Genomic DNA, 57671 nt, shown 5'->3' with positions numbered 1-57671 from the left:
TTTGGTCCACGGCGCGAAGAAAGTCATTGTCATTATGGATCATGTCTCTAAAGACGGTTCAGCGAAAATCAAAAAAGCGTGCGAATTGCCGCTGACCGGCAAAGCGGTCGTCAATTTGATCATCACAGAACGTGCAGTAATTGAAGTGACCGATTCCGGACTTGTCCTGAAAGAAGTATTCGAAGGCCATAGCGTCGATGAGGTCGTAGCTGCAACAGAGGCTGCACTCGATACGGACAGCGTCAAAGTATACTGAGCTATTGCATAACTGCAGATGCTCAGCTAAAATGAATATTAATAGCAAATGGCCGTGAAGAGGAGCAGTAGATCAATTCATGCAGCAAAGAGAGCCGGTGGGTGGTGTGAGTCGGTATGCAGAATGATTGAACTCGCCTTGGAGTCCGCGCAAAACTGCGCCGTTTTCCGCGTTAAGGAATCAAGTTGAGCGAGCGATCGCTAATTTGGGTGGTACCGCGGGAAAATCCCGTCCCTTATTCAGTTAAGGGACGGGATTTTTTATTTTGCTGAAAACTACGCGTCGCTAGCGGACATCCCGCTTGTATTTAGAGGAGGAAATAGGAAATGTCTTTTAATCACAAAGAAATTGAAAAGAAATGGCAGCATCACTGGCAAGAAAACAAAACCTTCAAAACGGAAAATACGCCGGGCAAAGAAAAATTCTATGCGCTCGATATGTTCCCATACCCATCAGGCGCAGGACTTCACGTCGGGCATCCGGAAGGCTACACGGCGACGGATATTTTGAGCCGCCAAAAACGTATGCAAGGCTATGACGTGCTTCATCCGATGGGCTGGGATGCATTCGGCCTGCCGGCAGAGCAATATGCACTCGATACCGGAAACGATCCGGCGGAATTCACGGCGAAAAACATCGCGACGTTCAAACGCCAAATCCAGGAGCTCGGTTTTTCGTACGATTGGGACCGCGAAATCAACACGACCGATCCGGGTTATTATAAATGGACGCAATGGATCTTTATCCAGCTTTATAATAAAGGCTTGGCATATGTCGATGAAGTGGCAGTCAACTGGTGCCCGGCACTTGGCACGGTCCTCGCAAACGAAGAAGTGATCGACGGGCTATCCGAGCGCGGGGGACATCCGGTCGAACGCCGCCCGATGCGCCAATGGGTGCTGCGGATCACCGAATACGCAGACCGTTTGCTGGAAGACTTGAATGAACTCGACTGGCCGGAAAGCTTGAAAGACATGCAGCGCAACTGGATCGGCAAATCCGAAGGGGCGGAGCTCGAGTTCCACATCGATGGGACCGAACATTCTTTCCGCGCATTCACGACGCGCCCGGATACGATTTTCGGAGCAACTTATGCAGTTCTTGCACCGGAACATAAATTGGTCGGTGAAATTACAGCGTCAGGACAACGTGAAGCTGTAGAAGCCTATATCGACAAAGTGAAAACGAAGAGTGACTTGGAACGCACCGACCTGGCAAAAGACAAATCAGGCGTCTTTACCGGGGCTTATGCGATCAATCCGGCAAGCGGCGAAAAAATGCCGATTTGGATCGCAGATTACGTTCTTGCCACTTACGGAACGGGTGCCATCATGGCCGTGCCGGCACACGATGAGCGCGACTATGAATTCGCCAAGCAGTTTGAATTACCAATCGTCGAAGTCGTCTCAGGCGGCAATGTCGCGCAAGAAGCTTACGCAGGCGACGGGGAATTGATCAATTCTGATTTCCTGAACGGCTTGAACAAAACTGCAGCGATCCAAAAAGCAATCGACTGGCTCGAGAGCGAAGGTGTCGGCGAGAAAAAGATCACCTACCGCCTTCGCGATTGGCTGTTCAGCCGCCAGCGCTATTGGGGCGAGCCGATCCCGATCATCCACTGGGAAGACGGCACGATGACACCAGTAGACGATGCAGATTTGCCGCTTGAACTGCCGGTCACTCAAGACATCAAACCGAGTGGCACAGGCGAATCTCCACTCGCTAATATCGAGGAATGGGTCAATGTTGTCCATCCAGAAACTGGCATGAAAGGCCGTCGCGAGACGAACACGATGCCGCAATGGGCCGGCAGTTGCTGGTATTATTTGCGCTTTATCGATCCGACAAATGAAGATATGCTCGCAGATCCGGAACTATTGAAACGCTGGTTGCCGGTCGATGTTTATATCGGCGGTGCGGAACACGCCGTTCTTCACTTATTGTATGCGCGTTTCTGGCATAAAGTGCTTTATGACCTTGGCGTTGTGCCGACCAAAGAACCATTCCAGAAATTGTTCAACCAAGGGATGATCCTCGGCGAAGGCAACGAGAAAATGTCGAAATCCAAAGGCAATGTCGTCAACCCGGACCAGATCATCGAAAGCCACGGAGCGGATACGCTGCGTATGTACGAGATGTTCATGGGTCCTTTAGAAGCGTCCATCGCCTGGTCGACAAACGGCCTTGACGGATCCCGCCGCTTCCTTGACCGCATCTGGCGTTTGCTGATCGAAGACGGAGTGACCTCAAGAAAAGTCACGGAGCACAATGACGGCTCGATGGAGAAAGTTTATCACCAGACAGTCAAGAAAGTGAGCGAGGACTTCGATGGCCTGCGCTTTAACACAGCGATTTCGCAGATGATGGTATTCATCAACGAATCGTATAAGGCGGAGAGCTTGCCGAAAGAATATATTGAAGGCTTTGTGAAGATGCTGTCGCCGATAGCACCGCATATAGCGGAAGAGCTTTGGAACAAACTGGGCCATAGCGAGACGGTGACGTATGAAGCGTGGCCGACGTTTGACGAGTCGAAGCTGATCGATGATGAGATCGAAATCGTCATCCAAGTGAACGGCAAAGTCCGCAGCAAATTGGTCGTGGCGAAAGACAGCACGAAAGAACAGCTCGAAGCTGCGGCATTGAACGATGAACACGTTCAAAAAGCGGCAGAAGGTAAGCAAGTGCGAAAAGTCATCGCCATTCCAGGGAAACTGGTCAATATCGTTGTAGGATAAGAAAGATGAAAGCCGCCGGGGATTCTTGGCGGCTTTTTTTGGTGGAAACTTTGTAATTGAATAGTGGAGTGGAGGGGATTGCGCTTCAACCGGATGCTTAATGTTCAAGTTTAAAGAACTTGTACTTTGAGACTGCGCTGCAGGGGCACGCTTGCCGGGGGCGGGCGTCGAGACAAATGTGCCGCACGGTCCCCCAGGCGTCGGCCTCTTCCGCTCCGTCTCCAAGTTTAGAGTAATGAATATTATTCCAATCCACTAGAAATGGGGTGTGGAAATTTACAAGGCATTAAAGTTTATTTAATAAAGAAAAACGATTATGTAGTCATTAATCCAACCTACTATATAATAGACTCTTGAATCTAGCAGACTATTGCCAGATGCCACTTCCCAGGAAGCGATTGTCTCTCTCCTGGATGAAAACATATTTTTTGAAGGCGGATGAATTATACAGAAGCAGATACACCTTACTCGCTTGATTCAATGAAAATGAAAAGCTGACTCGCGCTTACGGGTGAAGCGAAGCAGTAAGACAGGTGTTCTTCCTGGCTTACTGCGAAAGCTCAACCCCAAGCGAGGCTGCGGATATTCAGCTGGTGCCGGAAATGAACAGCTCAATATTTCCACATTCAAACTTTAGCTCTATATTCATTACACTAGCTAAGCGACATACCCAAAAACGGATGAATTATACAGAAGCAGATATAACTCACTCGCTTGAACCAATGAAATCTAAAAGCAGCCTCGCGTTTACGGGTGAGCCGATGCAGGGAGACAGACGGTTTTCCTGGCTCACTGCAAGAGGCCAACCCAAAGCGAGGTTGCGGATAGTTGGGCGATCGCGATCAAAAACTAAAACCATTTCAAATTGTCACACCCAGACTCCAGCTGTTTAGTAACTTCATTCCATAGAAAAAAAGCCCGATCACTTAAGCGATCGGGCTTTTTCTTTGATAGCTGGTGGCGAATTCGGCTGCATTTTTTCCTGCGACATGTCCGGTGACGAGGGCGGAGGTGATGTTATAGCCGCCGGTGTAGCCGTGGATGTCGAGGATTTCGCCGCAGAAGAATAAGCCAGGCTTTTTTTTCGAGGCCATCGTTTTCGGTTCGATTTCCTTGATCGATACTCCGCCGCCTGTGACGAAGGCTTTTTCGATCGGCTGTGTGCCGGAGACGGTCATTGTGAAGGCGGTCATTTCATTTGCCAGTGCCCGCACTTTTTCTGACGGCAATTCCGCACCGGTCAATTGAGGATCGATTTCTGCACGCTCTAACAAGAATAGCAGCCAGCGTTCCTGAGCTGTACTCTTCCAGACATTTTTCAGTGCTTTTTTCGGTTCGTCTTTCATCAGCTTATGAAGCATCTGGAAAGCCGATTCCGCATTATCGCTCGGCAAGGAATTGATGCGCGTGGAGACGGCTTGGCCGCCGTTTTTCTTCATTTCCTTGACGACGTACTGACTGCAGCGCAGTATTGCGGGACCGCTGAGGCCAAAATGAGTGAACAGCATGTCCATTTGGTGGGTGACGAGCGGTTTGCCTTTTTTGTTGAGAACGGTCACAGCCACATCGCGCAGTGCAAGTCCTTGAAGTTCACGGCTTTTGATGAAAGGTTCATTCGATAATAACGGAACTTCTGTCGGGTACAAATCGGTTACGGTGTGCCCCGCTTTTTCAGCCCACGGATAGCCGTCGCCTGTTGATCCGGTTTGCGGGACGGCTTTTCCGCCAACTGCGACGACGACTGCAAGGGATTCGAACTCTTCTCCGGAATGAAGCCGGATACCGGTCACTTTGTCGTCATCCATCAGCAGGCTTTTGACTGGAGACTCGAGTTTCACTTCCACACCGAGACGGTCCATTTCACGGAACATCGCTTCAGCGACGTCTTGTGCGCGGTTTGAAACCGGGAACATGCGGCCGTGGTCTTCTTCTTTTAACGCGACGCCTAGGTTCTCGAAAAATTGGATAATATCTTCATTATTGAAGACCGAGAATGGGCTGTACATGAACCGCCCGTTGCCGGGGATGTGGCGGACGATTTCTTCTAAAGGCAGGCGGTTCGTCACGTTGCAGCGGCCGCCGCCGGAGATGATCAGTTTCTTGCCGAGCTTTTTGCCTTTTTCAACGAGCAGGACGTGCTTGCCGGTTGATGCGGCGGAGATGGAAGCCATCAAGCCGGAAGGGCCTCCGCCGATAATGATGATGTCATACATATAATAAAAACTCACTTTCGTTTTTCTTTTCAGTATACACGATGAGTCAAAACACGTTGAGTAATTTTGTCTATAGGTGTAAACTATCGTGTAGATTGTTTTTATTTTGAACCAAGTCAGGGAGTGCAAAATGTCCTCATTAATTAAAGGTACAGCCATTTTAACTTTAGGTTTATTTTTGTCGAAAGTCCTCGGCGTCATTTATATCATTCCGTTTTACGGCATGGTCGGGGAAGATAATATCGGCCTTTACCAATACGCATACATACCGTATAACTTGATGCTCGCACTGGCGATATCCGGTGCGCCGATCGCCTTTTCGAAGTTTACCGCTAAATACAATTCACTCGGCGATTATGAAACCGGCAGGCGACTTTTGCGATCCGGCTTAGTTACGATGATCGTCACCGGAATCGTGTCTTTTTTGGCGCTTTATCTTTTGGCGGAGCCGCTTGCACGCATCACCATCTCGGAAGATGAGACGATCTATTCGGTGAACGATGTAGCTGATGCAATCCGTTGGGTCAGTTTCGCATTGATCGTTGTGCCGTTCATGAGTTTATGGCGCGGCTTTTTCCAAGGCTATAATTATATGATGCCGACTGCGGTTTCGCAATTGATCGAACAGATCGTCCGCATTATTTTCTTACTTGGGGGAGCATTCGCGGTCATTTATTTGTTCGACGGCACACCGAAAACCGCCATTCAATTTGCCGTTTTATCGGCCGCTGTCGGGGCATTGGGTGGACTTATCACGCTTTATTATTTCTGGCGCAAAAAGAAGCCGGAATATAATCAACTGCTGGCTACATCAGTCGAATCGTACGATGTCCGCTTGCGTGATATGTACAAAGAGATTTTGCTGTACGCTGTTCCGGTCATTTTTCTCGGCATCGCCAATCCACTGTTCCAGTTCATTGATTTGATGACGTTCAACCGTGCGATGGCAGCCGGGGGCAATCTGATGGAAACAGATTTACTTGGGATTTTGAATTTGACGGCCCATAAACTGGTCATGATTCCGGTTATGCTGGCGACAGGGTTCTCGATGGCGCTCATTCCGCTTATTACGAAGCATTTTACGCGCAATGAACATCTGCAAGTGACGAAAACGCTGGATCAATCATTTCAATTGATTTTGTTCTTGACTTTGCCTGCGGTCATCGGCATGACGATGCTGTCGGATGAGCTGTATCATGTCTTTTACGAAGTGAGCGACACCGGTTCAGAAATCTTGGCGCATTATTTGCCGGTGGCGATTTTATTCGCAGCATTCCCGGTGACGGCTTCGATTTTACAGGGTATCAATAAGCAGAAATGGATCATCGTTAATCTGCTCATTGGCCTTGGCTTGAAGGCGCTGCTGAACACACCGCTTATCATGATGTTCGAGACGGACGGCGCGATTGCAGCGACAATCATCGGTTATATCGTAGCGATTACGATGAATATGATCATCATTTCCAAAACGATGAACTACCGCTCGAAAATGGTGTTCCGCCGCATCATCCTCATCCTTATATTGAATGCCATTATGGCGCTCACTGTGTATTTTGCGATGAACGGTTTGGATTATATCATCGGCATGGACAATAAATTCCTGTCGATCATCCGCATTGTCTTGATCGGTGGAGCCGGGGCGGCGGTGTACGGTTATCTAAGCTTGAAGACAGGGTTGGCACAGAAGCTGCTAGGCGCAAGAATTACACGCATTACAAGACGCTTCGGTTTCTAGGAGGATGACGCATGAGAATTGATAAATTATTGTCGAATTCCGGATTCGGCTCGAGAAAAGAAGTCAAGATATTGCTGAAGGCACGAGCAGTGGAAGTAAACGGGGAAACGGTGCACGATCCGAAGTTTCAAGTTAATGAAAAAGCGGATCATGTTTCCATCGGGGGCGAGGTTGTCGTCTACCGGGAGTTTCTGTATGTCATGATGAACAAACCGCAAGGCGTCATTTCAGCAACTGAAGACCGTTACGACGAAACCGTCATCGATTTGCTGACGGAGTCGGAGCAGCGTTTTGAACCGTTTCCTGTCGGGCGTCTTGATAAAGATACAGAAGGATTGTTGTTGATTACCAATGATGGCAAGCTGGCGCATGAATTATTGTCGCCGAGAAAGCACGTTGATAAAACTTATTACGCAAAAATCGACGGCGTGGTGACTGAGGAAGATGGGGCAGCTTTTCTAAAAGGAGTCGTACTCGATGACGGCTACGAGACAAAGCCCGCTACACTCCATATTCTGCACAGCGGGGAGCAGTCGGAAATCGAACTGACCATTACAGAAGGCAAGTTCCACCAGGTCAAGCGCATGTTCGAGAGCATCGGAAAACAAGTGGTGTTCCTCAAGCGCTTGTCGATGGGGCCGCTGGAACTGGATGATACGCTCGCATTGGGGCAATACCGCGAATTGACTGAAGAGGAACTAAACAAATTAAAACAAAGAAAATGACCGCAAAATTGCGGTCATTTTCTTTGTTTTCAGGACGTCATTTTGACTTTCTTCTCCGTCGTTGTCCATTTGCCCCGGACTGGGCTTACTACCAGTTCGTTAAAGGCCAACACATTCAAATCTCTTTGAATGGTGCGAGGAGTGATGCCGAATTCGTCGACCAGATCCTGTGTGGTCACAGTCCCGTTTTCGAGAATGTACTTGTACATGTCTTTGATCCGAATGAGCATGCGGTCAGTTGTGGGTTTCATAAGGTAAGAACCACTCCTTCATCTTTAGTACCAATGGCAAAGACTAGCGGACGTTTGAGTGTGGTGTATACAGCAATTAAGGAATAATAGCGGTAGACAGCTCCTTTTTTAGAAAATCCGTCAATTTGACTTATCTGACAATTTGATTATATCGGAAAAACTTCTCGAATTCCATGATTATAGGTTTCTTTACGAAAACTTAATGCTAGTGAAATAGAAAAAAATACTGAAATTAACCGGCTATTCTTTAAATTTTTTGAAAAAGGTGTACAATAGCCATAACAAAAGGGAGTGTGAGGCATGGATTGGCAACGAGAAGCAGAACGGCGCAAAGATGAATTGCTCAGCGAATTACAGGAACTGATTGCAATTCCGAGTGTCTTAAGCGAAGATGGTAGCCTTGACGCTCCCTACGGTACAGAAGTCAGAAAAGCGCTCGATTGGTTTTTGGAAAAAGGAGAACGAGCAGGGTTCAAAGCGAAAAACGTCGCCAATGTCGCAGGTCATCTGGAGATTGGGGAAGGGCAAGAGCTTCTTGGGATTCTCGGCCACGTGGATGTCGTTCCTGCCGGAGACGGCTGGACGAAAGATCCGTTCGGCGGTGAGATCGCGGACGGCAAGCTTTACGGCCGCGGCGCCATCGACGACAAAGGGCCGACAATCGCAGCGTGGATGGCGCTGAAAATGGTGAAAGATGCCGGATTTGATTTCAAGCGGCGTGTCCGCTTGATCATCGGCACCGATGAGGAAAGTGGATTCCGCTGCGTGGAGCGCTATTTCGAGACCGAGGAAATGCCGGGCATCGGATTTGCGCCGGATGCGGACTTTCCGATCATCAATGCTGAAAAAGGCATTGCAGATTTGAAGTATATGTTGAATTTTGCAGAAGGCGGCGAGCTGCTGGAGTTCACATCGGGAGAGCGGACCAATATGGTGCCGGACCACGCTATTGCTCATTTGGCGCTCGATTCGCAGCAAGTGGCGTCGGCATTTCAGGCGTTTTGCGAGAATGAGCAAGTTACTGGCGACTGCCAAGCGAGCGCTGACGGCACGGGCACGGTATTGACTTTGGCCGGCAAATCAGCCCATGCGATGGAGCCGGAGTGGGGAGTCAATGCAGGCATTTTGCTTGCTAAGTTTTTGCAGGATAAAATTGCAGGAGACGGCGCTAATTTCGTTCGGTTCATCGCGCATTATTTCAGCGGTGATTCACGCGGCAAAAAGCTCAGCCTTGACTATTCGGATGAAGCGTCCGGTGACACGACATTCAATGCAGGGATTATGAGTTACAAAGCGGGGGAGCAAGCCGCAATTCGCGTCAGCATGCGATATTCAATCAGCTACCCATTTGATAAAATGATGGAGAGGAATGAAATCGACGGAGTTAAAATGGGGATTTTATCCAATTCGAAACCGCATCACGTCGACGCAGATGACCCCTTTATCAAAACTTTGCAACAAGCTTATGAAAAAGAAACCGGTGAGGCGGCTGAACTGCTGGCCATTGGCGGGGGCACTTACGCACGCGTACTTGATAAAGGCGTCGCGTTTGGGATGTTGTTCCCAGGCGAACCGGATGTGGCACATCAGGCGGATGAATTCGTAGATATCGATAATTTGGTCAAAGCAACAGCTATATATGCACAAGCTATTTATCAATTGGCTTGCAAATAAACTTATGAAAGAAGGAATAGCAATGGAATGGATTTTGTCTAACGGGGAATTTGTGAAAGAACAGGATTTAGAGATCTCAAAAGAAGACCGCGGGTATCAGTTCGGAGACGGTATTTACGAAGTGATCCGTGTGTACGAAGGAGATTTGTTCACAGCAACAGAACATATCGACCGCTTCTACGACAGTGCTGAAAAAATCCGCATTACTGTGCCTTATACGAAAGATGTTTTCCACAAAATGCTCCACGACCTGGTCGAGATGAACAGCATCGACAACGGCCAAGTGTACGTACAGATTACACGCGGCGCCGCTGAGCGCAATCATCAGTTCCCAATCAACGCTGAGCCGGTTGTTGTCGGCTACACGAAATCTGTGGAACGTCCTGTCGGGTTCATGGAGCAAGGTGTAAAAGCGACGTTGATCGAAGATGTCCGCTGGCTGCGCTGTGATATCAAAAGTTTGAACTTGCTCGGCAATGTGCTGGCAAAGCAGCAGGCTTACGAAGAAGGTTATTTTGAAGCGGTGCTCCACCGGGGCGATACGGTGACGGAAGGGTCTTCCTCAAATATGTACGGAATCAAGGACGGCACAGTCTACACGCATCCTGTGACCAACTTGATTTTGAACGGTATCACGAGACGGGTGATCCTGGAGATTTGCGAAGATTTCGGCATCGAAGTGGTCGAAACGGCGTTCACGAAACAGCAAGCGCTCGAAATGGATGAGTTCTTCTTGTCTTCAACGACATCAGAGGTCATGCCGGTAGTTGAAATTTCGGGTCAAAAAATTGCAGACGGCATACCAGGTGATACGACACGGAAATTGCAGCAAGCATTTGAAGCGCGGATAAAATTGGGCGTCATTTCCTGAATTCTGCACTCATACTAAAGAGGGGCCGGCAATCAGCTGGCCCCTATTTTATTGCGCAACACTTGCTGATACACTGAATAGAGGTGACGGATATGAGCACGCATTATTTTATCGGAATCCGAATTCCAGCTGCAGTTGCAGAGGAAATCGCCCGCGCCCGCGACTCCTGGGAGTTATCGACACACAAGCGGCATACGCCGGCTATGGATATGCACATCACGCTTTTGTTTATCGGTGAAGACCGCTTCGGTGAATTGCCGGAAATTGCGGACCGCTTGGCCGATATCCAACAAGGAATGTTTCAGCTTCAACTGGACGGCGTGAAAACTTTTGGCAACCCTAAGACGCCGAGAATCGTTTATGCGGCTGTTCTAGAAAGCCCGGAATTGATGGAGCTGCAAATGGCGGTCCGGCAGCAGCTCGGCTCCTTGCAAATGACGACCGATCTGAAACCGTTCGTTCCGCATATAACACTTGCGAGCCGCTGGAACGGCGGCAGCTTTACAGAAGCGCTGCACTTGGAAAAGCTCAAGTTTTCAGTTGATGCGTTCTCGTTATTTGAAATTCACCCTCGCGCAATTCCGAGGTACGAGGAGATTCAAACATATCCATTGAAAGGCGACGCATAAGCGTGCGGAAAACAGACATGAATATTGTATTTATTATCAACCCGCAAGCCGGAAACGGTGCCGCGCTATCCGCCTGGCATAAATTCGCCAAAAAAATCGGCTTTGATCACGAACAATATGTGACCGAGTATCCGGGCCATGCGCTGAAACTGGTCGAAGCGTTCAAGGAGCGGCAGCAGGACATGTTGGTGATCGGTTTTGGAGGCGACGGCACGATGCGTGAAATTACTGCCGCAGCGGCCGGTTCAGAACAGTTGACCGTCGCGTCCATTTCGGCCGGCTCCGGCAATGATTTTGCCCGGACGTATGGTTGTTTCCGCTATGCAGCGGAAATCCAGCAATATTTGCAGCAGCCACAAGCAATCGAAACGGATGTAGGGGAAGTCGTAGGCGATCCGCGCCAATTGTTCGCCAGCAGTTCAGGGATAGGCTTTGATGCAGCGGTGTCGCAAGCCGTCAACGCTTCCCATATGAAGCAGTGGCTGAATAAAATCCGGCTCGGCAAACTATCGTATTTTATATTTGTCGTATCAACGCTTTTGACGTTCCAGACATTCCGGCTGACGGTGGAGTCGAACGGAGAGCAGGTCCACTTCGATGATGTGTGGCTCGCGACCGTCAGCAACCAGCCATATTTCGGTGGCGGCATGAAAATTTCGCCGCAGTCGAAAACGGATGACGGCGTGTTGGAGTTGACGGTCGTCCACCGCTTGCCGCGATTGAAACTATTGGCCGTTTTTGGTACGGTATTCAGCGGAAGCCATACGCGATTTCAGGAAGTGGTGCAGTTAAGCAGCAGAAGTTTCCTGCTGTCGACAGACCGGGCAGTGCTCCGTCATATAGACGGGGACGATGCAGGTGTATCAGCAGCCCATGAAAAACTGGAATACCGAGTGGCGGAGGAAAAATGGCGACAAGCAAAATTACAATAAGAAAGAGGATGTATGTTACATGAGATCAAGATTTAAACCTTGGGCAGGGGATTTGATCGACGCCCATCCGGAAATTATCATTCCGCAGCCGGAAACGGTCAAAGGAAAATGGCATGAGGAATTCGGCAACGAAAATCCGATCCATATTGAAGCGGGCAGCGGGAAAGGCCGCTTCATACTCGGCATGGCAAAAGCCAATCCGCATATTAATTATATCGGCATTGAATTATTCGATAGCGTCATCGTGACAGGCCTGCAAGGCGTGCTCGAGATGCAAGGCGGAATCCCGAACCTGCGCTTATTGAAAGTCAATGCACAAGACATCGAATCGTTTTTTTGCAGCGGGGAGATCGGCCGTGTCTATTTGAACTTCTCGGATCCGTGGCCGAAAACGCGCCATGCCAAGCGGCGCTTAACTCACGAAAACCTTTTGAAGTTATATGAACAGGTTTTACCTGAAGGCGGGGAAGTCCATTTCAAGACTGATAATCGTGGACTTTTTGAATATTCGCTCATCAGTATTTCGGAATATGGTATGTTATTAAAGGATGTATCGCTGGATCTTCACGCCAATGAACCGGAATGGAATATTATGACGGAGTACGAAGAAAAGTTTTCGGGAAAAGGTCAGCCGATTTACCGGCTGGAGGCGAAATTCCAAGCGGCGCATTAACTCATAAGGGGGAGTATATATGCAAAAATTTCAATTTCACGACATGAACTTGGCTTGGCTCGATGGGGGAACGACCTGGCTGGACGGGGGGACGATGTTCGGCGTTGTGCCTAAAGTGGTGTGGTCAAAGCGCTACCCAGCCAATGAGCAAAACCAGATTGAACTTCCGACTCATCCGATTTTGGTTCAGTTTGACGGCCATAATATCCTCATCGACAGCGGGCTCGGAAACGGCAAATTGAGTGATCGGCAAAAGCGCAATCTAGGCGTATCAGCGGAATCGCACGTGGATGAGGATTTGAAGGAGCTTGGACTGGCTGCAGAAGACATCGACACGATTCTTATGACGCATTTGCACGGCGACCATGCAGCGGGCTTGACGAAAAAGCACGGCGAAGACTATGTGTCTGCTTTCCCGAACGCGAAAATCCATGTGTCGGCCGTTGAATGGGATGAAATGCAGAATCCGAACATCCGCTCACGCAATACGTATTGGAAAGAAAACTGGCAACCGATTATGGACCAAGTCGAAACGTTTACGGATAAAGTGACGCTGTTCGATGCTATTACGATGATCCACACCGGCGGCCATTCCAACGGCCATAGTGTCATCAAACTGGAGCAAAACGGGGAGACCATTCTTCACATGGGGGACATCATGCCGACGCATGCCCACCAGAGCCCGCTATGGGTATTGGCATTTGATGATTACCCGATGGACTCGATCTACGCGAAAGACAAGCTGATGAAAGAAGCGCTGCCCGGCAATTATTATTTCAGTTTTTACCATGATGCGTTTTACCGCATCATCAAGTGGAACGAAGACGGCAAAGAAATCGTCGATGCACTTGCACGCAAGGAAAAAGTGTTCGAATAGATAAAAAACGCCCTGCGAATTTATGCAGGGCGTTTTTTTATGGGTCAACGAAATTCAGGATTTGCTGACTTCTACGATTGCGCCAGTGTAAGCGTCAGCCAAAAACTCGTACTGCTCGAGTTCATCGTCACGGTGGCGGGTGATGCCGCCTTTGTAAACTTCTGTCGTTACGGCGTGCTGGCTGTATGGTTCGGTTTTCATGAAAATCCACGAACCGTCGATCGGACCTTCTTCTTTGAAGGATTGCTTGACCTTCTTCAACACATCATCAGCAGGGTAAAGCGTTTGCTTGCGGTCATACACTTCTTTAGCTACATATACTGCTGCTGCACCTGCAGCAAATCCAATGAGCAAATCACGGTTTTTCACGGAAATCCCTCCTCTGCATTCTGGCTAAATTGTACCATAAAGCAGAAAAATGCACGAAATGAAACTCCAATTATAAAAAAATATTTCGTTAATCGAATTATCTGAACTGGCATAAGAGGGGGAAAAGCTCTAAACTGATATAGGAGACACATACATACTTTATCAAGGGGGAACCAATATGAACCAGGATACCAGAGCATTATTCAAAACTTTGACTGAACTCCCAGGAGCGCCGGGCAATGAATATGCCGTGCGCAAATTTATGCGCAGCGAGTTGGAAAAATATTCGGATGACATTATCCAGGACAATCTCGGAAGCATTTTCGGCGTGAAAAAAGGCGCCGAAGACAGCCCACGTGTCATGGTGGCAGGCCATATGGACGAAGTCGGTTTCATGGTATCGCAAATTACCGACAACGGGATGCTGCGCTTTCAGCCGCTCGGGGGTTGGTGGAATCAGGTGATGTTGGCGGCACGTGTTGACGTCATCGCCGGAGACCGCGTAGTGCCTGGTGTCATAGGGTCGATTCCGCCGCATTTACTGGACGAGGAAACCCGGAAAAAGCCGATGGACATCAAAAACATGCTCATCGATATCGGAGCGGACGACAAGGAAGATGCGTTGTCGATGGGCGTACGCCCAGGCCAGCAAATCGTCCCGTTCAGCCCGTTTACGCCGATGGCCAATGATAAAAAAATTATGGCGAAAGCTTGGGACAACCGCTATGGCTGTGGGTTATCGATTGAGTTGCTGAAGGAACTGCACGGAGAAACTTTGCCGAACCAATTGTTTTCTGGTGCGACCGTCATGGAAGAAGTCGGCTTGCGCGGAGCTCAAACTGCCGCCAATTTGATTCAACCGGATATATTCTATGCGCTCGATGCGAGCCCGGCAAACGATGCGACGGGTGACAAAAACGAGTTTGGCCAGCTCGGCAACGGGACGCTTTTACGCATTCTCGACCGCAGTATGGTGACGCACCGCGGCATGCGCGAATTCATTTTGGATACGGCAGAAACGCATAATATCCCTTATCAGTATTTCATCTCACAAGGCGGCACGGACGCCGGAAAAGTCCATACATCGAACGAAGGCATTCCGAGTTCCGTCATCGGCATCTGCTCGCGTTATATCCACACGTCAGCATCTATCATTCATACAGACGATTACGCTGCGGCAAAAGAGCTGCTGGTGAAATTGGTCAAAGCGACCGACCGCTCGACCATCGATACGATCAACCAGAACGTTTAAGAAAAGCGGCCCGCGGGCCGCTTTTTATCTGGGGAAAATCGTTTAGAATGGCAACCACTATAAAGGAGGAATTGCGATGCATATCTGTGTGGCTTCGACCAATCGGGCAAAAAGCGATGCAGTCGCTCTAGCGTTAGAACAAATGTCAATAACCGCGCACATCGACCCGCAATATGCGGAGTCGGGCGTGTCGGAACAGCCATTTTCCATAGCGGAAACAAGAACCGGAGCAATCAACAGGGCACAACAAGCAGTCACCGGCTGTGATGCGGCAATCGGTTTGGAAGGCGGCGTGTTCGAGCTGGAAGGGAAATTGTATTTATGCAATTGGGGGGCACTCGTGACAGCTGAGGGAAAGGTCTACACAGCTGCAGGAGCGCAAGTGCCGTTGCCAGAAGAAATCGAGCAGCAGCTGCGCGCAGGCAAGGAACTAGGGCCGGTGATGGATGCGTATGCTCAAGAAACTGGCATACGCCATCACAAAGGCGCCATCGGCATTTTGACTGCCGGCAAATTGAACCGTGTCGAAATGTTTGCTCAAATCGTGGTTTTGCTGTTCGGGCAATGGCAAGCAAACAGCGATTAATTTGCATGTGCCCTGAAACATCTTTAAAATATAGCTAGAAAAGAAAATACAATCCAAACAGACACTTTCTTAAGCGGTGCAAAGGGGAAAACCGTCTATGGAAAAAACAAGAGGGGGAAAAGCTGTGCGTCGATTAGGATTACAGATGGCGCTTTTTTCATCGGTACTTGTTCTCGCTGGTTGTACGGAAAGCCCGCAAGACGAACTGATAAAAGGTGTCTCAAGCGCACGGACAGCGTTTGAAGAGCCGGCACCTGAAGCGAATAAAGCAAATGGTGATACAGCACTTTATGTGCCGGGAGGCTATGAATTGCAAGAGCCTTCGGACGATTATAATCTATTGCTCACACGCGGAAACGAGGCATTCGCTTTATTCCTCAATCCGAATGAGGCGCCGGACAGCACATTCTTCTATGATCTGCAAAAAGCCATTCCGGAAGAAGCTTGGCTGGTGGATGAAAAATTCAGCCAGCACGGGCGCTTCGGTTTTACGACGGTGCGTGAAATCGCCGATGAACGATATGAGCTCGTGGTCAGTTCCGGCGGTACGAAGCTGTCGACGATAACAGAACAAAGTGCGCTGCGAACAAATATGGACTGGATGATGGAAACGGTTCGTTCTGTCGAATCAGCACAAGGGGAGTAAACAACATGGAAAAATTACAGTCAGCACAACAATTTTCACAGTTTGCAAATAACAGCACCGTCATCTTTATGTTTACGGCGGGCTGGTGCCCGGATTGCCGGGTTATCGATCCGATCATGCCGGAAGTGGAAAAGAAGTTCAGTGAGTATCAATTTATTTCGGTCGACCGGGATGAATTCATTGATTTATGCATCGACAATGACATATATGGCATTCCAAGCTTCTTGGCGTACCGCGGCGGAGTCGAGCGCGGGCGCTTTGTCAGCCGCCAACGCAAGACGCAGGAGGAAATTGAATCGTTTATCTCCGAGCTGTCGAAATAAATGACAAAACGGTTCTCCTGAGCACAGGAAGAGCCGTTTGTTTTTGAAAAGGAGGAAATTAGGAATGAAATCCACCGAGTTATTTACTATACTTAAAGAGCGGATTGCAAATGACCAGTTGAGCTGGATGTTTGACCGCGAAAAAGATACAGCAAACGTGAGGCATACAAAGCTTGGTAAGGGTATGACCATTTCCTTGCCGCAAGTGTTGAACCGTTTCGAATCAAAAGGTGACGCAGCGATTGAAGAAATCGTCTATACGGTTTCGGAAACGTTTAACGCGATGGAGCGGGAGTCGGAAGGCAATTTGCCGGATGGGCAGCATATTTTCCCGGTCATCCGTTCAACTTCATTTCCGGAAGAATCGAGTGAAGGCAGCCGCTTTCTAACGGCACCGCATACAGCCGAGACGCGGATCTACTATGCGCTCGATGGCGGAACGACTTACCGTTTGATTGATGAACAAGTAATGGAGAATTTGGCGTTGACAGCTGAGCAAGTGAAAGAAATCGCCAAATTCCAAGTTAAGAAATTAAAAACCGCTGTGAAAGAAGACCATGTGGCAGGAAATGTGTTTTATTTCCTCAACGAAAATGATGGTTATGACGCATCACGTATTTTAAATGAAGCGTTCCTCAAAGACATGAAAACAAAAATTCAAGGTGATATGACTGTCTCAGTCCCTCACCAAGACGTCATGATCATCGGCGACATCCGCAACGAAGTCGGGTACGATGTGCTTGCCCAAATGGCGATGCAGTTCTTTACGAACGGCAAAGTGCCGATCACTTCGCTGTCGTTTGTCTACGAAAACGAGACGCTTGAACCGATATTCATCTTAGCGAAAAACAGACCGGATAAGGAGAACGATAAAAAATGAATGTATTTTATAATAAACAAGGTGTAGGCGATGTATTGCTCATCCAATTGACGCTAGATAAGCCAGAAAAAATCCATACCGAACAGTTCGGTGATGTGACATTGATCAAAAATGAACAACGGGAAATCGCAGGATTCAACTTGTTCCAAGCGTCCAGTTATGTGGATGTGCAAGCAGCACAGCAGCCGGTGGAAGTGTCAGAAGCGCTTGTCACGGCATTGCAGAACGCGCTGGAGAAAAACGGCGTGTCTTATACGCTGGAAGTCGACTTGACGCCGAAATTCATCGTCGGCTATGTGGAGTCAAAAGAGAAGCATCCGAATGCAGATAAATTGAACGTCTGCCAAGTGGCGGTCGGCGATGAAACATTGCAAATCGTTTGCGGTGCTCCGAATGTCGAAGTTGGTCAAAAAGTAGTTGTCGCAAAAGTAGGAGCCGTCATGCCGTCTGGAATGGTGATCCGGGATGCGGAACTGCGCGGCGTGCCGTCAAGCGGCATGATCTGCTCCGCCAAAGAATTGGCGCTGCCGGATGCACCGGCAGAAAAAGGGATTTTGGTTTTGCCGGAAGATGCGCAAACAGGAACTCCGTTTGAAATGAAGGTGTAACGATGAGCTGGATGAAAAATATGTGGAACAAAATGTTTGCCGATGAAGTCGAAGTGGATGCAAAACCGGAACGGCGCAGCGACGAATTTCAGGCTGAACCAAAAACGCAGAAAGCACCGGGCAAACCGGCACCATTCCGTTTTCCGCTAATCTCTGATGAAGAGGCAAAAGGCTTGCCGCAGGCGGAAGAGCAGGCGGAGCGCCGTACGGAAAAGCCGCGCGTTGAAGAAATGCCTAAGGAAGAGTCACTAAACACCTATGAATTGGAAGCACTCGAGCCGAGCGGGAAATTACCTAAACCGAATACCGGACGAAACAAAAAGAAACGCCCGCACGTACCAAAAATAAATGAGCCGCACACTCTTGACCTGCCTGTCAATACAACACGCCGTTTCCAGCCAACACGCGTTCCATCACCGGTGCATGGCTTTACAGACCGCCCGGCGCCAATCGATAAGTTATTGCAGCAAGAAGCGGAAAGAAAGCAAGCAGAACACGAGCGCCGTTATGATTGGTCGCAGCGCAGTTTGCAGGAATTGTATAAAAAAAGCGGCAGTGAACAAGCGGCTTCAGTTACACCGCCAGCATCCAAAGTTGCTGTCTCCCACCCTGTGACCGAAACGAAGCAAGAAGTCGAGGTGCCGTCTGCAGAAGAACTTCGCGAGGAAACTGTAAAGCAAAACGACAGCCAGCAGGATGAAGTGAAAGCCGAGCCGAAATATGAATGGGCAGACCGAAGCTTGCAAGATTTGTTGCCGAAAAACCAAAAAAAAGAAAAAGCCCAAGAACAGACTGAAGCCGTAGTTTACCGGCCGGCAGCGCAACAGCAGCCAGCGGTCGATCAATCCGCTTCTGAAAAAGTTCAAGAACATCACGAGACACCGGAACCGACTCCAGAAGAACCAAAGCCAGAGGAGATTGTGGAGCCCTTGCCGGAGCAGCTAGAACCGAAACATGAAGCTGTGCCGGAAACGTCAGTTGAAGAAAGCGTACATACTGAAAAGCGGCCTCCAATCTTACCGCAAGCCCAAAAAATTGAAAATGGCAAAAAAGAAAGAACTGTGCCATTCAACGTTCTTATGCTGAAATCGGATAAAGAGCGTTTGTCGAAACCGCTCCCGCCTTCAGCGGAAAAAAAAACGGCATTAATAGAGAAAACTGAGCCTGAGGAAGATGTAGATGACACAATCAGTCTGAAAAGCTACCAATTGCCGAGCCCGGAGTTTCTATTGGCACCGGAAAATGACTTAAAAGATGAAACATGGATGGACGAGCAAGGCAAAAGGCTCATCGAAGCGTTGTCCCATTTCCAGATCAAAGCAGACATCCTCGGAACAGTTCAGGGGCCGGCGGTGACACGCTTTGAACTGCGTGTTGCGCAGGGCATCAAAGTAAGCAAAATCCGCAACTTGGCTGATGATTTGAAACTGGCGTTAGCGGCACGTGATATTCGGATTCAAGCTCCGATTCCCGGGAAAAGCTCGATCGGAATCGAGATTCCGAACCGCCAAAGCCGCGCCGTGCGAATCTCGGAAGTGATCGGAAGCCCGGCTTTTCTTACATCCGAATCTCCACTCGAAGCGGCGCTCGGGCTTGACCTTGCCGGGAATCCGGTGACATTGGATTTACGTAAAATGCCTCACGGTTTGATCGCCGGGGCAACCGGATCCGGTAAAAGCGTGTGCATCAATTCCCTGCTGGTCAGCTTGTTATATAAATCATCGCCCCGCGATCTGAAAATGTTGCTGATCGACCCGAAAATGGTGGAACTCGCGCCATATAACCATATCCCGCATTTGGTCAGTCCGGTCATCACAGATGTCAAAGCCGCGACCGCTTCCTTGAAATGGGCAGTGGAAGAAATGGAGCGCCGTTATCAATTATTCGCGCATACAGGCGTCCGCGATTTGGAACGCTACAACAAAATGGTCAACGATAAAGGGCAGCCTGCCCAGCACTTGCCGTATATCCTCATCGTTATTGACGAGCTGGCTGATTTGATGATGATGTCGCCTTCGGACGTAGAAGACGCTATTTGCCGCATTGCGCAAAAAGCTCGGGCATGCGGAATCCATTTGGTCATCGCAACCCAGCGCCCATCCGTAGATGTCATCACGGGGTTGATCAAATCCAATATTCCGACACGCATCGCGTTTTCGGTGGCGTCACAAGTCGATAGCCGCACGATACTGGATACACAAGGTGCCGAGCGCCTGCTCGGTCGCGGAGACATGCTTTATTTAGGAAACGGCATGTCTGCACCAAGCCGCCTGCAAGGCACGTTTGTAACAGATGATGAGATTGAAAAAGTCATTGCCCATGCACGTTCACAAGGCGAGCCGGATTATTTCTTCAAAGAAGAAGAACTGATCCAACGCAGCCATTCGCCTGCCGAACAAGACGATCTGTTCGAGGAAGCATGCCGCTTCATCATGTCCCAAGGCAGCGCTTCGACTTCACTGTTGCAGCGCAAATTCCATATCGGCTATAATCGTGCCGCACGGCTTATGGACTTGATTGAAGACTATGGCTTTATTTCCGAACAGAATGGCAGCAAAGCGAGAGCGGTGCTTATTACCGAAGAAGAGATAGAAGAAGTGTTCCATTAAACCTATGCGTTGCGCAAATTTCAGGAATTATTGATTATTTCAGTGTGCCTTCACTTTGTGATATAATCGGAGCATTGTGAAAAGCTACCCAGCTATTGACTCCGCTTTGGCGGTTTGACTAGACTAATTTTCCACTCCCACAGGAGGTTCATTTATGACAGTATTACATTTTACGGGCATTAAAGGCTCCGGCATGAGTGCACTTGCCCAGATTATGCACGATATGGGCGAATCGGTGCAAGGTTCGGATATAGCGCAGTATTTCTTTACAGAAGATCGGCTACGGTCGAAAGGCATCACTGTGTTGCCTTTCGACCCTGAAAATATTTCACCAGAAATGACGATCATTGCAGGAAATGCGTTCAATGACGAACACCCGGAGCTCGTCAAAGCCCGTGAAAGCGGAGCGACCATCATCAGGTATCACCAGTTTCTCGGTGACTTGATGAAGCAATATATTTCCGTGGCGATTACCGGAGCCCATGGCAAAACCTCGACGACAGGGCTCATGGCGCATGTTCTAAACGGCTACAAACCGGTTTCCTATCTGATTGGGGACGGGACAGGCTTCGGCCAAGAGGATTCCCATTTCTTCGTAGCGGAAGCGTGTGAGTACCGCCGTCATTTCCTCGCGTATCATCCCGACTATGCCATCATGACGAATATCGATTTTGATCATCCGGATTATTTCGGCAGCGTTGATGATGTGTTCAAGGCATTCCAGGAAATGGCGCAGCAAGTGAAAAAATGCATCATCGCATGTGGCGACGATGAATACTTGCAGCAAATCCAAGCGCCCGTGCCGGTCGTCTACTATGGCTTCGGCGAAGAAAATGATTTCCAAGCGCGCAATATCGTCAAAACGACAGAGGGCACAACGTTCGATGTCGTCATCCGCCATGAGTTTTACCATACGTTCACTATTCCGATGTACGGAGACCATGCGGTGTTGAATGCGTTAGCCGTTATTTCCTTATGCCAGTATGAAAGCATTCCGGCAGATATCATCCAGCGCCAGTTCGAAAGCTATGAAGGCGTCAAGCGGCGTTTTACTGAAACAGTGATCGAAGATCGTGTGTTGATTGATGATTATGCCCATCATCCGACTGAAATACGAGCCACGTTGCAATCAGTAAACCAAAAATATCCGAATCGGGAATTGGTTGCGATTTTCCAGCCCCACACTTTCAGCCGCACGCAAACGTTTCTGCAGGAGTTTGCGGACTGCTTGCAAGAAGCGGACCATGTATACCTATGTGATATTTTCGGTTCAGCGCGTGAAGAAGTTGGCACCTTGACGATCCAGGATCTTCAGGAAAAAATCGATGGAAGCCATATTGTGCAATTGGAAGAAATCGAACAATTAATGAAGCATGAAAACGCAGTATATCTTTTCATGGGTGCTGGTGACATTACGAAATTTCATCAAGCGTTCAAAGAAAGGCTGACCGCTGCAAAAAAAGCCTGACCAATAAACTGGTCAGGCTTTTTTTGCATAATCCTATTTTGTTGTCAAAAATGATATAAATTTCTGGCAGGCAAGAGAATACTTTTGTCGAATAGTATTAGTGCGGTGTTTAGAACCGCAATGTGCAGGGTAGAAAACAGTATACGAAATTTAATTATGCAAAAGGAGGAAACAATATGGATTGGTCAATTTTGCTTTACATTGCAGCGATTGTTGCAGCTATTGGATTTTTAATTCTTTGCGTAGCGCTGGCAATGACTTTGAATTCACTAAAGAACACATTAAAAGAGGTTTCCGGCACTGTATCAGGTCTGGAAAACCAATTGCAGGGAGTAACTTTGGAAACAACCAATTTGCTACATAAAACAAATGAATTGGCAGAAGACATCCAAGTGAAATCTGAGAAACTGAATGGTGTTGTTGATGCAGTCAAAGGCGTCGGCAATTCAGTGACAGATCTCAACTCAACAGTTCGCCACATCACATCACGCGTAGGCGTGCAAGTTGAGCAGAATGAGGAAAAAATCGCTCAAGTAGTCCAGTGGAGCAATGTTGCAATGGGCATCGCTGACAAGTGGAAAGAGCGCAAAGCTTACCAAACACGCAGCACTGAATCATACACGCCTGTACCTGGCCAAAAGAGATTGCCAGGAAGCAGCGACCAATATTAAGCTCGTCTCAATTTTAAATTAAATGGAGGAATGAAAAATGGGGAAACATAAAAACACTTACTCAAAACCAAATTATAATGAATCACAGTATAATGGTGAATATTACACGCAAGGCGGCAAGGATAACGACAAAGGCGGACGCTACGAACAGAGTGAGTATGTCCCACAATCTTACGGTGCATCCAGCCGTTATGATGACTTATACGATTATGAAGATTCGAACGGCGGTTCTGGCTTTGTCACCGGCCTGCTTGTCGGTGGATTAATCGGTGTCGCTGCTGCATTGTTCTTTGCACCAAAAGCAGGCAAAGAATTGCAAGCTGATTTGAAGACACAAGCCACTACATTAAAAGAAAAGACTCAGCAGTCAAAAGACTCGAGCGATACTAATGATGGTCCTGGATTCACTCAGCAATTGAAAGACCAGTCGAACAAAGTGGTCGATAAAGTGAAAAACCTGAAATCAAGCAACTCACCGATGGATGATGGCACAGCTTCTTCTGAAGGTGAAGAAAGTGTTGAGCTATTGGAAACAGTCCAAAACAAAGTGAACGGCAGTGAAAAAGCTGGAAATGATGCTTTTACATCAACTGCAAATGCATTGAAAGAAGCGGTCGAAGAAGTAAAAGAAGAGAATAAATCCAGCCACAACGATCAAAAAACTTCTTCTAGTGCTCAAGGGTCATCGAGTTCAAAAGCTTCTTCAGACACCAAGGGATCTGCTAGTTCACAAGGCACTTCCAACAAAAAGAATTAATTTAGGAGCGGTTGATATGGAAAACTTCGTACATGTGAAGAGCTTGGATGAACTGAAGCAAGCGGTGGGGCATGAACAGCATTATTGGTTGCTCAAGCATAGTAGCACTTGCCCAGTTTCGGCAGCTGCATGGAAAGAGTATTCGGAATATGCATCGCTGCATCCCCATCAATTGTTTCTTTATCTGGTCGTTCAGGAAGACCGCAGTCTTTCCACGGCAGTTGAAGAAATTACAGGGATTCGCCATGCATCTCCTCAGCTCTTCCATTTTGCCAGCCAGAAAGTAGACTGGCATGCAAGCCACAACAAAATCACCAATAAAGCAATGAATGAATTTAATGCTTGAGTTTTAAGCTGATAGAGTCGAACGGATGGATCGTTTCCATCCGTTTTTCTTATGTGGAAAATTCACTTGAAAGCTGTGAAACCTTGGCATATAAAGCTTTTATACAAGATAATCAAAATGAAAACGCTTTAGTGCGTTGAATCGCTAAACATATTCCGTGACTTTGCTGAATAATTTGTTTATAATGGTCATATCATGATAAGATGAGACACCTACTAAAGGGTCACTCTTGAAAGGGGAAGTGGAGAATGAGTCATATCGAATTAGAGCAACTTAGAGAAAAAGTGGATGCAGTCAACCTGCAAATTCTATCTCTTATCAACGAGCGAGCTTCCGTGATACAAGAGATCGGGAAAATCAAAGAAAAACAAGGTGCAACAAAATACGATCCATTACGCGAACGCCATATGTTGAACTTATTGAAAGACAATAATAATGGTCCTTTGGATCAAAAAACTGTTGATCATATTTTCAAAGAGATCTTCAAATCCGCTTTGGATATGCAAGAAGAAGATAGCCGCAAAGCGCTTCTTGTTTCACGTAAGAAAAAAGCAGAAGATACGATCGTTTCGGTCAATGGCGAACATATCGGACAAGGTACACCGTCCTTCATTTTTGGCCCTTGTGCAGTCGAGTCGCAAGAACAAGTCGATCAAGTGGCCCAAGCCATCAATGCGAAAGGCCTGAAGCTGATCCGAGGCGGGGCATACAAGCCGCGTACATCGCCATATGATTTCCAGGGACTTGGTTTAGAAGGCTTGAAAATGCTTAAAAAAGCAGCTGATCAATATAATCTGGGAGTCGTTTCTGAAATCGTCACGCCTCACCACCTTGAAGAAGCATTGGATTACGTAGATGTCGTCCAAGTCGGCGCGCGCAATATGCAGAACTTTGAGCTACTGAAAGCGGTTGGGTCCATCAACAAGCCAGTACTCTTGAAGCGTGGCATGTCGGCAACTGTTGATGAGTTCATCAAAGCAGCGGAGTACATCATCGCTAACGGAAATGACCAAATCATCCTTTGCGAGCGCGGCATCCGCACATACGAAAAAGCGACGCGCAACACGCTCGATATTTCCGCAGTGCCGATCTTGAAGCAAGAAACGCATTTGCCGGTCTTTGTCGATGTGACGCATTCTACTGGCCGCCGTGATTTGCTATTGCCAGCTGCTAAAGCGGCAATCGCAATCGGAGCTGATGGGGTAATGGCTGAAGTTCACCCGGATCCAGCGGTTGCATTATCTGATGCGCAGCAGCAAATGAGCTTGCCGCAATTCGATGAATACTACGATTCTCTAATGAAATTCATGAAGCAATACGAATTGAAAGTATAAGGAAAAGCCGGACTTGCTCCGGCTTTTTTCTTTTTTTCATGACTGTTTCGGTCAAAAAGAAGAAGAAAAGTGGAAAAGATGAACAGTTTCATGAACTTTCGCTAATCGCATTGCTACAATACATAATAAGTGTTGATATTCACAAAGTGATTATCGTATGATTGAATGAAAGAATGGAACAGGAGGGTGCATTATGACCGTTACGATTTATGATGTGGCGCGCGAAGCGAATGTTTCCATGGCTACGGTATCCCGAGTAGTCAATGGAAATCAAAACGTAAAGCCAGCCACTAGAAAAAAAGTATTGAAAGTGATTGAAGAGCTCGGCTATCGCCCAAATGCAGTAGCACGTGGACTGGCGAGCAAAAAGACGACAACGGTCGGCGTCATTATCCCCGATATTTCCAATAGCACGTATTCTGAACTGGCTAGGGGCATTGAGGATATCGCAACAATGTACCGATACAATATCATTTTGTCGAATTCCGATCAAAACCCGAACAAAGAATTGCAATTGCTTGAAACGATGCTCGGCAAACAAGTGGACGGCATCGTATTCATGAGCGATGTTATTTCAGGCGAACTGCGTAAAGAAATGGAACGCTCTCCAACCCCGATTGTGCTTGCAGCATCGATCGATGACACAGCTTCAATCGCTTCTGTCAATATTGACTATTATGCAGCTGCGTTCGAAGCAGTCCAAAAGTTCATCGATAGCGGCCATAAAAAAATCGCTTATATTTCAGGGCCGCTTACTTCTGAAATCAACCGCGAACACAAATTAAAAGCGTACCAGGATGCATTGAAAGAAGCAGGCATCAGCTACGATGAAAGATTGGTCGTCGAATGCAACAATTCCTATGAAGAAGGAAAGGAAGCGGTCCGTTCTTTACAAGCAGTTGAACCGACAGCTTACTTCGTCAGCAACGATGAAATGTCAATTGGCGTTATCCACGAAGTGGAAGCGCTCGGCAAACGGATTCCGGACGATGTGGAAATCATCACTTACGAGAACTCTAAATTGGCACGCATGGCGCGGCCGATGCTGACGGCAGTTGCTTTGCCGTTGTACGACATTGGGGCGGTTTCTATGCGCCTGCTGACCAAATACATGAACAATGAAGAAATCGAAGAAAAACAAGTAGTGCTTCCGTATCGCATAGAAGAACGCCAGTCCACAAAGCATTAAGATCGCTTTAATAAGGTGTTCACGCAAAAACCCGCCGTTTCTGACAGGATTAGATTTCAATCCATCAGAAACGGCGGGTTTTTATGCTTTTTTAAAATACGGAATATTCCGACTAAAAAAGCGAATTCTATTGATTGCGGATCATATACAAAGCTTTGTCGAGCATTTGCTGGTTTTTTTCGGCGATTTCAGCTTTCCGTGGAATGGGCTTATACATAGTTTTCGGGTCTTCCCACGTTTCGATGAGCGCAACGGGCGATTCCGCTTGCCAGCGTTCGAGCCATGGTTCCGGGAGTTTGCCGCTCGGAGACGGGTAATTGTTCATCTCCATCCATAATAACGACCAGGCTCTGGGAACGACGCGCCAAATGTCGTAACCGCCGCCGCCGACTGCGATCCATTTGCCATCACAGTATTCATGTGCCAGCTCATGGGCGATTTTAGGGATTTCCCGGTAGATTTCCATCGTGCTGCATAAATGCGTTAAGGGGTCCAGATAATGGGCATCGGCGCCATTTTGGCTCAAAATGACATCGGGTTTGAAATGCTCCATAATTTCCCGCATGGACGTTCGGTAAATCTCGAGAAACGATTCATCCTCGGTAAACGCGTCAATCGGAAAATTGAACGATGTCCCGTAGCCTTGTCCGCTTCCGCGTTCGTTGATATTGCCGGTGCCTGGGAACAAATAGCGTCCCGTTTCATGGATGGAGACCGTGCAGACATCCGGATCGTCGTAAAAGCACCATTGCACGCCATCTCCGTGGTGAGCATCAGTGTCGATATAGAGGACACGGGCGCCGTATTTTTGCTTTAAATAATGGATGGCGACCGAGCTGTCATTGTAAATACAAAAGCCCGATGCTTTTCCGCGGAAGCCATGGTGCAAGCCGCCACCGAGATTTAATGCATGTTCTGCTTTGCCTTCCATTACTTGGTCGACAGCTGTCAGTGTGCCGCCGACTAAACGGGCGCTTGCTTCATGCATATTTTCAAAGATAGGCGTATCTTCTGTACCGATGCCGTATCCTTCTCCAACTTCGGATGTGATTTCACCGCGGCTGGCTTTTTTGACGACATCGATATAGCGCTGATCATGCGCGAGCAGCAATTCCTCATCCGTAGCCGTTCGGGCCGGTATGATTAAGTCGTCAGGAAGAGCGTCCATTTCCCGCAACAGGTCGATCGTCAAAATAAGACGCTTCTGGTTGAATGGATGCGTTTCAGAAAATTTGTACCCCAATTGATCTTCTGAAAAAATGAAGACGGCGTGTTTTTTTATTCCTGATGAAGATTTGGCCATAAGACATCAAATCCTTTTTTTCGGAGATCGTCAATGATTGAGATGGGGTTCATCGTTTTGATCCGGAATGCCAAAATTTTATTGGAATTGTCTTTACGGTCAGGGTATACGAGAACACTCAAGACGTTTACTTTGTGATCGTAAAACACTTTGCTTACTTCATATAAAGTGCCCGAGCGGTTTGGTACTTTGATTTCGATTTGGGAACCGGGCTGGTGTGCGCCGGTCAACTCGATATACGTATAGAGCAAATCGGTTTCCGTTAAAAATCCGACAAGCTGATTGTTGCTGACGACTGGCAGGCACCCGATTTTCTGTTCGTAGAAGACTAAGGCGATTTCTTCTACAAAGTCCAGCGGATGTACGGTGATCGGATTTTTGGTCATAATATCCGCCACTTTCTTTTTATACGGTTCCCCTTTAGGAGTAACAGTGAACATGGATGGCGTCGCATCTTTCAAATCGCGGTCGGTGACAATTCCAACGACTTTGCCGTCATCGACAATTGGAGCATGACGGATCCGTTTCTCCTCGAACAGGTTCATCACGTCTTGTACGGTCTGATCTGAACGAAGCGTAAAAATTTCTTTCTTCATGATTTCTTCGACTAGCATACAAACACCCCTTTAATCTGTCAGTACATATAGCGATTCATGAATCGCAGCTGATCGAACTTTTGGATTGACTCGGGATCGACGCGCGAGCCGATCCGTGCCATCAGCGTGTTGGCCGGATGGGAACTGATTTCGGGATCGTCCGTAGCGAAATATTCAAGTCCGCCCGCTTGCATCATTTTTTCCATGATCTTCCGGTATTCCCAGACGTTCAGTCCGGTGCCTTTCAAATCCCAATGCCAGTAATATTCTGTTGTTATGCAAATGAAGTCCTCAAAGGCATCGTCCATCATGGATACTTGGATAAGCGCTTTGCCGACGCCGGCGCCGCGGTATTTCGGAATCACTTCAATGGCGCCAAGTTCGATCAGGTTTTCCATTTTTCCTTCTGACCAGCGCTCGAGTGGATCGGGATACAGATATGTTACATAACCGACAATGGTATTTCGGTCCCGCGCAATCAGGATGCGCCCTTCCGGCAAGTCAGCGATTTCCGTCAAGGCTTTGTGCTGCTGTTCCGGAGGCCGGAAAGCGACTAAGTGTTCGTGGAAATCAAGTTCCTTCAGTTCCCTTGACGGGACAGGCCCTTCGATGACGAGAATGCCGTGTTTCGTTTTCAATTCCATCGCATTATATAATTTTTTATGTTCCATCATTTCACCGCCTGTGGTTGCAATTAGATTCATTATACATGAAGAGGTGAGTGAAAAGAAAGTTGCTTAGGTAAATTAACGGTATTTTCTAAAAAATTAAAATAATTCGCAATTCGTCCAAAGGTTGAGGTAGAATATATAGAAACAGAGAGAAAGGGTGATTGATGTGAAAGTGGAAGCTTTACCAGCAAAGCCAGGGGAGCATCATCTACATAATTATGATGAACAGGCAGCTCACTTCGATTGGTCTGAAGTCGAAAAAGAGTTTAGCTGGTTCCAAACTGGCAAAGTCAATATGGCTCATGAGGCGATTGACCGTCATGCTGAGTCAGACCGCAAAAACAAAGTCGCTCTATATTACAAAGACCAAAACCGTCATGAGTCCTACACGTTCTATGAGATGAAGCGCATGACGAACCGGGCGGCAAATCTTTTGAAATCCCATTCCGATCTTGAAAAAGGGGACCGCGTCTTCATCTTTATGCCGCGTTCACCGGAACTTTATTTCCTCATGTTCGGAGCACTTAAGATGGGCTTGATTGTCGGACCGTTATTTGAAGCATTTATGGAAGGCGCAATTTATGACCGCCTGGACGATAGCGATGCGAAAGCGATCATTACTACGCCGGAACTATTATCACGTATACCGGAAGACCGGCTTCCGAATTTGAAAACCATCTTCCTTGTTGGAAAAGAAGGTGCAGAAGAAAGCGGCGGCCACATCGATGTGTTGAAGCATCTTCATTCCTGCTCAGATAAGTTTGAAGTTGAATGGCTGGATAAAGAAGATGGATTGGTTCTTCATTATACATCCGGTTCTACCGGCAAGCCGAAAGGAGTCCTGCACGCGCAATATGCGATGGTGCAGCAATACCAGACCGGCAAATGGGTGCTCGATTTCCAGGAGCAGGATATTTATTGGTGCACAGCTGACCCAGGCTGGGTGACAGGAACTGCATATGGCGTCTTCTCACCATGGCTGAACGGTGTGACAACGGTCATCTTAGGCGGACGCTTTTCACCGAATGCGTGGTATCAGGCGATTGAAGATTTCGGTGTCACGGTTTGGTACAGTGCACCGACAGCGTTCCGGATGCTGATGGGCGCAGGCGATGCACTCGTGAAAGAATACGATCTTTCCACATTGCGCCATGTTTTATCGGTAGGCGAACCGCTCAACCCTGAAGTTGTCAAATGGGGTGTGCAAGTCTTCGATAAACGCATCCACGATACATGGTGGATGACTGAAACGGGTGCGCAAGTTATTTGCAATTATCCGTCGATGGCCATCAAGCCGGGGTCCATGGGCAAACCGGTTCCAGGCTTGGAGGTGGCGATTGTCGACGATCAAGGAAAAGAATTGCCGCCGAACCAAATGGGCAATCTGGCAATCAAAAAAGGCTGGCCTTCGATGATGCGCCAAATCTGGAACAACCCACAGAAGTACGATTCGTATTTTTTGAAGGGTGAGTGGTATGTTTCAGGTGACTCAGCCTATATGGATGAAGATGGGTATTTCTGGTTCCAAGGGCGTGTAGATGACGTCATTATGACGTCAGGTGAACGTGTTGGGCCATTTGAAGTGGAAAGCAAATTGCTTGAACATCCGGCAGTTGCTGAAGCGGGCGTAATCGGCAAGCCCGATCCGGTGCGCGGGGAAATCATCAAAGCGTTCGTTTCTCTTGTCGAAGGATACGAACCTTCGGATGAGTTGATTCAAGACATCCAGCAATTTGTCAAAAAGGGATTGGCTGCTCATGCAGCACCGCGTGAAATCGAATTTAAAGACAAGCTTCCGAAAACGCGAAGCGGAAAAATTATGCGCCGCGTCTTGAAAGCGTGGGAATTAGATCTGCCGACTGGCGATTTGTCCACTATGGAAGATTAATCATAAAAAAGCCTCTCTGCAATATGCAGAGAGGCTTTTTTTATGCTGCGTCTTCTTCGCTTTCAGGATTGTCAGTGTCCGGCTCTTCTGGTTCCTCAGGTTCTTCCGGTGGTGCTTCTTCCTCTTCCGGCTCTTCCTCCGGCTCTTCCGGTGGCGCCTCTTCCACAGGCTCTTCTTCTACTGGTTCTTCTACTGGTTCTTCTACTGGTTCTTCTACTGGTTCTTCTACTGGTTCTTCTGCCGGTTCTTCGGCAGGTTCTTCCTCAGGTTCTTGTCGTTCAGGCGCCGGAGCCGGTGTTTCATCTCGTTCCGGTTCCGGAGCTGGTTCTGGTTCAGGCTCAGGCACTGGTTCTGGTTTAGGCGCTTTAATCGTCACGTTATTAGATGCCGCAGATTGTCTGCCGGTAATATCTACAGCGACGACGGTATACGTACCAGGGCCAGGTGCATTATACGAGTTGCTGTTTGATTCTGAAATGGAAGCGACTCGGTTGCCGCTGCGGAACACGCGGTAACCGACAACATCATTTGAAGGAGAGTCGCTCCATGTGATGGTTCGGCCATTGATGGACGTTCCAACAGGTGCAGGGGCAACGCTGTCTGCTTCAAACGTCGCACTGGAGACGACGTTTTTGAAGATGGAGTTTCCTGGGAACAACTTGCCTGCATCGCCGCCGAATGGAGCGAGCATGCGATCGACATATTCTTCCGATACGCCGATGCCGCCGCCAGAAACAAATTCACTCGGCGTGCTAGATAGGGCAGCATAGCGGTTGCCGTTAATCGTCGTGTATTGTCCGTTGCTTAAGCTGTCATCGCCGTCTTCTGGCACCATGACATCAGCAATAAACAAGTCGGAGCGGACAAGCCCGGCTTTCTTGCAGGCATCGCTCGGCGCAAAACCGGAAATGCCGCAGAAGGAGCGGTCAACAATGCCCTCCGGCTCTTGGAATGTATCTTTCGAGCCGATTGCGTCTGGTACGACATTGTGTGTCGTATTCATCAAATTGGCCCATAATTGATTGACGCGTGTAGAAGGCTGCAGGTTTTGGTTGCTGAAATTATCCAATGAGTAGCGTTCTTTATCGTAGCCGAGCCATACACCCATTGTAATGTTCGGGTTATAGCCAACGAGCCAGACATCACGCGTTGCTTGGGTCGTTCCTGTTTTGCCGGCAAAGTCTGCGTTGAAATTCAACAGTCCGTTGGCGCGGCTAGCTGTTCCTCGGTCGTTTTCAAACACTTCGCGCAGCATATCTGTCAATATATAGGAAGCTTGTGGAGTGTATACGTCTTGTGCTTCAGGCTCATGTTCATAGATGACATTGCCGTCAGCATCTTCGATTTTATCGATTATTGTCGCTTCGATAAACTTTCCGCCGTTTGCCAACGTCGCGTAAGCGTTGGCGAGTTCCTCAACAGAGCCTTCGATTCCTCCGCCAAGTGCGGAGGAGACGACACCGTCAGTTTCTGTAACGCGCGAAAAGCCATTTTCCATCAAGTATTGAATGGGCATATCATCGCGGAGTTGCGCAAACAATCTGAGGGCGGGAAGGTTCTGGGATTGTGCAAGCGCATCCCGCGCAGACATGATCCCTTGTTCGCTCGTCGGAATAAAGTTTGTTGGCTCGTAAGGTGTGCCATTATCATCCATTGTGAACTTGACATCCACTACCGGGCTGCCGGCACCAATGACACCGGCTTCTAGGGCAGGACCGTAAACGAGCAATGGTTTAACAGTGGAACCGATCGAGCGGAAAGCCTGTGTTGCATGGTTCAAGTTTTCTACTTCGTGGTCACGGCCGCCGACAAAGCTTAAAATGCGGCCGGTTTGGTTTTCCAAAGTCACACTGCCGACTTGCACCGGCAATTGGCGGGTTTGTGTTTCGCCATCGTCATCGACATATTCCTCAGAAAGTGTCGTGCCGTAACCTTGGTAAGCTTTTTGTGTTTCTTCTTGTGCAATGTATAAGTCTTTATTGATGCTAGAGTGAATGCGGTAGCCGTTTGAACGGACAGCCCGGTCTGCTAAAATTACATACTCCTCGTAAAGGTTCTGATCTTGGTCCAGTGTTTCAGCATCGACGCCGTTTTGTTCCGCTAACACATTCATGATGATGCGGGTTGCCCGCCGTTCCAGTTCTGCCGTCACAAACGGATAGTCATCATATGAACGGGTTTCATCTGTTCTGAAATCAGCAGCAAGATCATAGTCGAGTGCTTCTTGATACTCCGCCTCTGTAATATAGCCTGTTTCGAGCATGCGGTATAACACTGTGTTCATGCGGTTAAGTCCTGGCTCAAGGCCAGCTTCTTCTTTTAGGTCGCCGCCCGAAGCAAACGGGGTATAGCTGAACGGAGCTTTCGGAATGCCAGCTATAAAAGCGGCTTGCGGAAGGTTCAATTCGCTTGCAGATACATTGAATATTCCTTTTGCCGCCGTTTCAATGCCGGCAATCGGTGTGCCTGCTGAGTTCCGTCCGTAAGGGATGATGTTCAAGTAAGCTTCCATGATATCGTCTTTGTTCATGAACTTCTCCAGGCGCATAGCCAAGAGAATTTCTTTCGCTTTTCGTTCATAGGATACTTCGTTTGTTAAAATTTGGTTTTTGATCAATTGCTGCGTCAAAGTCGATCCGCCGGATTGGTTATCCGAATTGGAAACGTCCTGGAACAAGCCGCGCATGATCGCTTTTGGAACAATGCCTTCGTGTTCGTAAAAATATTCATCCTCTGTCGCCAGCACAGCATCAATCGCAACATCCGACACATTTTCCAAAGTGGTTTCTTCACGGTCAAGGTCGGTCCGTAATTTACCGAGATACGTATTGTCGGCAAAGTACAATTGTGAGGTTTCTTCATAACTATAGATGTCCCCAAGCATTTCCTTTTCTGTCCGGAGTTCTTCCCCATTCACGAGCGAAGCGAAATAACCAGCTCCGACTGAGGCTGCGAACACACCTCCTGCCACTATGATGACAGCGAAAATAATCGCCAAATTCCATATGACCCCCGTGGTGACTTTTAAACGCTTGAACCATTTATGCGAAGTCCATCTATCGGTTGTCTCCTCTGCCTTTTGCATCCATCTTCTTAATTTGTCGCGCATAATATTCCCCCTCAAAAATCTTTTCCATTATAGCATATTCCGATAATTGGAACGAAAGATATTGACAATCTTTTGTAATCAAGTAGACTACATAGTAGATTCTTTAAATTCGAACGATGAAAGGTCCGAAGTAGGGCATGCTGTTTTGAAACAAGAGAGCCGGTGGGTGGTGCAAACCGGTCAAAACGCATGTAGCGAATTACAGGCCTGGAGTTTGCGGTAGTGTCCCGTCTGGCACATTCTGAGTGGGAGGCGGAGTCCTCCAAGCTGGGTGGTACCGCGCATAAGCGTCCCTGCATGATTTTTTCATGCAGGGGCTTTTTTTGTGTCCGTGCATGAAACGGAAAATGTTAGAGGAGGAATTTACATGACAAATGCATTATTAGAAGATTTGAACTGGCGTGGGCTGCTGTATCAGCAGACGGATGAAGAGGGCATGGCGGATCTGCTAGGCAAAGAAAAAATCTCATTATACTGCGGCGTCGATCCGACTGCCGACAGCATGCATATTGGACACATCGTTCCGCTGCTGACGCTGCGCCGTTTTCAATTGCACGGCCATCGCCCGATTTTACTTGTAGGCGGAGCGACAGGGATGATCGGAGACCCGTCTGGGCGCAATGAAGAACGCCAATTGCAGTCGACTGAACAAATCGATCGCAATGTGGACGCAATCAAAAAGCAAATGGAACGGATTTTTGATTTCCAGACAGAAAACGGTGCGAAAATGGTCAATAACCGCGACTGGATCGGCGGCATGAGCGTCATAGAGTTTCTGCGCGACTACGGAAAGCTGATTTCCGTCAACTACATGCTGGCGAAAGATTCTGTTGCTTCGCGTCTAGAGAGCGGAATTTCATTCACAGAGTTTTCCTATACCTTAATCCAGGCAATCGATTTTAACCACCTGTACAATGAATTTAATTGCCGCGTTCAAATCGGCGGTTCAGACCAATGGGGCAATATCACTTCAGGTCTGGAAGTCATCCGCAAAACACATGACGAAGAATCAAAAGCATTCGGCATCACCATTCCGCTCGTCACAAAAGCGGACGGCACAAAGTTCGGCAAGACGGCGGGCGGCGCGGTATGGCTCGATGCGAAAAAGACCTCGCCGTATGAATTCTACCAGTTCTGGATCAACGCAGCAGATGCTGATGTCATCAAATATTTGAAGATTTTTACGTTTATCGAGAAAAATGTAATCGAAGCATTGGCAGAAAGTGTTGAAACCGAAGCACACTTGCGAAAAGCGCAAATTTTACTGGCGGAAGAGATGACGCGCCTGATTCACGGAGAGGCAGCGCTTGAGGATGCGAAGCGCATCACAAAAGCTTTGTTCAGTGGAGAATTGAAAAGTTTGAGTGCAGAAGAAATGAAAGCTGCATTTAAGGATGTGCCTTCTGTCGAAATGAAAAAACAAACAAACTCGATTGTCGATTTGATTGTCGAAGGAAAAATCTCGCCTTCGAAACGGCAAGCGCGTGAAGATATTACGAATGGCGCGATTTCGATTAACGGAGAAAAAATCCGTGACTTGGACTACATCGTCGATGAAAAAGACCGCCTAGATGATGCCTTTGCCATCGTCAGACGCGGAAAAAAGAAATACCATATGATTCATTTTGTTTAATCAGTTGCGCCGCTTGCTTTTTGCAAGCGGCGTTTTTCGTATATTGTGCAAGGTTTAGTTTGAGCATGGCAGGGAAACACAAACATTAGAAGCAGCAACACCAAATTCAAACGAACCACGGGAGGGTGAATAGTATGTCACGAGTAGTCGGAGCATATGATACAGAAATGGAAGCAGTGGAAGTCATTGAAGATCTACAGCATCAAGGGTATCGCAGTGAAGATATTTCCGTCATCAGCAAAGACAAAAGAGATGTCGAGCAAGTTACTGAAGAAACGGGCACACAAGCAGGAGAAGGAGCTGCAACTGGGGCCGCGACAGGCGGTGCACTCGGCGGCCTTGGCGGATTGCTCGCCGGGCTTGGGGCACTGGCGATTCCGGGTATCGGCCCGATCGTTGCGGCAGGGCCCATCGCTGCAGGCTTGACCGGTGCTGCAGCAGGAGCAGGCGTCGGCGGAATTGCCGGAGCTTTGATTGGCCTCGGCGTGTCGGAAGATGAAGCGAAAGATTATGAAACGCAATTCAAAGAAGGAAGAATTCTCGTCTTGCTGGAAGATGGAGACAATCTCAAGCCGGCAGACCGCAACGACGTGGACACATACACTGAAACGGGCGAGCCGTTGATCGGCAGTGAGCGCACGACGACGCACCGCGGCGACCTAGGGCCAGGCTCGGACCGTTCATAACTTGATCTGAATACGACAAAACCCGCAAAGCCATTAGGGCTTTGCGGGTTTTGTTTAACGTAATTGTTTTTCTAGGATGAACGCCGGAACCGGAAAATCCGCAAATGCTTGCGGGTGGACGAGCTTGCCGAGTTTGATTGCCCCTTCGAGCAACCGCGGGGAAGGGCGGCAAAACAATGCTTCTTCCATGACATGGATCTGCTGGGCTGCTTTCATTTCACGTGTGCCGGACCGTTTCAAGACGAGTTCTGGCTTCACTTTGGAAGTCAGGACGCCAACCCAGGCGAGCAGAATATAATCCGGATCACGCGTTCGAACGTCTTCCCAATCCGTTTGGACGTTGGCCGTTTCTTTGTCCTCGAAGCAATTGCGTGCGCCGACAAGACGGCTCATTTCGCTCAGCCAATTAATGCCGCCGGGTGTGAATACAGGTTTTGGCCACCATTCCCAGTAAAGGGACGGGGTGGAACTTGCCTGCTGGCCGCGCTTTCCTAACTCTTCGATGGCTGCATCATATTCCGTGAGAAGCGGTTGTGCATCCATATGGATTGCCGCAGCCACCGTTTGGAGATCGTTTCGGATATCGGCAAAAGACTGTGGATCCAAGACAAGATGCGGAATGTTGCGCTTTACCAGCTCATCCACATTCTTCTCCATGCCGGGAACGCTTAGGGATGCCAGGACAAGGTCTGGAGTGAGTGCTTCGAGTTCATCCATCCGGATGGAAAGGTCCGGTCCAAGGCGGGGGAGGTGATCGATTGACTTTGGCCAATCGGAATAATCGTCGACGCCGACAAGCATATGGTCAGCGTTCAAAAAAGCGAGCAATTCGGTATTGCTCGGGCAAATGGATATGATTCGCATAAATAAGCCTCCTTTATTCATTTATTCATGCCTACAGTTTACCATAGGGCGAAAAGAAAAAAGGCAGAAAAAAACCTCCAAGCATTTGCCTGGAGGTTTTTGGCCAATCGATTAACGAGAGTAATATTCAACGATCAATTGTTCGCTGATTTCAGCAGACAATTCGCTGCGTTCTGGAAGGCGCACGAATGTGCCTTCTTTTTTGTCAGCATCGATTGAAACGTATTCTGGAACAAAGCTGTTCACTTCGATCGCTTCGTTAACTACATCAAGGTTGTTGGATTTTTCGCGGAAAGCGATTTTCTGTCCTGGTTTCACGCTGTAAGACGGAATGTCTAGGCGCTTGCCATCAACAAGGATGTGGCCGTGGTTTACGATTTGGCGAGCTTGGCGGCGAGTGCGCGCAAGGCCGAGGCGGTAAACGACGTTGTCAAGGCGAGTTTCAAGCAAAATCATGAAGTTCTCACCGTGTTTGCCGTCCATTTTGCCTGCTTTGATGAACATAGTTTTAAATTGGCGTTCGTTCACTCCGTACATGAAACGAAGTTTTTGTTTTTCTTGCAATTGCAAACCGTATTCAGAAACCTTACGGCGTTGGTTAGCACCGTGTTGACCTGGTGCGTAAGGGCGTTTTTCTAATTCTTTACCTGTGCCGCTCAAAGAAATTCCTAGGCGACGTGACAGTTTCCATGCTGGACCTGTATAACGAGACATATAAGTCTCCTCCTCTATTTTGGTTTTTAGAGTAAAATAAAAACCAGATGTATTCATGCTGCAAGCCATTTTGTTTTCATGTACCTTCGCTCAGCAGCCAAGAGTTACGCGATACACCTCTGTGTCTAGACGGAAGCGGCCGTTTAAGGGCGCTCTACAGTTTTCTACACAAGGAACAAAATGGACGAACCCGCACATACAACTGCTGCGATTATTTTACACAAAGGCTAGTATAACCGATATCAGCCGCGTCCGTCAATGTTTAACAGAAGAAAGCCTGGCGCACGAGCTTTCTTTTTTAGTGTCCACAAGTTAGAATGGATGTAATCAATAATGTGAGCGCTTTCTATATTAATGTAAGGGGTGTTTTGATGATGAAACCAACGGCAAAAATTGAAACGGCAGTGATCCACAAAGGTTATGACAGCTCTGCCCACCACGACAGCTTGGCAACGCCGCTATACCAGACGTCCACGTATTCGTTTTCGAGTGCACAGGAGGGGGAAGCCCGATTTGCAGGAGAAGCGCAAGGAAACATTTATTCCCGCCTCGGCAATCCGACTGTCCGGGTGTTGGAAGAGAGGATGGCGGAAATCGAAGGCGGACAGGCCGCTTTGGCATTCGGGTCCGGAATGGCCGCAGTTAGCGCGATTTTGGTCCACTTGACGAAGGCGGGCGATCATGTGCTGTGTTCTAGAGGAATCTATGGCTGCACGTTCGGTTTACTGGGCATTATGGAAGAGAAATACGGCATTACGCATTCCCTAATCGCCATGACGACGGAACAACAGATCGAACAAGCGATCCGGCCGGAGACAAAAGTCATCTACGTCGAGACGCCTATCAACCCGACGATGGAACTCGTCAATTTGCGTGCAGTCGAGGCGATCGCCAAAAAGCATGATTTGCGCATTGTCATAGACAATACGTTCAGTTCACCGTATCTGCAGAATCCCATCCAATTTGGGGCGGATTTTGTTCTTCACAGTGCAACCAAATACTTGAATGGGCACGGAGACGTCATCGGCGGTGTGTTGATCGGAAGAGACGCTGAGGAGATGCAGACGATCCGCATGACGGTGCAAAAGGATTTCGGCGGCATCATGTCTCCATTTGATGCGTGGCTTTTGCTGCGCGGATTGAAGACTTTGCATGTGCGCATGGACCGCCACGTCGACAACGCCGAGAAGATCGTCACATTTTTGCAGAATGAACAAGCGGTCAAACGGATTTTCTATCCATTTGATGACGCCCATCCGCAAGTGTCGATTGCAAAAGACCAGATGCGCAGAGGCGGCGGCTTGATTTCATTTGAGCTCGAAGGCGGGAAAAAACAAGCACAGGAGTTTCTCAACGCCTTGTCGCTCATTAAAATCGCTGTCAGTCTCGGAGATGCTGAAACTTTGATTCAGCATCCGGCAACGATGACTCATGCGGTCGTCCCGCCTGAAGAACGCGAACGAATGGGCATCAGTGATTCGCTTGTCCGCTTATCGGTCGGTTTGGAGCATGTCGACGACTTGATGCAGGATTTGCAGCAAGCATTTGCCCAAATTAAATCCAATTTACAGGAAATCTAAAAAAGATCCCGGCCTTTTTGGCCGGGATCTTTTTGTGTGTTCATTAAATATGCTTGATTAAAGTTTTGACGAATTGCTCGAGTCCTAAGCGGTCATCTTCTGTAAAGCGGGCTAGTTCCGGGCTGTCGATATCCAAGACGCCAAGAGCTTCGCCGTCTTTTATGATCGGGACAACGATTTCAGAACGGGAAGCAGCATCACAGGCGATATGACCCGGGAATGCGTGGACATCGTCGATAAGCATCGTTTCGTTCTTGTCGATGGCCGTTCCGCATACTCCTTTGCCGACCGGGATACGGACACAAGCTGGCATTCCTTGGAAAGGCCCCAGCACAAGTTCTCCTTCATCCATCAAGTAAAATCCGACCCAGTTGATGCGGTCCAGAAACTGGCCAAGCAAGGCAGAGGCGTTTGACAGGTTGGCGATGCGGTTCGGTTCGCCTTCAAGCAACGCATCCAATTGTTTATTGAGTAAATTATATTGTTCTGCACGAGTACCGCTATAAGGTGATGTAGCAAACATGGAACCATCTCTTTTCTGAAATTTTTTCTTGATCATTCAGTATAAAATTGATCGGCGTATTTGTGCAAGTCCGCAACCTTATGGGCATCCGAACCGAAGACAAGCGGGATGCCCAGGTTGCGGGCATAGTCGATATACGGCTCCGGGGGGTAAAATTCCAGGCAGTCCGGCTTTGATAATCCGGCAGAGTTGACGTCGAGTTCATAGCCTTGTTCTTTGACCATGCGAAGGATCTTCCGTATACGGTCATCATCGTCGATCGTTTCGCCGTGGCTGTGCTGGAATTTATGGATCAAGGTCACGTGTCCGATGCGTTTCGGTTTAAATGGGCCGAGGTCCGCTCTAATAGAAGCTTCTAGTGTATCGTAATACAAATCATAGACTGCTTGGACCGAACCCATGTCCCGTGCAAGTTGCATAAAAACTTCGGCGCTGAAATCCGCACAAACCCAACGGTCTTGATAGCGCAAAAAATGCACCGACAAAATGGCATCGTCGAGTTGCGGGCCGACCTGTTCCAAAAGGTGGGCGGTTTGTTGTTCAAACCCTTGGATGAAATCCACTTCCAGGCCGGCCCGGATCCGCAAGTTTCCGGAGAATTCGTCTTTCGCTTGCTCGAGTGCCGCGAAATAATCCGGCAACTCCGCCATTTTCATGCCGCTATCCTGCTCGGGTGTCGGATCAAGAAACCCGAACGGCAAGGGAGCGTGCTCCGTGAAACTGATTTCTTGAAATCCATTGTCTATCGCTTTGAGGATGTATGCGCGGAAAGGGTCGCTCGTTCCGTGCGGACAAAAAGGCGTGTGGGTGTGGCCGTCTCGTTTTATCATCTGTTCACCATCTTTTCAATTTGATAAAATTATTCCCTATTTTCTTCTAATTTGCCAAACAAAAGAGTAGAATACATGTTAAAATAAAAGAATAGTGAAGATACTTATGTAACCGGTAATGTATTTGGAACAGGGGGCTAAATGACTTATGATGGAGTATATCATCATTGCGGTCATCATTCTATTGGCGTTGCTTATCATTGGCATGATGTTTCGAAAAAAACATAATGCGGAAATCGAGCGCCTGGAAAAACTGAAACTGCAACTGACAGAGAAACCAATTATGGAAGAACTCACCAAAGTGAAACAATTGAACTTGAATGGCCAGACCGAAGAAATGTTTGAGCGCTGGCGCAAACAATGGACTGAAATCATGGATGTAGACATCCCGAAAATAGACGCCACTCTGTACGATGCCGAAGAGTCGATCAAGCGCTTTAATTTTTCGAAAGCTTCCAAATTGGAAAAGCAGGCGGAAGTGAAGATAGACGATGCGGATCAGCAAATAGCGGTGATTTTTTCAGAACTGGATGAGCTGATCGGCAGTGAAGAAAAAAATCGCAGTGAAATGGATTTGATCCAGGATAAATATGTTCGAGCCCGTAAAAACCTGCTGGCACATAAATCATCATTCGGCGCATCAGCAGACCCGCTTGAAAAGCGTTTGGAATCTTTTGTGCAGCGATTCGATGAATACGATCAGCTGACAGAAGAAGGAAATTATTTGAAAGCGCGTGAAACCGTCATTAATTTATCAGTTGAAAGCGATGAAGCGTTTATGCTCGTTGATGACATTCCAATGCTGCTGACGGAAATCAATGAAAAGATTCCGCAAGATTTGGCGCAGCTGCGCCAAGGTAAACAGGAAATGGAAGAGCAATCGTATTATTTGGACCATCTTGGCTTAACTGAGAAGCTGGATGATATTGAGCAGGAGCTGAAAGGCTTGAAGCACAAGCTCGAAATTCTTGAAGTGGAAGACAGCAAAAAACAAGTCGATGAGATCAAAGACCGCATCGATGCGATGTACGATCTGCTGGAAGCGGAAGTGGCTGCAAAACATTATATCGATCAGCACTTGATGGAAACCGAGCGCCATCTGCAAGTTGTGGCGCGCGATACGACAGAGCTGGAAGAAGAAAGCCGCTACGTCCAGCATAGCTACAAAATCACCGACCAGGAAGCATCGATTCCTAAAACCTGCCTCGACAAAGTGGAGCAGCTCGCGAAGCGCTTTGAATTGTTGTCGAGCCGCTTGGAAGAAGATCAATCCGCATATTCCAGCCTGCAGGACGAATTGATGCATATCCGTGAAGATCTATCGATTGTCGATTCGACACAAATGGACTTTACCGATTCCTTGAAAAATCTGCGCGTCGAAGAAAACCAAGCCCGCATCAAAGTGGAGCAGTTGAGACGCCGCCTGCAGGAAACGGACCGCATGCTGCATAAAGCGAACATTCCAGGGGTACCGGAAGATTTGGACGTCCGTTTGGAAGAAGCGGAAGAACATCTCTTCATCGCTATGCGTGCGCTTCGCGAAGTACCGCTCAATATGAAGTTGGTCGACAATTATATGGAACAATCGGAAACGAGCATTGTGGATGTGGAAACGAAAGCGAAAGAAATGATCGAAAATGTTTTGCTTGTCGAACGCATCATTCAATACGGCAACCGTTACCGAAAAACGAACCCGCAGCTTCATGCCCATTTAATGGAAGCAGAAGAGTCGTTCCGTCAGCTGCGCTATACGAAAGCACTGGAGGAAGCGGCGACCGCTGTGGAAAACTTCGAACCGGGATCGATGAAACGGATTGAAGTGCTTGTCAAAGAAAACAATTAAGAAAATCAGAAAACCACCAGCATACAGGCTGGTGGTTTTCTTGTCGGAGGGATTTTGATGATTTATTTGGACAATAGCGCGACGACAAAGCCGCATGCCGAAGTACTGGATACGTTCGTCAAAGCGAGCACCCAGTATTATGCGAATCCCGCTTCCTTACACCGATTGGGGAATGAAGCGGAAGATTTGCTGGAATCAGCGCGCAGACAACTCAAAAGCCTCCTTGGATTTGAGCGGATCATTTTCACTTCAGGCGGCACAGAAGCGAATAATCTGGCGCTGCGCGGCGCCGCCTATGCGAACAAGGAAAAGGGCCGCCATATCATCTCCTGCAAAACCGAGCATCCATCGGTTCTCGAACCACTAAAGCAACTTTCGAATGAAGGTTTTGACATCAGCTTATTGTCTGTGGATGCAACTGGTGCAATCGATCTCGAAGAATTGAAACAGGCGCTGCGCGCGGATACCATTCTCGTGAGCCTCATGCAGGTCAATAATGAAATCGGCACCATCCATCCGCTGGCGGATATCCGCCGCATGCTCAAAAGCACACGGACGCTATTGCATGTAGACGCGGTGCAAGGCATCGGCCGCCTTCCGCTCGACCTAAATCAATTGCCGGATTTACTGACGGTTTCTGGCCACAAGCTGCACGGACTGAAAAACAGCGGCTTGTTGGCTGTGAACAAAGCGGAACTCGCTCCAATCCTGCTTGGAGGCGGGCAGGAAGGAGGTATTCGGAGCGGAACGGTATCCGTTCCGAATGCAGCAGCGCTCGCCAAAGCAGTGCGCCTTGCTAGACCGGACGCGGATCACCTAAAATGGAATGCGGAGTTGCGTTCATTTTTTGCCGGCTTTAAGGACATTCACATCGTCAGCCCTGAAGGAGCAGCTCCTAATATTCTCGCCGTGGCCATTGCCGGTGTGCGCGGAGAAACCGTAGTGAGCGGGTTGCAAGAGGAAAACGTGATCGTTTCAACATCAAGTGCCTGCTCCTCAAAAAATAAACAGACGAGCCATGTCATCGAAGCGATCGGGTTGCCGCGGGAATACCGAGAAGGCACGGTCCGCATCAGTTTCGGGGCCATGACGACACACCAGGAAATTATCGAATTCAAAAAACATTTCAAGCGTGTGCATCAATTGATTAAAGGAGTCGAACAATCATGAGAACTAACCAAATACTTATCCGTTACGGAGAATTGTCTACAAAAGGACGCAATCGAAAAGCATTTATCGCGCGTCTGCGGAATAACATCCTGCATCTATTTGCGGGTGTACCGACCGTCCGCATTAAAGCGGAACGCGACCGGATGTTTTTATTTTGCGATGATGAACAAGGCATGGAAGACATCATCAAGCGCCTGCCATATGTTTTCGGCATCCAATCATTCAGCCCGGTAACGCAAACGAGCCTGGACCTTTCCGTAATGAAAGAAACGGCATTGTCGATCGTTGAAACAATGGACACGCAAGGCAAAAGCTTCAAAGTGTCCGTCAAAAGGCCCTTCAAGGAATTTCCGTACGAAAAACCGGAAATCATGCGGGCAATCGGCGGCTATGTTTTAGGGAATACGCCGGAATTGACCGTCTCGATGAAAAATCCAGATATTGATCTGAATGTGGAAATCCGCAAAGATGCCGTCTATATGATGGCTGAAACGATCAAAGGGGCAGCGGGGTTGCCGATTGGTGCAGGTGGCAAAGCTTTGCTGATGCTGTCTGGCGGCATCGACAGCCCGGTCGCCGGGTATCACATGTTGAAGCGCGGCGTGAAGCTCGAATTGATCCACTTTTTCAGCCCTCCGTTTACGACCGAGCGCGCAAAAGAGAAAGTGCTCGATTTGGCAGAGAAGCTGAGCGGTTTCGGTTCGCCGGTCACCTTGCATATCATTCCGTTTACAGAGCTCCAGCAGGAAGTCCATAAGCAAGTGCCGGATAATATCACCATGACCTCGACCCGGCGCATGATGATGCGCGTGGCGGACTCGGTACGTGCGAAAACCGACTGCAAGGCCATCATCACCGGCGAGAGCCTCGGCCAAGTCGCCAGCCAGACATTAGATAGTCTGCAGGCGATCAACGCGGTCACAACGACGCCGATTTTGCGGCCGCTCATTGCGCAGGACAAACTGGAAATTATCGAAACTGCACAAGCGATCGATACGTACGAAATTTCAATCCGCCCGTTCGAGGATTGCTGCACGATCTTCACGCCGGCCAATCCGAAAACTAAACCGAAAACCGATAAAGTGGAACATTACGAGAGTTTTGTTTCGTTTGATGAAATGATCGACAAGGCGGTGGCAAATCGGGAAGTGATTGAATTCCCGCGAACGAAAGAACAGCGCTTTGAGGGATTGCTGTAATCTTTTCTTGAAAATTCTACCGGTCACACAACCGGACCGTTTAGAGTGGAAGAGGGACTCGTCAAAGTGTTTGTCGTCTTGACGGAAGGCAATGTAGGTGGAGATGAGCCCATTGATGAATTGCAGCAAGTGGAAAACGCAAAAAAATAACATTTCTTTCAAAAGCTTCCGGTATCAGCGGAGGCTTTTGCTGTATTTACTTTCCGGTAGGGCAGGCATATAATGGGTCTATTATTTCGAATACAAAAATACTTTGAGAATGGTGCGCGATGCGAAGATGACTGAAGAAAAAAAAGGGACACTGCTGACGATTTTAACGTATACGATTTGGGGGTTCCTGCCGATATTTTGGAAACAAGTCGACCATGTGCCGGCAGATGAATTATTGGCTGGCCGCATTTTTTGGGCATTTTGGCTGACGCTGGGCTTTATCGTGCTGACTGGAGGAGGAAAGCAGCTTTTCGCTGATGTCAAATCCTTGTGGGCATCGAAGAAGACATTTTTCCTGCTCATGCTCGCTTCGTTTCTCATTTCGGCCAATTGGTTCTTTTATATCTACGCCGTTACCAATGACCGCATAGTTGAAACGAGTCTCGGCTATTACATCAATCCGCTCATTTCCGTTTTGCTGGGCTCGTTTTTTTTGAAGGAAAAACTTTCCCCAGCGGTGAAAGTCGCGTTTGTGCTGGCGGCGATCGGCGTCACCATCATCACCGTTTCTTACGGGACATTGCCTTGGCTGGCGCTTGGCATGGCGTTCAGCTTCGCGTTCTACGGCTTGATCAAAAAGACCATTCAATTGAACGCGCTGCGGGGCCTCGCGATCGAGACTTTGTTCGTGTTGCCGTTTGCGACTGCCTATTATGTTTATTTATTTTCCATCGACCGCGCGGCATTCTTGCATAGCGGAATCTCGACCGACCTGCTCGTCGTCCTCAGCGGATTCCTCACTGCGTTGCCGTTGCTGTTTTTTGCGATGGGTGCGCCGCTCATCCCTCTATACATGGTCGGATTTTTGCAATACATCGCTCCGACTTTAATGCTGCTGATTGGTGTGCTCATCTACGGAGAGGCATTCGGCCTTGTGTCTGTCGTTTCTTTCTCCTTTATCTGGAGCGCGTTGATTTTGTTCACCGGATCCAAAATCATGGAAGCGAGGCGCATGAGAAAAAAACGCCACATACTTGGTGCCGAATTTACCGGAAAGTGAAACATTTTGGAGCGTATGCCGTATAGTTAAATGGAATACTTAAGGAGGGAATTAAAGGATGAATACAAAACGCTGGATTGCTTTACTCGCCGCTGCTGCATTGCTGGTGATTTCACTCGTCATCAACTCGGCGTTTACAGTGTTGAAATCAGATTTTGCCTCAGGTTTTGATGACTTCATAGGCACTGACGACACTGGGCTGGGCGAACAGGTGCTTGAGTCAGGGGATGCCAATAACCGCATCGCCGTGTTGACCGTGGACGGTGCAATTCAAGATAGTGGCGAGACGCCTGTTTTCGCGGCCGTTGGCTATAACCATGATCTGTTTATGGAACAATTGGAAGCAGTAAAAGAAGACGATAGCGTAAAAGGTGTTGTCTTGAATGTGAATTCTCCAGGAGGCGGTGTCGTCGAATCTGCACAGATCCACGACAAAATCACCGAAATCCAGGAAGAAACCGGTAAGCCGCTTTACGTATCGATGGGATCGATGGCTGCATCCGGCGGGTATTATATTTCCGCACCTGCAGAAAAGATTTTCGTTAATGAAGAAACTTTGACAGGATCGATCGGCGTCATTATGCAAAGCGTTAATTACGGCGAACTTGCAGAACGCTATGGCGTGGATTTTGTTACGATCAAATCCGGTCCTTACAAAGATATCATGAGTCCGACACGCGATATGACTGAGGACGAACGGGCATTATTGCAAGAGATGCTTGATAGTTCATACGAACAATTTGTCGATGTCATCGAACAAGGCCGCGATATGACCGAAGCGGAAGTAAAAGAATACGCGGACGGTAGAATCATGAACGGACGGCAGGCAGTTGAAGCGAACCTGGCGGATGACTTTGGTTTTGAAGAAGACGTAATCCAAGCTATGAGTGAAGATTTCAGTTTAGAAGGCGGCGAAGTATTTGAGTACGGTGCCAGCGGGAATTGGGCTTCACTATTTGCAATGAAGACAAGTTCATTCTTCGGCATGGATATGGAAACCAAATTAATAGCGGATATGCTAACGCAAAACAGCGGACCGCGCATGATGTATCTATACGGTGAGAACTAAGGAGGTGGAGAAGCATGACTGATCACATCAATACAGATGCGATAGAGCAACCGGCTGCGACTCCGCCGGTTCGGCCGACAACTGACAACGTGCTGTTTTATGAACGCAAGCCGGCAGGGTTTTGGATGCGCTTTTGGGCTTACTTGATTGATATCTCAATCATTTCAGCGATTTCTTCTATAGTCATCCTTCCACTGTTTGCGTTATTCGGCTGGGAAACGTCAGGGAGTGCCTGGTATGCGCCGTATGCGATTTTGACTGCAATCGTGTTCTATGGCTATTTCATCCTGATGACTAAGTTTTTCGCCCAGACCGTAGGCAAGATGATTTTAGGCCTGCGGGTCGTTTCACTGAAAACCGACCATTTGCCGTGGACCACTTTATTGTTCCGCGAGTGGATCGGCCGCTTTATTTCAGTGACGATTTTGCCGTTATATTGGATTGTCGGCTTTACGCCATTAAAGCAAGGGGTTCATGATTTTATCGCCGACACGACTGTGGTCCACGAGGAATCTTACCGGAAGCGCGAAATGGCGAAAACACGTTTGGAAGGGTCTCGGTTGCAAGAAAGTGAAAGCATTTAGTATGATAGAGTTAATTTGAAAAGGGAGGCGTTGCAATTGGTACAAATCACATTCAAGCAAAACCCTGTCACATTGCCCGGTAAAGAAGTGAAAGTGGGCGAGCAGGCACCGCATTTCACGGCGTTATCCAACGGCCTGGAGTCGAAAACTTTGCAGGACTTCAAAGGCAAAGTTCGATTGGTAAGTGTCGTTCCATCACTTGATACCGGCTTATGTTCCGATCAGACGAAACGCTTCAGCGACGAAGCGGCATCTCTCGGCGACAACGTGGAAGTACTTACAGTTTCCTGCGATCTTCCATTCGCACAAAAGCGCTGGACGGAAATCAATGGCGTCGATTCGATCACGACATTGTCCGACCACCGCGACCTGTCATTTGGTGAAGCGTATGGCGTAACGATGCAGGAACTTCGCTTATTGGCACGCTCCATTTTCGTCGTCGATGAAAACGACGAAGTGGCTTATGTTGAATATGTAGCAGAAGGCACCGATCACCCGGATTATGAAAAAGCACTCGAAGCAGTAAGAGAACTGACAAACTAATACTAGAAACCCACTCTCCTAGAGTGGGTTTTATCATGAGGACGGAGATTTATGAATTCATCTATGGAAAGCATTTTCATCATGATCGACAATGAAACGGTGTCAGTCCAAAAGCAGCAGGAACTTTCCTATTTGGAGAGCTTGCTCACCACGACTGAAAGATGGCTCGATGGGCAATTAAATGTACCTGTTGGCGCCACGAAAGAAGACGTTCGGAAAGCAATCCAATTGGCGATTTTGAAAGGCATGAAAGAACATGTCCAGCCGCATCACCAAATGACGCCGGACGCACTCGGCTTACTTGTCGGCTATCTTGTCGAATTGTTCGTCAAAGATCAGCAGGCGACTGTGCTCGATCCCGCAGCAGGGACCGGCAATTTATTGTTCACGGTCATGAACTATTTGGACGGGCGCATGACGGGAACGGCTGTAGAGATAGACGATTTATTGATCCGCCTTGCCTCGAATATCGGAAACTTGATCGAACAGCCGGTGACATTCTATTTGCAGGATGCCTTACAGCCCTTGTTGATCGATCCGGCCGATTGTGTCGTATCGGATTTGCCGGTCGGCTATTACCCGGATGAGCAAGTCGCTTCTTCTTATGATTTACATGCGGAAGAAGGCATGTCATATGCGCACCATCTATTTATCGAACAATCCTTGAAACATACAAAAGAAGGCGGCTATTTATTTTTTGTCATCCCGAAAAACTTGTTTGAATCACCGCTCGCCAACCAATTGCATCATTTCTTGAAGCAGCAAGCGCATATCCAGGCGGTCATGGAGTTGCCGGACAATATTTTCAAACATGCCCAGCATGCCAAAGCTATCCTCATCTTGCAGAAAAAACAAGATGGCTTGAAAGCCCCGAAAGAAGTGCTGCTCGCACGAGTTCCGAATATGTCGAAACCGGAAACGATGGCGAAATTTTTCACACAGGTGAATGAATGGTTCAAAGAAAACAAAGCATAAGAAAAGATCGGTCTTATACAGGGCCGGTCTTTTTCGTTTCAAGAAAAAGGCAGGAAATTCTATATAAACGGCGAATAGCGTAAAGAGACGGGGGAATGATTAGTCTGAGAGGAGTGGGGATATGTATCAACAAATCTTACTGGCAGTCGACGGTTCGGAAAACTCGATCCGCGCCGCCAAGGAAGCGGTAAAAATTGCAGGATTGGTCAATGGAGCGGAAGTGACGGTCGTCTATGTCTCCGATTATAAGGAAGATGAAAACGAAGTGATCCACGATGCGTCGGCAATGGAGTTCGATTTAGCAAGACGGAAAAAAATCCAGCCGGTGACCGAAATGCTGGAAAGGAAAGAGATATTCCATCAAGTCGAAGTGCTGCATGGCATACCAGGCCCTGCCATAGTCGGGATGACGAAAGATAAGCAATACGATCTGCTCGTCATCGGCAGCCGCGGTTTATCTCCAATCCGCGAAGTGATGCTCGGCAGTGTCAGCCATAAAGTCGTCAATCACGCAGAATGCCCGGTTCTTGTCGTAAGGTGAAAATAGCGCATCACGCTGGATCGTCATTTGGTATACTTAGAGCACATAGTGCTGCAAAAGCATTGCGAATATTGGGGGATGAATAATGGTGGATTTGCCGAATTGCCCGAAATGCGGTTCTGAGTATACGTATAAAGATGGAGACAGGCTGGTTTGTCCGGAATGTGCACATGAATGGAATCCGAATGAACAAGAACAAGCGCAAGTCATACGCGATGCTGTCGGAAACATTTTGCAAGACGGAGACGCTGTCACAGTCATTAAGGATTTGAAAGTAAAAGGCAGCTCAAACACATTGAAAATCGGCACGAAAGTAAAAAGCATCCGGCTCGTCGACGGCGACCATAATATCGATTGCAAAATCGACGGCTTCGGGGCGATGCAACTGAAATCGGAATTCGTGAAAAAAGCTTGAGTGCTTGCGCATTTTTTTTGAAAGAAAAAACCGGTCATACCAACCTTTTAAAGGATGGATGACCGGTTTTTCGCTTTATACTTCACACTCCGCGCTTATTGCCCCATAGCAAAGTATGAAGCTGGGGCAATACTTTCGCATTATTAAGTGCGGCGGATGTTAAATGCCTATCAATCAGCCATTGATAACGTCCCAATAAATGCTGCGTCAGTTTTTCATCGTCAACAGTCAGGGTATCGTCATTTCCGACTTGTAAAAAGAATGGAAAGGACGGATAACGTATATGAAGCTGTTCAGCAAAGAACAAATCCGCATCATCAAAGACGACGACTTTCAGGCTGGCTTGATTGGGGGCAAGCTTCCCGAGCAGCGCATCGAGTTTAGAGTAATCCAAAATCATCCCCGAACTCGGGGGCTTCGGAGAAACCGTGACCTCATCGATTTCAGCCAGCCAGTCCTGCCATATGCTGCCTTGTGTTTCAACAGCGGTCTGCCAGCCCTTTTCATGGCAAAGAGCAACCAGTTCACTGATGCCTTTATGAAGAGCCGGATTGCCTCCGGAGATCGTCACATGCGAAAAATTTTCCTTTCCGAGCTGTTCGAGTTCATCGGTGATGGCTTGAGCATTCATCATGACGCTTTTTCCAGTACCATCCCAAGTGAATTTTGAATCACACCACGAACAGGAATAATCGCAACCGGCAGTCCGTACAAACATCGTTTTCTGTCCTATGACCATACCTTCTCCTTGAATAGTCGGGCCGAAAATTTCCATAACGGGAATTTTCATGAGGAACCCTCGCTTAAAGGGCGGTAGACGACATAGCTGGTCGGTGTTTCTCGGACGATGACCTGCAGGCAGCGTGGCTGATTGTCAGTCCCATCGAGCAGTTTCTGGGTCATGAGAAAAATTTGTTCTGCGAGCTGTTCGGTTGTTGGAAACGTTTGGGTGAATTCCGCATGGTCATTTAGTACGGTATGGTCGTAGCGTTTATGGATCAGGTTTTTCAGCTCTTTAAAATCGATCAGAAAACCGATGGTGTTCAACTGGTTTCCGGCGATCGTAATATTGAGCGTGTACGTATGGCCGTGCATGCGGGCGCACTGGCCGGCTTGTTCTGCAGGAATATAATGCGCTGCAGAAAAATGCATATCTTTATTCAATTCAAAGCGGAAAGCGTGTGCGACCGATGGATAAAATTGCTGTATCATGACTCGGCACCCGCTTTTTGGGACAGATATTTACTCAACCCGTCATTGCGCAGTACGCAGGCTGGGCAAGTGCCGCATCCGGCAGCAGCTACGCCATTATAGCAGGTCAAAGTTTCCGTCTGAACGAATTCCAAAGCGCCGAGCTGGTCGGACAATTCCCACACACCCGCTTTATCAATCCACATGAGCGGCGTATGGATGACGAACTGCTTGTCCATCGCCAAATTTAAGCTGACGTTCAACGAGCGGATAAACGTATCGCGGCAATCGGGATAGCCGCTGAAGTCGGTCTCGCTGACCCCCGTCACCAAATGGCGCGCACCGAAGGCATCGGCATAGATGGCGGCAAAGGATAAGAACAAAAGGTTGCGGCCTGGCACGAATGTAGAAGGCAGCCCATCCGTTTGTCCGCTCACGTCAATCGAATCGCGTGTTAAGGCGTTAGCGGACAGTTGATTGATTAATCCGAGGTCGAGCACTTGAAGTGTGACTCCGAGCGTTTCAGCGATCTGTTTGGCATGGTCGATTTCCTGTGCATGCCGCTGCCCGTAATCGAAAGTGACAGCAAGCACTTCGCCGAATTCCTCGAGTGCCCAAAAAAGGCAAGTGGTGCTATCTTGTCCACCGCTGAAAACAACGACAGCTTTTTCATTTTTCATCGTATACAGCTCCTTAGTTTTTTAGAGAGGGAGTTTGCGAACCTCTTTATGAAACAGTTCCCATAATAGCATAATTGAAAAGCTTATGGCGCCTTTTCGTGTGTAGCGACTCCACAAAAGGGTATAGATAATTAAAATGGAAGGGGTGGCTGCGTGTGAAAGCGATTGTGATCGATCAGTATGGAGGAAGAGAGCAATTAAAAGAACGGGAAGTTGAAACGCCGTCAATTGCCGAAAATCAAGTACTCGTCGAAGTCCATGCGACTTCGGTCAATCCGATAGATTGGAAACTGCGCGAAGGCTATTTAAAAGACATGCTGCCTTGGGAGTTTCCGATTATTCTCGGGTGGGACGTGGCGGGAATTGTCCGCCAAATCGGATCGGAAGTTAGACATTTTCAAGTCGGCGACAGGGTATTTGCACGCCCTGCAACGACGCGGCAAGGCACTTATGCGGAATTCGTTCCGGTCGATGAGAACCTGCTTGCCCGCATGCCGGAAAGCATGAGCTTTGAACAAGGTGCCGCAATTCCGTTGACGGGGCTTACCGCTTGGCAATGCCTGGTGGAAATCGGCCATATCAAAAAAGGCGAGAAAGTGCTGATCCACGCAGGGGCAGGAGGCGTCGGCAGCATGGCCATCCAAATCGCCAACAGCATCGGTGCTTATGTAGCGACGACAGCGAGCGACAAGAACGATGAATTGGTGACATCACTTGGCGCGAACCGGGTGATCGATTACCATGAAGAGGATTTTTCGGAAGTGCTCGAAGATTTCGATTTTGTTTTGGATACCATGGGCGGAGAGACCTTGGAGAAAAGCTACGGGGTATTAAAGCATGGCGGAAGGCTCGTCAGCATTGCCGGCCAGCCGGATGAAGCTAAAGCCGAGCAATTGGGCATTTCCGTTAACGGATTTTGGCTTGAACCGGACGGAGCCCAATTAAAAAAACTAGGGGATTTGTTTATATCGGGTGAAGTGAGGCCGGAAGTTGGCCATGTGTTCCATTTGACGGAAGAAGAAGTCCGTGCAGCGCATGAATTGAGCGAAACTCACCACGCGAGAGGAAAAATCATCATTAAAGTGAAGGAAACATAAAAAGCACGCGGCATCAATGGCCGCGTGCTTTTGTTTGTGTTATTCAGGTTTTTCGGAGTGTTTCTCAGAATAATAATCGTCCGGCGCATCACTCTGTGCTTGTTCCGTACGCACAACGAGAACATCACATTTTGCCGAACGGACAATATGCTCAGACACACTGCCGATGAGGAAGCGTTCGACAGCATTCAAGCCCGTCGCACCACAAACGATCAAGTCCGCTTCGACTCTTTCCGCAAGTTCACGCGGAATCATCGTTTTCGGAGAACCATAATCAACGACGATGTTGACTTTTTCAACGCCGCCAGCCTCGGCTTCTTTTTTATAATCCCCGAGCAGGTCTTCCGCAAACTTTTGTGCGCGGTCTGCAATCGTGCGGTCATATGCTTCGATAGCGGCAAATGAACGGGTATCGATAATGTTCACCAAGTTCAATGTCGCATGGTTCCGTGTGGCTATGCCAATGGACTTTTTGAAAGCCCATTCTGCTTCTTTGGAACCGTCTACCGCTACCATAATTTGATTATACTTTAATGTCATCTCAGCATTCCTCCTTTGTCTATACTGTAACTTTCGAGGCACACATGAATTGTTCCTCCTTAAACGGTAAAAATTCTTAAAATTTTTATAATTAGTTTTTCGTTAATTATTGTGAAATACTTTTTAGTCGAAAAATCCAGCTCTATTAACGGAATCCCGCAACGCAAAAATATATCTCTTCCCCAAAGAAAATAAGGGAGCAAAATTCATAGGAATCTGTTAGAATGGATGTGGTTTCAAATACTGATAGATTTCATCATTTTATTATTTCAGACACAATATTATTGGAGGGTTTTGCAATGCGTATCGGTGTACCGACAGAAGTAAAGAACAATGAAAACCGTGTGGCTATGACGCCGGCGGGAGTAGTCAACCTGGCACTATTCGGCCATGAAGTTTTCATCCAGTCCGGAGCAGGGCTTGGCTCAGGCTTTACGGACGCAGATTATGAAACAGCAGGCGCTGTAATCGTTCCGGGTGCAGAAAAAGCATGGGAACAGGAAATGGTCATGAAAGTGAAAGAACCTGTAGCAAGCGAATACAAGCATTTCCGCGAAGGGCAAGTGCTGTTCACTTATTTGCACTTGGCACCAGAAGTGGAATTGACGAAAGCATTGCTTGAATCGAAAGTGACGGGCGTAGCATACGAAACGGTTCAGCTTGCCAATAACTCATTGCCGCTCCTTACGCCAATGAGCGAAGTGGCTGGACGGATGTCGACACAGATCGGTGCGCAGTTCCTTGAGAAAATCCACGGAGGCGGCGGCATTTTGCTCGGCGGCATCCCCGGCGTTTCCCGCGGTAAGGTAACGGTTGTCGGCGGTGGTGTTGCCGGAACGAACGCTGCGAAAGTAGCAGTCGGCATGGGCGCTGATGTGACAATCCTCGATTTGAACCCAGAGCGTCTTCGCCAATTGGATGATCTGTTCGGAAAAGATGTGCAAACATTAGTTTCAAACCCACTGAACATTGCCCAATCAGTTAAAGAATCGGATCTGGTCATCGGAGCGGTATTGATTCCGGGAGCGAAAGCACCGAAATTGATTACAGAAGACATGGTCAAATCGATGAAACCTGGTTCTGTCGTCGTGGATATCGCAATCGACCAAGGCGGAATTTTCGAAACGAGCGATCGCATCACGACGCACGATGCGCCGACATACATCAAGCATGATGTCGTCCATTACGCTGTCGCGAATATGCCGGGAGCAGTTCCGCGCACATCGACAATCGGGCTGACGAACGTGACGGTTCCTTACGCAGTGCAAATCGCTAATAAAGGACTGAAGCAAGCTGTCCTTGATAACGAAGCATTGAAAAAAGGCGTCAACACGATGAATGGCCATGTGACGTATAAAGCAGTAGCAGACGACCAAAGACTGGAATATAAATCAGTCGACGAATTGCTGCAATAAGATAAAAAAAGAGCTGTCCTGAAAATCCGTTGACCGGATTTTCCTGGGATAGCTCTTTTTTGTTTTACCGGGTGATGATCGTTAATTCTTTCGGGTACTTGGTCAACACTTCATAACCATCTTCGGTGACAACCACATCGTCTTCGATGCGCACGCCGACTTGGTCAGGGACATAAATGCCCGGTTCAATCGTAAAGACCATTCCTGCTTGGAGCGGCATGTTATTGCCACCGTGTATAGACGGGAATTCATGGACGGAAATGCCGAGTCCATGCCCGAGGCGGTGCGTGAAATATTCCCCGTAGCCGGCCTCCTCGATGACGGTGCGTGAAATCCCGTCCAGCTCAGCTGCAGTGATGCCAGGGCTCACCGCGTCAAGCGCCGCTTGTTCTGCGTGTCTGACGATTTCGTACACTTCTTTTGCTTGTTCACTTGGTTCGCCGAAGGCAAGTGTGCGTGTGATGTCCGAGCAATAGCCTTCGTAAATGACACCGAGGTCCATCAACACGAGGTCGCCGCGTGTGATTTTCCGTTCGCCGGTTTTGCCGTGCGGAGAGGCCGCTTTCGGTCCGGTCAGTACGGTCGTATCAAATGACATATGGGTAATACCGCGTTTTTTCAGCGCGAGTTCGATTTCGGTCATCAACTCGATTTCTGTCATCCCCTCATTCATCTTCTGTGCAGCGACTTCGATGGCATAATCGGCCAGTTTCGCTGCGTGGCGCAGGATGTCGAGTTCCGATTCGTCCTTGACGACGCGCATCGCATTCAGCTGGTCATCGATTGCGTGGATTTCGGGTGACTGGAAATAACGGTTGATGGCGTCGTAACGGTCGACCGTCATATGCGCTTTTTCGATGGCGATGCTTTGCATCGGCTGATTGCGCTTTTCGGCTGTTCTGTAGAGGACTTCCATTGCATCCTGTGTGTCCGCGTGTCCAGCGATTTCACCCATCCAGCCGGCAGCTTTCGCATCCGGCGCTTCCATCGCAGGGCAGATCAAGAACGGTTCCGCTTGTGCAAATACCATCACGGCGAGCAAACGTTCTTTTGGGTCGCTGTTAAAGCCGGTCAAATAAAAGACATTGTGCGGGTCGGTGATGAGCGCCGCATCGACTTGCTGCTGTTTCAAAATTTGTTGCATGTTCGATAATTTATTCATATGTATTCCTCCCCTTCATGTGTAGCATATCAAAAATCAGGGTATAAAACAGCAGATAGCGGAGAGCCAAAATTCCACTGGAGGGATACTATGAAAATCTCGTACCATGGCCATTCGGTCGTGAAAATCCAAACCGAAGGCAAAATTATCTTGATCGATCCATTTATCAACGGCAACGAATTGACCGATTTGACGGTCACAGGGGAAAAGCCGGATGCGATTTTACTTACCCATGCACATAATGACCATGTCGGCGATACCGTTGAACTCGCCAAAGCGAGCGGGGCAGTAGTCGTGGCGACCGTCGAGCTGGCAAACTATTTAGGAACTCAAGGCATCGAGACGATTGGGATGAATCTTGGCGGTGCCAACCAATTCGATTTCGGCAAAGTGAAATTCACGAAAGCGTTCCATAGCTCTTCTTACACGACAGAAAGCGGAGACGTCATTTACGGCGGCATGCCGGCCGGAATCCTGTTTGAAGCAGAAGGAAAGACGGTTTATCATGCAGGAGACACTGAAGTGTTCGGGGACATGGAAATCATCGGCAAACGCCATTCGATCGATGTGGCATTTGTGCCCATTGGAGATTTCTTCACGATGGGGCCGACCGACGCGGCTTATGCAGTAGAGTTGCTGAAGCCGAAAACGGTCGTGCCGATCCATTACAATACATTCCCGCCAATCAAGCAGGATCCGGAACAATTCAAATCTCAAGTCACCGGTGCGCAAGTTAACATCATGCAGCCCGGCGACAGCGTAGAGTTATAGAATCTCTTGGACCAAAACAAAAAGGACAGCGAAACGATGGATGTTTCGCTGTCCTTTTGTGCATTTTCACTAGGGTTAATGCGATTTGTTTCATGGGTTTTGCAGTTATCGACTTCCATTCGGAATGTGATAAACTAAGGAGTAGAGGATAGCAGAAAGTTTGGTGAAACAATGGCAACAAAACATGAACAAATTTTGGACTATATCGAAACTTTGGCGGTAGGGGAAAAGATCTCCGTCCGTCGAATCGCCAAAGA

The 57671-nt window shown here is 48.2% G+C and carries 57 protein-coding genes, 1 riboswitch and 1 other annotated feature (2 of these 59 cut by a window edge); of the genes, 41 read left to right on the top strand and 16 right to left on the bottom strand.

Annotated elements, in window-relative coordinates:
* On the top strand, positions 1-256 hold the 3' end of the coding sequence (locus J7E21_RS07120; RefSeq protein WP_215106017.1) for a 3-oxoacid CoA-transferase subunit B. Its footprint begins 398 nt before the window's first position; 256 of the gene's 654 nt are visible here — the last part of the coding sequence; the start codon falls outside the window, past its left edge; the stop codon is at positions 254-256.
* 45 nt (positions 257-301) lie between these two features.
* Positions 302-495 (top strand) — a binding site (T-box leader).
* Between the two features lie 87 nt (positions 496-582).
* Positions 583-2994: a leucine--tRNA ligase gene (gene leuS, locus J7E21_RS07115; protein ID WP_215106015.1), complete on the top strand. Its 2412-nt coding sequence runs from the start codon at positions 583-585 to the stop codon at positions 2992-2994.
* A 926-nt stretch (positions 2995-3920) separates the two neighbouring features.
* Here leuS and J7E21_RS07110 read toward each other — a convergent pair.
* On the bottom strand, positions 3921-5207 hold the full coding sequence (locus J7E21_RS07110) for a BaiN/RdsA family NAD(P)/FAD-dependent oxidoreductase (RefSeq protein ID WP_215106176.1): 1287 nt from the start codon (positions 5205-5207) through the stop codon (positions 3921-3923).
* Between the two features lie 130 nt (positions 5208-5337).
* Between J7E21_RS07110 and J7E21_RS07105 the strand changes: the two genes are divergently transcribed.
* Together J7E21_RS07105 and J7E21_RS07100 are read left to right on the top strand one after the other, a co-directional pair.
* The gene (locus J7E21_RS07105) at positions 5338-6942 is read left to right on the top strand and encodes a putative polysaccharide biosynthesis protein (protein ID WP_215106013.1); all 1605 of its coding nucleotides are present in this window, start codon (positions 5338-5340) and stop codon (positions 6940-6942) included.
* A gap of 11 nt (positions 6943-6953) precedes the next feature.
* The gene (locus J7E21_RS07100; protein ID WP_215106011.1) at positions 6954-7667 is read left to right on the top strand and encodes a pseudouridine synthase; all 714 of its coding nucleotides are present in this window, start codon (positions 6954-6956) and stop codon (positions 7665-7667) included.
* Positions 7668-7696: 29 nt separating this feature from the next.
* On the opposite strand, the gene J7E21_RS07095 is transcribed toward J7E21_RS07100, so the two are convergent.
* Positions 7697-7918: a DeoR family transcriptional regulator gene (locus J7E21_RS07095; RefSeq protein ID WP_215106009.1), complete on the bottom strand. Its 222-nt coding sequence runs from the start codon at positions 7916-7918 to the stop codon at positions 7697-7699.
* A 300-nt stretch (positions 7919-8218) separates the two neighbouring features.
* Between J7E21_RS07095 and pepV the strand changes: the two genes are divergently transcribed.
* The 6 genes from pepV (at position 8219) to J7E21_RS07065 (ending at position 13574) form a co-directional block, all read left to right on the top strand.
* On the top strand, positions 8219-9592 hold the full coding sequence (pepV, locus tag J7E21_RS07090) for a dipeptidase PepV (protein ID WP_215106007.1): 1374 nt from the start codon (positions 8219-8221) through the stop codon (positions 9590-9592).
* Positions 9593-9614: 22 nt separating this feature from the next.
* Entirely contained in the window at positions 9615-10463 is an 849-nt protein-coding gene (gene dat / locus J7E21_RS07085; RefSeq protein WP_215106005.1) for a D-amino-acid transaminase, read from the top strand.
* 92 nt (positions 10464-10555) lie between these two features.
* The gene (gene thpR / locus J7E21_RS07080) at positions 10556-11092 is read left to right on the top strand and encodes an RNA 2',3'-cyclic phosphodiesterase (RefSeq protein WP_215106003.1); all 537 of its coding nucleotides are present in this window, start codon (positions 10556-10558) and stop codon (positions 11090-11092) included.
* 17 nt (positions 11093-11109) lie between these two features.
* Positions 11110-12024 carry a diacylglycerol/lipid kinase family protein gene (locus J7E21_RS07075; RefSeq protein WP_215106001.1) on the top strand — a complete coding sequence of 305 codons (915 nt, stop codon included), beginning with the start codon at positions 11110-11112 and terminating at the stop codon, positions 12022-12024.
* A 19-nt stretch (positions 12025-12043) separates the two neighbouring features.
* On the top strand, positions 12044-12697 hold the full coding sequence (gene trmB, locus J7E21_RS07070) for a tRNA (guanosine(46)-N7)-methyltransferase TrmB (RefSeq protein WP_215105999.1): 654 nt from the start codon (positions 12044-12046) through the stop codon (positions 12695-12697).
* A 19-nt stretch (positions 12698-12716) separates the two neighbouring features.
* Positions 12717-13574 (top strand): YtnP family quorum-quenching lactonase, encoded by an 858-nt coding sequence (locus tag J7E21_RS07065; RefSeq protein WP_215105997.1) that lies wholly within the window; start codon positions 12717-12719, stop codon positions 13572-13574.
* Between the two features lie 54 nt (positions 13575-13628).
* Here J7E21_RS07065 and J7E21_RS07060 read toward each other — a convergent pair whose 3' ends face one another.
* On the bottom strand, positions 13629-13943 hold the full coding sequence (locus tag J7E21_RS07060) for a PepSY domain-containing protein (RefSeq protein WP_215105995.1): 315 nt from the start codon (positions 13941-13943) through the stop codon (positions 13629-13631).
* 178 nt (positions 13944-14121) lie between these two features.
* Here J7E21_RS07060 and J7E21_RS07055 point away from each other — a divergent pair, with 178 nt between their 5' ends.
* From J7E21_RS07055 to ccpA, 13 genes are all read left to right on the top strand, one after another.
* Positions 14122-15195 (top strand): M42 family metallopeptidase, encoded by a 1074-nt coding sequence (locus tag J7E21_RS07055; protein WP_215105993.1) that lies wholly within the window; start codon positions 14122-14124, stop codon positions 15193-15195.
* A gap of 76 nt (positions 15196-15271) precedes the next feature.
* Positions 15272-15781 carry a DUF84 family protein gene (locus tag J7E21_RS07050; RefSeq protein ID WP_215105991.1) on the top strand — a complete coding sequence of 170 codons (510 nt, stop codon included), beginning with the start codon at positions 15272-15274 and terminating at the stop codon, positions 15779-15781.
* Positions 15782-15905: 124 nt separating this feature from the next.
* Positions 15906-16427, top strand: coding sequence for a hypothetical protein (locus J7E21_RS07045; RefSeq protein ID WP_353047736.1), 522 nt, complete (start codon positions 15906-15908; stop codon positions 16425-16427).
* 5 nt (positions 16428-16432) lie between these two features.
* On the top strand, positions 16433-16750 hold the full coding sequence (locus J7E21_RS07040) for a thioredoxin family protein (RefSeq protein ID WP_215105989.1): 318 nt from the start codon (positions 16433-16435) through the stop codon (positions 16748-16750).
* Between the two features lie 64 nt (positions 16751-16814).
* Complete coding sequence (locus tag J7E21_RS07035; RefSeq protein WP_215105987.1) at positions 16815-17630, top strand: DUF1444 family protein; 816 nt, start codon at positions 16815-16817, stop codon at positions 17628-17630.
* Complete coding sequence (gene ytpR / locus J7E21_RS07030) at positions 17627-18238, top strand: YtpR family tRNA-binding protein (RefSeq protein ID WP_215105985.1); 612 nt, start codon at positions 17627-17629, stop codon at positions 18236-18238. Before J7E21_RS07035 ends, ytpR begins: the two co-directional genes overlap by 4 nt.
* A 2-nt stretch (positions 18239-18240) precedes the next feature.
* Positions 18241-20847, top strand: a complete 2607-nt coding sequence (locus J7E21_RS07025) for a DNA translocase FtsK (protein ID WP_215105983.1) — start codon at positions 18241-18243, stop codon at positions 20845-20847.
* A gap of 154 nt (positions 20848-21001) precedes the next feature.
* On the top strand, positions 21002-22315 hold the full coding sequence (gene murC / locus J7E21_RS07020; protein ID WP_215105981.1) for a UDP-N-acetylmuramate--L-alanine ligase: 1314 nt from the start codon (positions 21002-21004) through the stop codon (positions 22313-22315).
* A gap of 176 nt (positions 22316-22491) precedes the next feature.
* On the top strand, positions 22492-22986 hold the full coding sequence (locus J7E21_RS07015) for a DUF948 domain-containing protein (RefSeq protein WP_215105980.1): 495 nt from the start codon (positions 22492-22494) through the stop codon (positions 22984-22986).
* 37 nt (positions 22987-23023) lie between these two features.
* Positions 23024-23743, top strand: coding sequence for a YtxH domain-containing protein (locus J7E21_RS07010; RefSeq protein ID WP_215105978.1), 720 nt, complete (start codon positions 23024-23026; stop codon positions 23741-23743).
* A gap of 16 nt (positions 23744-23759) precedes the next feature.
* Positions 23760-24089 carry a bacillithiol system redox-active protein YtxJ gene (ytxJ, locus tag J7E21_RS07005; RefSeq protein ID WP_215105976.1) on the top strand — a complete coding sequence of 110 codons (330 nt, stop codon included), beginning with the start codon at positions 23760-23762 and terminating at the stop codon, positions 24087-24089.
* A gap of 248 nt (positions 24090-24337) precedes the next feature.
* The gene (locus J7E21_RS07000; protein WP_215105974.1) at positions 24338-25423 is read left to right on the top strand and encodes a bifunctional 3-deoxy-7-phosphoheptulonate synthase/chorismate mutase; all 1086 of its coding nucleotides are present in this window, start codon (positions 24338-24340) and stop codon (positions 25421-25423) included.
* A 193-nt stretch (positions 25424-25616) separates the two neighbouring features.
* The gene (gene ccpA, locus J7E21_RS06995) at positions 25617-26612 is read left to right on the top strand and encodes a catabolite control protein A (RefSeq protein WP_215105972.1); all 996 of its coding nucleotides are present in this window, start codon (positions 25617-25619) and stop codon (positions 26610-26612) included.
* Between the two features lie 127 nt (positions 26613-26739).
* Here ccpA and J7E21_RS06990 read toward each other — a convergent pair whose 3' ends face one another.
* From J7E21_RS06990 to J7E21_RS06980, 3 genes are read right to left on the bottom strand one after another with little or no spacing between them, the layout of a single operon-like run.
* The gene (locus J7E21_RS06990; RefSeq protein ID WP_215105970.1) at positions 26740-27915 is read right to left on the bottom strand and encodes an acetoin utilization protein AcuC; all 1176 of its coding nucleotides are present in this window, start codon (positions 27913-27915) and stop codon (positions 26740-26742) included.
* Positions 27891-28529, bottom strand: a complete 639-nt coding sequence (locus tag J7E21_RS06985; protein ID WP_215105969.1) for an acetoin utilization AcuB family protein — start codon at positions 28527-28529, stop codon at positions 27891-27893. Before J7E21_RS06985 ends, J7E21_RS06990 begins: the two co-directional genes overlap by 25 nt.
* Positions 28530-28549: 20 nt before the next feature.
* Complete coding sequence (locus tag J7E21_RS06980) at positions 28550-29182, bottom strand: GNAT family N-acetyltransferase (RefSeq protein WP_215105968.1); 633 nt, start codon at positions 29180-29182, stop codon at positions 28550-28552.
* 166 nt (positions 29183-29348) lie between these two features.
* On the opposite strand from J7E21_RS06980, the gene acsA reads away from it, so the two are divergent.
* Positions 29349-31070, top strand: a complete 1722-nt coding sequence (gene acsA / locus J7E21_RS06975) for an acetate--CoA ligase (protein WP_215105967.1) — start codon at positions 29349-29351, stop codon at positions 31068-31070.
* Positions 31071-31110: 40 nt separating this feature from the next.
* Here acsA and J7E21_RS06970 read toward each other — a convergent pair whose 3' ends face one another.
* Positions 31111-34179, bottom strand: coding sequence for a transglycosylase domain-containing protein (locus J7E21_RS06970; RefSeq protein WP_215105965.1), 3069 nt, complete (start codon positions 34177-34179; stop codon positions 31111-31113).
* Positions 34180-34546: 367 nt separating this feature from the next.
* Here J7E21_RS06970 and tyrS point away from each other — a divergent pair, with 367 nt between their 5' ends.
* Both tyrS and J7E21_RS06960 read left to right on the top strand, forming a co-directional pair.
* Positions 34547-35812, top strand: coding sequence for a tyrosine--tRNA ligase (gene tyrS, locus J7E21_RS06965; RefSeq protein ID WP_215105963.1), 1266 nt, complete (start codon positions 34547-34549; stop codon positions 35810-35812).
* A 134-nt stretch (positions 35813-35946) separates the two neighbouring features.
* Positions 35947-36498, top strand: a complete 552-nt coding sequence (locus J7E21_RS06960) for a general stress protein (protein ID WP_215105961.1) — start codon at positions 35947-35949, stop codon at positions 36496-36498.
* Positions 36499-36552: 54 nt separating this feature from the next.
* Here J7E21_RS06960 and J7E21_RS06955 read toward each other — a convergent pair whose 3' ends face one another.
* Positions 36553-37362, bottom strand: a complete 810-nt coding sequence (locus J7E21_RS06955; RefSeq protein WP_215105959.1) for an ABC transporter substrate-binding protein — start codon at positions 37360-37362, stop codon at positions 36553-36555.
* Positions 37363-37473: 111 nt separating this feature from the next.
* Positions 37474-38076 carry a 30S ribosomal protein S4 gene (gene rpsD / locus J7E21_RS06950; RefSeq protein ID WP_215105957.1) on the bottom strand — a complete coding sequence of 201 codons (603 nt, stop codon included), beginning with the start codon at positions 38074-38076 and terminating at the stop codon, positions 37474-37476.
* Between the two features lie 371 nt (positions 38077-38447).
* Between rpsD and megL the strand changes: the two genes are divergently transcribed.
* The gene (gene megL / locus J7E21_RS06945; protein WP_483313480.1) at positions 38448-39656 is read left to right on the top strand and encodes a methionine gamma-lyase; all 1209 of its coding nucleotides are present in this window, start codon (positions 38448-38450) and stop codon (positions 39654-39656) included.
* A 43-nt stretch (positions 39657-39699) separates the two neighbouring features.
* On the opposite strand, the gene J7E21_RS06940 is transcribed toward megL, so the two are convergent.
* Both J7E21_RS06940 and hisJ read right to left on the bottom strand, forming a co-directional pair.
* Positions 39700-40179, bottom strand: a complete 480-nt coding sequence (locus J7E21_RS06940) for a GAF domain-containing protein (protein ID WP_215105956.1) — start codon at positions 40177-40179, stop codon at positions 39700-39702.
* A 32-nt stretch (positions 40180-40211) separates the two neighbouring features.
* Positions 40212-41006 (bottom strand): histidinol-phosphatase HisJ, encoded by a 795-nt coding sequence (hisJ, locus tag J7E21_RS06935; protein WP_215106170.1) that lies wholly within the window; start codon positions 41004-41006, stop codon positions 40212-40214.
* 151 nt (positions 41007-41157) lie between these two features.
* Here hisJ and ezrA point away from each other — a divergent pair, with 151 nt between their 5' ends.
* From ezrA to J7E21_RS06885, 10 genes are all read left to right on the top strand, one after another.
* Positions 41158-42852: a septation ring formation regulator EzrA gene (ezrA, locus tag J7E21_RS06930; RefSeq protein ID WP_215105954.1), complete on the top strand. Its 1695-nt coding sequence runs from the start codon at positions 41158-41160 to the stop codon at positions 42850-42852.
* A 57-nt stretch (positions 42853-42909) separates the two neighbouring features.
* On the top strand, positions 42910-44022 hold the full coding sequence (locus tag J7E21_RS06925; protein ID WP_215105952.1) for a cysteine desulfurase family protein: 1113 nt from the start codon (positions 42910-42912) through the stop codon (positions 44020-44022).
* On the top strand, positions 44019-45221 hold the full coding sequence (gene thiI, locus J7E21_RS06920; RefSeq protein ID WP_215105950.1) for a tRNA uracil 4-sulfurtransferase ThiI: 1203 nt from the start codon (positions 44019-44021) through the stop codon (positions 45219-45221). The genes J7E21_RS06925 and thiI overlap by 4 nt, the downstream gene beginning before the upstream one ends.
* A gap of 277 nt (positions 45222-45498) precedes the next feature.
* On the top strand, positions 45499-46431 hold the full coding sequence (rarD, locus tag J7E21_RS06915; RefSeq protein WP_215105947.1) for an EamA family transporter RarD: 933 nt from the start codon (positions 45499-45501) through the stop codon (positions 46429-46431).
* Positions 46432-46489: 58 nt separating this feature from the next.
* On the top strand, positions 46490-47500 hold the full coding sequence (sppA, locus tag J7E21_RS06910; RefSeq protein WP_215105946.1) for a signal peptide peptidase SppA: 1011 nt from the start codon (positions 46490-46492) through the stop codon (positions 47498-47500).
* 14 nt (positions 47501-47514) lie between these two features.
* Complete coding sequence (locus J7E21_RS06905) at positions 47515-48084, top strand: RDD family protein (RefSeq protein WP_215105945.1); 570 nt, start codon at positions 47515-47517, stop codon at positions 48082-48084.
* Positions 48085-48120: 36 nt separating this feature from the next.
* Positions 48121-48627, top strand: coding sequence for a thiol peroxidase (tpx, locus tag J7E21_RS06900; protein WP_215105944.1), 507 nt, complete (start codon positions 48121-48123; stop codon positions 48625-48627).
* 51 nt (positions 48628-48678) lie between these two features.
* Entirely contained in the window at positions 48679-49602 is a 924-nt protein-coding gene (locus J7E21_RS06895) for a class I SAM-dependent methyltransferase (protein WP_215105943.1), read from the top strand.
* Between the two features lie 121 nt (positions 49603-49723).
* The gene (locus tag J7E21_RS06890; RefSeq protein ID WP_215105942.1) at positions 49724-50143 is read left to right on the top strand and encodes a universal stress protein; all 420 of its coding nucleotides are present in this window, start codon (positions 49724-49726) and stop codon (positions 50141-50143) included.
* Positions 50144-50228: 85 nt separating this feature from the next.
* A complete protein-coding gene (locus tag J7E21_RS06885) occupies positions 50229-50558 on the top strand; it encodes a zinc ribbon domain-containing protein YjdM (RefSeq protein WP_215105941.1) in 330 nt (109 codons plus the stop codon).
* Between the two features lie 82 nt (positions 50559-50640).
* Here J7E21_RS06885 and queE read toward each other — a convergent pair whose 3' ends face one another.
* The 3 genes from queE to queC are packed head-to-tail and all read right to left on the bottom strand — an operon-like array spanning position 50641 to position 52429.
* On the bottom strand, positions 50641-51348 hold the full coding sequence (queE, locus tag J7E21_RS06880; protein WP_215105939.1) for a 7-carboxy-7-deazaguanine synthase QueE: 708 nt from the start codon (positions 51346-51348) through the stop codon (positions 50641-50643).
* On the bottom strand, positions 51345-51770 hold the full coding sequence (gene queD, locus J7E21_RS06875) for a 6-carboxytetrahydropterin synthase QueD (protein WP_215105937.1): 426 nt from the start codon (positions 51768-51770) through the stop codon (positions 51345-51347). The genes queE and queD overlap by 4 nt, the downstream gene beginning before the upstream one ends.
* Positions 51767-52429, bottom strand: coding sequence for a 7-cyano-7-deazaguanine synthase QueC (gene queC, locus J7E21_RS06870; protein WP_215105935.1), 663 nt, complete (start codon positions 52427-52429; stop codon positions 51767-51769). Before queC ends, queD begins: the two co-directional genes overlap by 4 nt.
* Before the next feature lie 7 nt (positions 52430-52436).
* Positions 52437-52480, bottom strand: a riboswitch (PreQ1 riboswitch).
* 104 nt (positions 52481-52584) lie between these two features.
* On the opposite strand from queC, the gene J7E21_RS06865 reads away from it, so the two are divergent.
* On the top strand, positions 52585-53526 hold the full coding sequence (locus J7E21_RS06865) for an NADP-dependent oxidoreductase (protein ID WP_215105933.1): 942 nt from the start codon (positions 52585-52587) through the stop codon (positions 53524-53526).
* 39 nt (positions 53527-53565) lie between these two features.
* On the opposite strand, the gene J7E21_RS06860 is transcribed toward J7E21_RS06865, so the two are convergent.
* Positions 53566-54066, bottom strand: coding sequence for a universal stress protein (locus J7E21_RS06860; RefSeq protein WP_215105931.1), 501 nt, complete (start codon positions 54064-54066; stop codon positions 53566-53568).
* A gap of 299 nt (positions 54067-54365) precedes the next feature.
* Here J7E21_RS06860 and ald point away from each other — a divergent pair, with 299 nt between their 5' ends.
* The gene (ald, locus tag J7E21_RS06855) at positions 54366-55481 is read left to right on the top strand and encodes an alanine dehydrogenase (RefSeq protein WP_215105929.1); all 1116 of its coding nucleotides are present in this window, start codon (positions 54366-54368) and stop codon (positions 55479-55481) included.
* A 64-nt stretch (positions 55482-55545) separates the two neighbouring features.
* Here ald and J7E21_RS06850 read toward each other — a convergent pair whose 3' ends face one another.
* Complete coding sequence (locus J7E21_RS06850) at positions 55546-56643, bottom strand: M24 family metallopeptidase (RefSeq protein ID WP_215105927.1); 1098 nt, start codon at positions 56641-56643, stop codon at positions 55546-55548.
* A 90-nt stretch (positions 56644-56733) separates the two neighbouring features.
* On the opposite strand from J7E21_RS06850, the gene J7E21_RS06845 reads away from it, so the two are divergent.
* Positions 56734-57414 carry a metal-dependent hydrolase gene (locus J7E21_RS06845; protein WP_215105925.1) on the top strand — a complete coding sequence of 227 codons (681 nt, stop codon included), beginning with the start codon at positions 56734-56736 and terminating at the stop codon, positions 57412-57414.
* Between the two features lie 171 nt (positions 57415-57585).
* Positions 57586-57671, top strand: the 5' portion of a protein-coding gene (locus J7E21_RS06840) for a DRTGG domain-containing protein (protein WP_215105922.1). Its footprint extends 1222 nt past the window's final position; the window shows 86 of its 1308 coding nt (coding positions 1-86); it begins with the start codon at positions 57586-57588; the stop codon falls past the right edge of the window.

Source organism: Planococcus sp. ISL-109, assembly GCF_018613655.1.
GTDB lineage: Bacteria > Bacillota > Bacilli > Bacillales_A > Planococcaceae > Planococcus.
Note: the sequence above shows the minus strand (reverse complement) of the source record. Positions and strands in the feature narration are given on the sequence as shown.

Bases quoted from the DNA above. Each gene is read 5' to 3' on its own strand.
- leuS (WP_215106015.1), top strand. From the start codon at position 583: ATGTCTTTTAATCACAAAGAAATTGAAAAGAAATGGCAGCATCACTGG.
- J7E21_RS07110 (WP_215106176.1), bottom strand. From the start codon at position 5,207: ATGTATGACATCATCATTATCGGCGGAGGCCCTTCCGGCTTGATGGCT.
- J7E21_RS07105 (WP_215106013.1), top strand. From the start codon at position 5,338: ATGTCCTCATTAATTAAAGGTACAGCCATTTTAACTTTAGGTTTATTT.
- J7E21_RS07100 (WP_215106011.1), top strand. From the start codon at position 6,954: ATGAGAATTGATAAATTATTGTCGAATTCCGGATTCGGCTCGAGAAAA.
- J7E21_RS07095 (WP_215106009.1), bottom strand. From the start codon at position 7,918: ATGAAACCCACAACTGACCGCATGCTCATTCGGATCAAAGACATGTAC.
- pepV (WP_215106007.1), top strand. From the start codon at position 8,219: ATGGATTGGCAACGAGAAGCAGAACGGCGCAAAGATGAATTGCTCAGC.
- dat (WP_215106005.1), top strand. From the start codon at position 9,615: ATGGAATGGATTTTGTCTAACGGGGAATTTGTGAAAGAACAGGATTTA.
- thpR (WP_215106003.1), top strand. From the start codon at position 10,556: ATGAGCACGCATTATTTTATCGGAATCCGAATTCCAGCTGCAGTTGCA.
- J7E21_RS07075 (WP_215106001.1), top strand. From the start codon at position 11,110: ATGAATATTGTATTTATTATCAACCCGCAAGCCGGAAACGGTGCCGCG.
- trmB (WP_215105999.1), top strand. From the start codon at position 12,044: ATGAGATCAAGATTTAAACCTTGGGCAGGGGATTTGATCGACGCCCAT.
- J7E21_RS07065 (WP_215105997.1), top strand. From the start codon at position 12,717: ATGCAAAAATTTCAATTTCACGACATGAACTTGGCTTGGCTCGATGGG.
- J7E21_RS07055 (WP_215105993.1), top strand. From the start codon at position 14,122: ATGAACCAGGATACCAGAGCATTATTCAAAACTTTGACTGAACTCCCA.
- J7E21_RS07050 (WP_215105991.1), top strand. From the start codon at position 15,272: ATGCATATCTGTGTGGCTTCGACCAATCGGGCAAAAAGCGATGCAGTC.
- J7E21_RS07040 (WP_215105989.1), top strand. From the start codon at position 16,433: ATGGAAAAATTACAGTCAGCACAACAATTTTCACAGTTTGCAAATAAC.
- J7E21_RS07035 (WP_215105987.1), top strand. From the start codon at position 16,815: ATGAAATCCACCGAGTTATTTACTATACTTAAAGAGCGGATTGCAAAT.
- ytpR (WP_215105985.1), top strand. From the start codon at position 17,627: ATGAATGTATTTTATAATAAACAAGGTGTAGGCGATGTATTGCTCATC.
- J7E21_RS07025 (WP_215105983.1), top strand. From the start codon at position 18,241: ATGAGCTGGATGAAAAATATGTGGAACAAAATGTTTGCCGATGAAGTC.
- murC (WP_215105981.1), top strand. From the start codon at position 21,002: ATGACAGTATTACATTTTACGGGCATTAAAGGCTCCGGCATGAGTGCA.
- J7E21_RS07015 (WP_215105980.1), top strand. From the start codon at position 22,492: ATGGATTGGTCAATTTTGCTTTACATTGCAGCGATTGTTGCAGCTATT.
- J7E21_RS07010 (WP_215105978.1), top strand. From the start codon at position 23,024: ATGGGGAAACATAAAAACACTTACTCAAAACCAAATTATAATGAATCA.
- ytxJ (WP_215105976.1), top strand. From the start codon at position 23,760: ATGGAAAACTTCGTACATGTGAAGAGCTTGGATGAACTGAAGCAAGCG.
- J7E21_RS07000 (WP_215105974.1), top strand. From the start codon at position 24,338: ATGAGTCATATCGAATTAGAGCAACTTAGAGAAAAAGTGGATGCAGTC.
- ccpA (WP_215105972.1), top strand. From the start codon at position 25,617: ATGACCGTTACGATTTATGATGTGGCGCGCGAAGCGAATGTTTCCATG.
- J7E21_RS06990 (WP_215105970.1), bottom strand. From the start codon at position 27,915: ATGGCCAAATCTTCATCAGGAATAAAAAAACACGCCGTCTTCATTTTT.
- J7E21_RS06985 (WP_215105969.1), bottom strand. From the start codon at position 28,529: ATGCTAGTCGAAGAAATCATGAAGAAAGAAATTTTTACGCTTCGTTCA.
- J7E21_RS06980 (WP_215105968.1), bottom strand. From the start codon at position 29,182: ATGGAACATAAAAAATTATATAATGCGATGGAATTGAAAACGAAACAC.
- J7E21_RS06970 (WP_215105965.1), bottom strand. From the start codon at position 34,179: ATGCGCGACAAATTAAGAAGATGGATGCAAAAGGCAGAGGAGACAACC.
- tyrS (WP_215105963.1), top strand. From the start codon at position 34,547: ATGACAAATGCATTATTAGAAGATTTGAACTGGCGTGGGCTGCTGTAT.
- J7E21_RS06960 (WP_215105961.1), top strand. From the start codon at position 35,947: ATGTCACGAGTAGTCGGAGCATATGATACAGAAATGGAAGCAGTGGAA.
- J7E21_RS06955 (WP_215105959.1), bottom strand. From the start codon at position 37,362: ATGCGAATCATATCCATTTGCCCGAGCAATACCGAATTGCTCGCTTTT.
- rpsD (WP_215105957.1), bottom strand. From the start codon at position 38,076: ATGTCTCGTTATACAGGTCCAGCATGGAAACTGTCACGTCGCCTAGGA.
- megL (WP_483313480.1), top strand. From the start codon at position 38,448: ATGATGAAACCAACGGCAAAAATTGAAACGGCAGTGATCCACAAAGGT.
- J7E21_RS06940 (WP_215105956.1), bottom strand. From the start codon at position 40,179: ATGTTTGCTACATCACCTTATAGCGGTACTCGTGCAGAACAATATAAT.
- ezrA (WP_215105954.1), top strand. From the start codon at position 41,158: ATGATGGAGTATATCATCATTGCGGTCATCATTCTATTGGCGTTGCTT.
- J7E21_RS06925 (WP_215105952.1), top strand. From the start codon at position 42,910: ATGATTTATTTGGACAATAGCGCGACGACAAAGCCGCATGCCGAAGTA.
- thiI (WP_215105950.1), top strand. From the start codon at position 44,019: ATGAGAACTAACCAAATACTTATCCGTTACGGAGAATTGTCTACAAAA.
- rarD (WP_215105947.1), top strand. From the start codon at position 45,499: ATGACTGAAGAAAAAAAAGGGACACTGCTGACGATTTTAACGTATACG.
- sppA (WP_215105946.1), top strand. From the start codon at position 46,490: ATGAATACAAAACGCTGGATTGCTTTACTCGCCGCTGCTGCATTGCTG.
- J7E21_RS06905 (WP_215105945.1), top strand. From the start codon at position 47,515: ATGACTGATCACATCAATACAGATGCGATAGAGCAACCGGCTGCGACT.
- J7E21_RS06895 (WP_215105943.1), top strand. From the start codon at position 48,679: ATGAATTCATCTATGGAAAGCATTTTCATCATGATCGACAATGAAACG.
- J7E21_RS06890 (WP_215105942.1), top strand. From the start codon at position 49,724: ATGTATCAACAAATCTTACTGGCAGTCGACGGTTCGGAAAACTCGATC.
- J7E21_RS06885 (WP_215105941.1), top strand. From the start codon at position 50,229: ATGGTGGATTTGCCGAATTGCCCGAAATGCGGTTCTGAGTATACGTAT.
- queE (WP_215105939.1), bottom strand. From the start codon at position 51,348: ATGAAAATTCCCGTTATGGAAATTTTCGGCCCGACTATTCAAGGAGAA.
- queD (WP_215105937.1), bottom strand. From the start codon at position 51,770: ATGATACAGCAATTTTATCCATCGGTCGCACACGCTTTCCGCTTTGAA.
- queC (WP_215105935.1), bottom strand. From the start codon at position 52,429: ATGAAAAATGAAAAAGCTGTCGTTGTTTTCAGCGGTGGACAAGATAGC.
- J7E21_RS06860 (WP_215105931.1), bottom strand. From the start codon at position 54,066: ATGACATTAAAGTATAATCAAATTATGGTAGCGGTAGACGGTTCCAAA.
- ald (WP_215105929.1), top strand. From the start codon at position 54,366: ATGCGTATCGGTGTACCGACAGAAGTAAAGAACAATGAAAACCGTGTG.
- J7E21_RS06850 (WP_215105927.1), bottom strand. From the start codon at position 56,643: ATGAATAAATTATCGAACATGCAACAAATTTTGAAACAGCAGCAAGTC.
- J7E21_RS06845 (WP_215105925.1), top strand. From the start codon at position 56,734: ATGAAAATCTCGTACCATGGCCATTCGGTCGTGAAAATCCAAACCGAA.